At 42.0% G+C, this 57671-nt stretch carries 40 protein-coding genes and 1 other annotated feature (2 of these 41 only partly in view); of the genes, 5 read left to right on the plus strand and 35 right to left on the minus strand.

Annotation, left to right across the window (positions count from 1 at the left end):
* The 7 genes from H7992_RS19455 to glgB form a co-directional block, all read right to left on the minus strand.
* Positions 1-679, minus strand: partial view of an ABC transporter ATP-binding protein gene (locus H7992_RS19455; RefSeq protein ID WP_187045657.1) — the 5' portion only. 320 nt of this gene lie to the left of the window's left edge; the window shows 679 of its 999 coding nt (coding positions 1-679); its start codon is at positions 677-679; its stop codon lies off the left edge, out of view.
* Positions 676-1665 (minus strand): ABC transporter ATP-binding protein, encoded by a 990-nt coding sequence (locus H7992_RS19460; protein ID WP_187045658.1) that lies wholly within the window; start codon positions 1663-1665, stop codon positions 676-678. Before H7992_RS19460 ends, H7992_RS19455 begins: the two co-directional genes overlap by 4 nt.
* A gap of 807 nt (positions 1666-2472) precedes the next feature.
* Complete coding sequence (locus H7992_RS19465) at positions 2473-4905, minus strand: glycogen/starch/alpha-glucan phosphorylase (RefSeq protein ID WP_187045659.1); 2433 nt, start codon at positions 4903-4905, stop codon at positions 2473-2475.
* A gap of 11 nt (positions 4906-4916) precedes the next feature.
* Positions 4917-6341, minus strand: coding sequence for a glycogen synthase (locus H7992_RS19470; protein ID WP_187045660.1), 1425 nt, complete (start codon positions 6339-6341; stop codon positions 4917-4919).
* Between the two features lie 36 nt (positions 6342-6377).
* Entirely contained in the window at positions 6378-7484 is a 1107-nt protein-coding gene (glgD, locus tag H7992_RS19475; protein ID WP_187045661.1) for a glucose-1-phosphate adenylyltransferase subunit GlgD, read from the minus strand.
* Positions 7485-7770: 286 nt separating this feature from the next.
* A complete protein-coding gene (locus H7992_RS19480) occupies positions 7771-8922 on the minus strand; it encodes a glucose-1-phosphate adenylyltransferase (RefSeq protein WP_187045662.1) in 1152 nt (383 codons plus the stop codon).
* Positions 8922-10841, minus strand: a complete 1920-nt coding sequence (glgB, locus tag H7992_RS19485; RefSeq protein ID WP_187045663.1) for a 1,4-alpha-glucan branching protein GlgB — start codon at positions 10839-10841, stop codon at positions 8922-8924. The genes H7992_RS19480 and glgB overlap by 1 nt, the downstream gene beginning before the upstream one ends.
* 551 nt (positions 10842-11392) lie before the next feature.
* Between glgB and pulA the strand changes: the two genes are divergently transcribed.
* Positions 11393-13516: a type I pullulanase gene (gene pulA, locus H7992_RS19490; RefSeq protein ID WP_187045664.1), complete on the plus strand. Its 2124-nt coding sequence runs from the start codon at positions 11393-11395 to the stop codon at positions 13514-13516.
* Between the two features lie 595 nt (positions 13517-14111).
* Here pulA and H7992_RS19495 read toward each other — a convergent pair.
* The 7 genes from H7992_RS19495 to aceA all read right to left on the minus strand — a co-directional run bounded on the left by H7992_RS19495 (position 14112) and on the right by aceA (position 22906).
* The gene (locus tag H7992_RS19495; protein ID WP_187045665.1) at positions 14112-15782 is read right to left on the minus strand and encodes an acyl-CoA dehydrogenase family protein; all 1671 of its coding nucleotides are present in this window, start codon (positions 15780-15782) and stop codon (positions 14112-14114) included.
* Entirely contained in the window at positions 15754-17280 is a 1527-nt protein-coding gene (locus tag H7992_RS19500) for a class I adenylate-forming enzyme family protein (protein WP_187045666.1), read from the minus strand. The genes H7992_RS19495 and H7992_RS19500 overlap by 29 nt, the downstream gene beginning before the upstream one ends.
* A 4-nt stretch (positions 17281-17284) precedes the next feature.
* Positions 17285-17662 (minus strand): MerR family transcriptional regulator, encoded by a 378-nt coding sequence (locus H7992_RS19505; RefSeq protein ID WP_187045667.1) that lies wholly within the window; start codon positions 17660-17662, stop codon positions 17285-17287.
* Positions 17663-18452: 790 nt separating this feature from the next.
* Positions 18453-19619 (minus strand): pyridoxal-phosphate-dependent aminotransferase family protein, encoded by a 1167-nt coding sequence (locus H7992_RS19510; protein ID WP_187045668.1) that lies wholly within the window; start codon positions 19617-19619, stop codon positions 18453-18455.
* Between the two features lie 141 nt (positions 19620-19760).
* On the minus strand, positions 19761-19925 hold the full coding sequence (gene yhfH, locus H7992_RS19515) for a protein YhfH (protein WP_370569910.1): 165 nt from the start codon (positions 19923-19925) through the stop codon (positions 19761-19763).
* Between the two features lie 7 nt (positions 19926-19932).
* A complete protein-coding gene (gene aceB / locus H7992_RS19520; protein WP_255428715.1) occupies positions 19933-21522 on the minus strand; it encodes a malate synthase A in 1590 nt (529 codons plus the stop codon).
* A gap of 103 nt (positions 21523-21625) precedes the next feature.
* Entirely contained in the window at positions 21626-22906 is a 1281-nt protein-coding gene (gene aceA, locus H7992_RS19525) for an isocitrate lyase (RefSeq protein WP_187045671.1), read from the minus strand.
* Positions 22907-23132: 226 nt separating this feature from the next.
* On the opposite strand from aceA, the gene H7992_RS19530 reads away from it, so the two are divergent.
* Positions 23133-23789 (plus strand): LytR/AlgR family response regulator transcription factor, encoded by a 657-nt coding sequence (locus H7992_RS19530; RefSeq protein WP_067212257.1) that lies wholly within the window; start codon positions 23133-23135, stop codon positions 23787-23789.
* An 809-nt stretch (positions 23790-24598) separates the two neighbouring features.
* Here the strand turns inward: H7992_RS19530 and rbsB are convergent.
* The 9 genes from rbsB to H7992_RS19575 all read right to left on the minus strand — a co-directional run bounded on the left by rbsB (position 24599) and on the right by H7992_RS19575 (position 36389).
* Positions 24599-25516 (minus strand): ribose ABC transporter substrate-binding protein RbsB, encoded by a 918-nt coding sequence (rbsB, locus tag H7992_RS19535; RefSeq protein WP_187045672.1) that lies wholly within the window; start codon positions 25514-25516, stop codon positions 24599-24601.
* 14 nt (positions 25517-25530) lie between these two features.
* Positions 25531-26472, minus strand: a complete 942-nt coding sequence (gene rbsC, locus H7992_RS19540) for a ribose ABC transporter permease (RefSeq protein WP_255428488.1) — start codon at positions 26470-26472, stop codon at positions 25531-25533.
* Positions 26459-27955: a sugar ABC transporter ATP-binding protein gene (locus tag H7992_RS19545; RefSeq protein WP_187045674.1), complete on the minus strand. Its 1497-nt coding sequence runs from the start codon at positions 27953-27955 to the stop codon at positions 26459-26461. The genes rbsC and H7992_RS19545 overlap by 14 nt, the downstream gene beginning before the upstream one ends.
* 65 nt (positions 27956-28020) lie before the next feature.
* The gene (gene rbsD / locus H7992_RS19550; protein ID WP_067212267.1) at positions 28021-28410 is read right to left on the minus strand and encodes a D-ribose pyranase; all 390 of its coding nucleotides are present in this window, start codon (positions 28408-28410) and stop codon (positions 28021-28023) included.
* The gene (rbsK, locus tag H7992_RS19555) at positions 28407-29291 is read right to left on the minus strand and encodes a ribokinase (protein WP_187047974.1); all 885 of its coding nucleotides are present in this window, start codon (positions 29289-29291) and stop codon (positions 28407-28409) included. The genes rbsD and rbsK overlap by 4 nt, the downstream gene beginning before the upstream one ends.
* Complete coding sequence (locus H7992_RS19560) at positions 29291-30271, minus strand: LacI family DNA-binding transcriptional regulator (RefSeq protein WP_187045675.1); 981 nt, start codon at positions 30269-30271, stop codon at positions 29291-29293. Before H7992_RS19560 ends, rbsK begins: the two co-directional genes overlap by 1 nt.
* Before the next feature lie 152 nt (positions 30272-30423).
* Positions 30424-31569: a polysaccharide pyruvyl transferase family protein gene (locus H7992_RS19565; RefSeq protein ID WP_067212275.1), complete on the minus strand. Its 1146-nt coding sequence runs from the start codon at positions 31567-31569 to the stop codon at positions 30424-30426.
* A gap of 575 nt (positions 31570-32144) precedes the next feature.
* A complete protein-coding gene (locus H7992_RS19570) occupies positions 32145-34400 on the minus strand; it encodes an S-layer homology domain-containing protein (RefSeq protein ID WP_187045676.1) in 2256 nt (751 codons plus the stop codon).
* A gap of 525 nt (positions 34401-34925) precedes the next feature.
* A complete protein-coding gene (locus tag H7992_RS19575; protein WP_187045677.1) occupies positions 34926-36389 on the minus strand; it encodes an O-antigen ligase family protein in 1464 nt (487 codons plus the stop codon).
* A gap of 196 nt (positions 36390-36585) precedes the next feature.
* On the opposite strand from H7992_RS19575, the gene H7992_RS19580 reads away from it, so the two are divergent.
* Positions 36586-38613: an S-layer homology domain-containing protein gene (locus H7992_RS19580; protein ID WP_187045678.1), complete on the plus strand. Its 2028-nt coding sequence runs from the start codon at positions 36586-36588 to the stop codon at positions 38611-38613.
* Between the two features lie 356 nt (positions 38614-38969).
* Here H7992_RS19580 and H7992_RS19585 read toward each other — a convergent pair whose 3' ends face one another.
* The 3 genes from H7992_RS19585 to H7992_RS19595 form a co-directional block, all read right to left on the minus strand.
* Positions 38970-41237, minus strand: coding sequence for an S-layer homology domain-containing protein (locus tag H7992_RS19585; protein ID WP_187045679.1), 2268 nt, complete (start codon positions 41235-41237; stop codon positions 38970-38972).
* Between the two features lie 102 nt (positions 41238-41339).
* Complete coding sequence (locus H7992_RS19590) at positions 41340-41759, minus strand: hypothetical protein (protein WP_067212285.1); 420 nt, start codon at positions 41757-41759, stop codon at positions 41340-41342.
* 159 nt (positions 41760-41918) lie between these two features.
* On the minus strand, positions 41919-43250 hold the full coding sequence (locus H7992_RS19595) for a sodium/glutamate symporter (protein WP_187045680.1): 1332 nt from the start codon (positions 43248-43250) through the stop codon (positions 41919-41921).
* Positions 43251-43606: 356 nt separating this feature from the next.
* On the opposite strand from H7992_RS19595, the gene H7992_RS19600 reads away from it, so the two are divergent.
* Both H7992_RS19600 and H7992_RS19605 read left to right on the plus strand, forming a co-directional pair.
* Complete coding sequence (locus H7992_RS19600) at positions 43607-44692, plus strand: tetratricopeptide repeat-containing glycosyltransferase family 2 protein (protein ID WP_187045681.1); 1086 nt, start codon at positions 43607-43609, stop codon at positions 44690-44692.
* 326 nt (positions 44693-45018) lie between these two features.
* Positions 45019-47256 (plus strand): collagen-like repeat preface domain-containing protein, encoded by a 2238-nt coding sequence (locus tag H7992_RS19605; RefSeq protein ID WP_187045682.1) that lies wholly within the window; start codon positions 45019-45021, stop codon positions 47254-47256.
* Positions 47257-47416: 160 nt separating this feature from the next.
* Here the strand turns inward: H7992_RS19605 and ilvA are convergent, their stop codons facing one another.
* The 9 genes from ilvA to ilvD form a co-directional block, all read right to left on the minus strand.
* Entirely contained in the window at positions 47417-48394 is a 978-nt protein-coding gene (gene ilvA / locus H7992_RS19610) for a threonine ammonia-lyase (RefSeq protein ID WP_255428489.1), read from the minus strand.
* Positions 48395-48430: 36 nt separating this feature from the next.
* Positions 48431-49021, minus strand: coding sequence for a 3-isopropylmalate dehydratase small subunit (gene leuD, locus H7992_RS19615; protein WP_187045683.1), 591 nt, complete (start codon positions 49019-49021; stop codon positions 48431-48433).
* Between the two features lie 19 nt (positions 49022-49040).
* Complete coding sequence (gene leuC, locus H7992_RS19620; RefSeq protein WP_187045684.1) at positions 49041-50450, minus strand: 3-isopropylmalate dehydratase large subunit; 1410 nt, start codon at positions 50448-50450, stop codon at positions 49041-49043.
* A 35-nt stretch (positions 50451-50485) separates the two neighbouring features.
* A complete protein-coding gene (gene leuB / locus H7992_RS19625; RefSeq protein ID WP_067212328.1) occupies positions 50486-51586 on the minus strand; it encodes a 3-isopropylmalate dehydrogenase in 1101 nt (366 codons plus the stop codon).
* Between the two features lie 204 nt (positions 51587-51790).
* The gene (locus tag H7992_RS19630) at positions 51791-53332 is read right to left on the minus strand and encodes a 2-isopropylmalate synthase (protein WP_187045685.1); all 1542 of its coding nucleotides are present in this window, start codon (positions 53330-53332) and stop codon (positions 51791-51793) included.
* The gene (ilvC, locus tag H7992_RS19635; RefSeq protein WP_187045686.1) at positions 53319-54353 is read right to left on the minus strand and encodes a ketol-acid reductoisomerase; all 1035 of its coding nucleotides are present in this window, start codon (positions 54351-54353) and stop codon (positions 53319-53321) included. Before ilvC ends, H7992_RS19630 begins: the two co-directional genes overlap by 14 nt.
* 165 nt (positions 54354-54518) lie before the next feature.
* A complete protein-coding gene (ilvN, locus tag H7992_RS19640) occupies positions 54519-55034 on the minus strand; it encodes an acetolactate synthase small subunit (RefSeq protein WP_067212339.1) in 516 nt (171 codons plus the stop codon).
* Positions 55031-56758: an acetolactate synthase large subunit gene (gene ilvB / locus H7992_RS19645; RefSeq protein ID WP_255428716.1), complete on the minus strand. Its 1728-nt coding sequence runs from the start codon at positions 56756-56758 to the stop codon at positions 55031-55033. The genes ilvN and ilvB overlap by 4 nt, the downstream gene beginning before the upstream one ends.
* Before the next feature lie 131 nt (positions 56759-56889).
* Positions 56890-57132, minus strand: a binding site (T-box leader).
* A gap of 3 nt (positions 57133-57135) precedes the next feature.
* On the minus strand, positions 57136-57671 hold the 3' portion of the coding sequence (gene ilvD / locus H7992_RS19650; RefSeq protein ID WP_187047976.1) for a dihydroxy-acid dehydratase. 1132 nt of this gene lie beyond the right edge of the window; 536 of the gene's 1668 nt are visible here — the last part of the coding sequence; its start codon lies beyond the right edge, outside the window; it ends in the stop codon at positions 57136-57138.

Below are 57671 nucleotides of genomic sequence, written 5' to 3' on the forward strand. Positions count from 1 at the left end.
CACAAAAATGCTTAATGACGCTTAAATCATGGGATATGAAAATATAAGTCAAGCCAAATTCTTTTTGTAAGTCTTTCATAAGATTCAATACTTGTGACTGGATAGAAACGTCCAATGCGGAAACCGGTTCATCCGCTATAATGAGTTTTGGTTTTGAAATTAAAGCACGTGCAATTCCAATTCGTTGACGCTGACCACCCGAAAATTCATGCGGTAATCTTTTCAATTGTGCCTGTGATAACCCGACTTGGTCAGCAACTTCAAGCACGCGTCTATGTCTTTCTGCTTTATCCGTTATACCAAAATTGATTAACGGTTCTTCAATAATCTTATAGACACGCATTCTTGGATTTAATGATGCATACGGATCTTGAAAAACAATTTGGATATCTTTCCGCAACTTTCGCATTTCATCTTTATTAATATTCGTAATATCTTGTCCTTGGAAAAAAATTTTCCCTTCTGTCGGTTCCATCATTCGCATGATTGTTCGGCCAGCTGTACTTTTACCACAACCCGACTCACCAACAATTCCGAATGTCTCACCCTTCTTCACGTTGAATGTAATTCCATCTACCGCTTTTACATTTTGTGTCGTCGTGTTGCCAAATACTCCCCCTTTAATGGGGAAATATTTCTTCAAGTTTTCAACTCGGAGTAGTTCTTCCCGTTCAATCATTTGGTCATCACCTCCAGTTTTGCTTCATCATATAACCAGCATCTCACTTTGTTTTTATTTTCAGTTTCAATTAGCGGTGGGCTTTGTGTACATCTTTCATGGACCATTGAGCAACGTGGTGCAAAACGACACCCACTAGGCATACTACCTGGTGCAGGCACCATTCCTGGAATAGAAGATAGATATTCTTGTTGTTCATTAATATCAGGCAATGATGCAAGCAACCCTTTCGTATAGGGATGCTTCGGCTGATCAAATAAATCGACAATTTTTGCCTCTTCTATAATTTCTCCCGCATACATAACGATGACACGGTCACACATTTCAGCAACAACGCCCAAGTCATGTGTAATTAGCACAATTGACATTTTCAACTGTTGCTGCAGTTTTTTCATCAGTTCCAAAATCTGTGCTTGAATCGTAACGTCCAATGCGGTCGTAGGTTCATCCGCAATTAAAATTTCCGGATTACAAGACATGGCAATCGCAATCATTACACGCTGACGCATCCCACCTGACAACTGGTGTGGATATTCATCCAGCACTTGTTCAGGTCTCGGTATTCCCACTAATTGCAACATTTCAAGCGCACGGGCTCTCGCTTGCTTTTTATCGATATTTTCATGATTTAAAATCATTTCTATTATTTGCTTTCCGACTGTATAGACCGGATTCAAGGAACTCATCGGTTCTTGGAAAATCATCGATACTTTCTTCCCTCTAACTTTACGCCAGTCCTTTTTACTGAAGTCTTTAAAATGAAGATCATTCAAATGAATATCCCCACTTTGCCATTCAACTCCCGGTGGCAGCAATCCCATAAGTGAAAGCGCTGTCATACTTTTTCCACAACCTGATTCACCTACGATTCCAAGCGTCTCACCTTCATTCAATTGAAAACTAATTCCATTGACAATCGCAGTCTTTATTCCATCATCTTGAATACCAACTTGTAATTTATCTACTTCCATTAATGTTCGAACCATTAATACACCCCTCAATGGTTTCATTATTTGAAACGCAGTTTCATTTATCTGATTCTTAACATTGTAACTATAATTCCGCCACTTCGCAATAGTCTTTCAATATTTATTTATTCACATTTTCTGGATACGATTGTATACGGTCGGTTACCTCTTCACACAATAAAAAAAGCTGAACTCTTGTGAGTCAGCTTTTTTCACGTCTGTTGATTAACCACTTTTTTGCTTAAGTTACTTGTAAGGTAGGCGCAAAATTCTTCATTTGGACTAGTACGTTTTCTGCTCGTTTTCGGCTAAATTAATCACGACAGTTTTACTGAGGAGAAGAGGAGGGTTGCCTGTCGCGTATCTACAACGTTTAAGTGAAAACTGCGATTGTTTAAAAATTAAGAATCGATGACTTTTCACAGAAGTTATAAGTGCCCGAAGATACAATTTCGGGCACGTTTGCATTTTCTACACTGCGTTCCTTACTTATCTTTCAGCAAAATCACACTTGTTATTACGTGATATCCTGTAGAAATTAACATTTCCTTAAAATAAAAAAGAAAAACCATAGAGAAGGAGTAAGCAGCCAAAATTGTATTTTTGACTGCCTTTATCCAACTAAGAAGCCAACTATTCTTTCATCCCAAAAAGCTTTAGAACTTCGTGTACTTATACCTTTGGAGAACGACGGATGAACGACCACCATGCGATTATCGAAAAACAAGATCTCGGTAATCGGATAAGAGTCGTTCAATCCAAAGTGATCTAAAAGCAACTGTACACTGAACGCCTAGTGTTTGATAAGGTTATTTTCCATTTGATTCAAACCTGTTTTTTCAACTTCCAGATCTCTGTCGCATAATCTTGGATTGTTCGGTCGCTGGAAAACTTTCCTGAGTGAGCGACATTCGTGACACTCTTATGGAGCCAGGATAATTTATCACGGTACGTCTGCTCCACTCGTTCGTGAGTTTCAAGATAAGGCTCAAAATCTTTTAAGACAAAATAAGGATCATTTTGGGATAGAATATTGTAATAAATATCTTTGAACTCAATTTCATGCGATCCAAATTCACCCTGATTTAATTGGTCTAAAATCCGGCTAATCCTGTCATCCGTATTGTAAATGTCCGTAGCATTATAACCGCCATGTTGATGGTAATTCAATACTTCATCCGCTTTTAAACCGAAAATGAAAATATTTTCATTGCCAACAGCCTCTTTAATTTCAACATTTGCACCATCTAGCGTACCAATTGTTAAAGCGCCGTTCATCATCATTTTCATGTTGCCCGTACCTGATGCTTCCTTACTTGCCGTTGATATCTGTTCACTAACATCGGCTGCTGGTATAATTTTTTCAGCAAGGCTAACATTATAGTTTTCTAAAAAAACAACTTTTAGTTTACCCTGAATAGCCGCATCATGGTTCACAATCGAGGCGACCTTATTAATAAGCTTGATCACTTCTTTCGCTAAATGGTAACTCGGTGCGGCCTTTGCCCCGAATATAAATGTACGAGGAATCATATCTAGATTTGGATTTTCTTTTAATTCATTGTATAAATAAATAATGTGGAAAATATTAAGTAACTGACGTTTGTATTCATGAAGCCGTTTAATTTGTACATCAAAAATTGATTGATCATCCACTAAAATACCCGTGCGCTCATGAATGAGGTTAGCTAAGATTTGCTTATTTTCATGCTTCACTTGATGAAATTTCTCTAAAAATGAAGCATCCTTCGAATATTTTAATAAGCTGATAAGCTGTTTGGGGCGTTGTATCCACTGCGGACCAATTGACTCTGTTATAAGTCCCGATAATTTAGGATTTGCTTGCAACAGCCAACGGCGATGGGTGATTCCGTTCGTCTTATTATTAAAACGATCCGGGAAAAGTTCATAAAAATTCTTCATTTCCTTCTCCTTTAAAATATCCGTATGAATTTGCGCGACACCATTCACACTGAAGCTCCCAACAATTGCGAGCCGTGCCATATGGATTTGCTCATCAGCGATAATGGCTAGCTCCGGAATTTTCTCTCTAAGCTCCTGATGATCAAACCAGAGTCCTTTGCAAAATCGCTCGTTGACTTCATCAATAATCATATAAATACGCGGAAGTAGATGCTCCATCATTCCTTTAGGCCAGGTTTCAAGCGCTTCACTCAATGTTGTATGATTCGTGTAGGCAATTACTTTCGTCGTTACTTCCCAAGCACTGTCCCAACTGAAGTGCTCTTCATCCATAAGTATTCTCATTAGTTCAGGAATTGCTAGAGTTGGGTGCGTATCATTCACTTGAATAACCACTTTTTCAGGTAAATACTTTAATGATTTTTGATGATTCTTTTTAAAGTCCTTAATGATATTTTGTATACTGGAAGAAACAAGGAAATACTGTTGCTTTAAGCGCAACTCTTTTCCTTCATACTTCGAATCGTCAGGGTATAAATATCCTGAAATTTGTTCAATCGAATGCTTATGATCAAGATCATGGTAATAATGCATTCCATCTTCTGATGAGCCGTCCCGATCTAGACCAACTGATTCTGCACTCCAAAGACGAAGTGTATTGATCACTTCATTTTTATAGCCAACAATAGGAATATCATAAGGTATCGCCATGACTTTATCTGTATTTTCATGTTTAAATTCAATATTTCCATCATTCCGCTGAAACATATGTACGTTTCCGTGATAATGAATGCAAATAGCTTCGTCTTCTTTTCGTGTTTCCCAAGCGTACTGATCCTTTAACCAATAATCCGGAAGCTCAACCTGGTTACCATGGATAATTCGCTGTTCGAATAACCCGTAACGATAACGTATTCCAAAACCATGTCCAGGATATTTAAGTGAGGCTAATGAATCGAGAAAGCAAGCCGCTAATCGGCCTAACCCGCCATTCCCTAAACCAGCATCATGCTCTTGGGCATAGATGTTATCAGGGTCGAACCCTAACTGCTTCAGCGCCTCATTCGATTGTTCAAGCATTCCACAATTAAGCAGGTTACTTTCAATTAAACTGCCCACTAAAAACTCCATCGATAAATAATAAACTTGTTTACAGCTTTTCTCGTTATATCTTTTTTTAGTCGATTGCCAATGCGGTAGGATCTCCTCATTGACAATTGAAGCAATCACATAATAAATTTCTTTATTGGTCGCACCTGCTACTTCTTTACTTTTGTTTGTTTGTAATTTGCTTATAATCCGCTCTTTAAACTCATCCACAGTTAGTTCAAGCAAGATTCTGCCCCCTATACACTTATTGTCGTTAACTGGTCATAAATGGTTGCATAATCTCGAGCTGAACTCTTCCAACTGAACTGACTTTTATTCACATTTTTCACCACTACCGGCCACTGAATAGGATCATGATAAATTCTTAAAGAATAGCGTAAGGTAGCCAATAAATCATCAGCATTGTAATTTGTAAAACTAAATCCATTTCCTTCACCAGTTAGTTCGTTAAACGGTAGAACTGTATCCCTCAATCCCCCTGTCTCCCGCACAATTGGTACCGTTTTGTATTGTAAGGCAATGAGTTGGGCTAATCCACAAGGTTCAAACTTTGAAGGCATGACAAAGAAATCGGCACTTGCATATAATTGTCGCGCTACTCCTTCATCAAAAGCCAACAAGGTCACAAGTTTATTGGGATGACTCTCAGCGGCTTCCGCAAAATACGTTTCAAATTCTTCATCCCCGGTTCCTAAGACTATGAATTGAACATCTTCGTGGAGAAAATCATCTAAAATATGTTGAACAAGATGCAAGCCTTTTTGTTCAACAAGCCGAGTAATAATAATGTAGAGCGGCTTTTCAGCTATGATTGGCAATCCTAGTTTTTCTTGAAGTATAAGTTTATTCTCCTTCTTTTTAGCTCTTGAAGAACGGTAGTTAACTGCAATTGCCGGATCCGTTTGAGGATTATAATCTTTAGTATCAATACCATTAAGCACACCGATTAAATCAGCGGACCGTTCCAAAAGAAATGGGTGAAGTTCTTCCCCATAGTAAGGATCTTTTATTTCTTCTCCATAACTCGGACTAACGGTTGTGATTTTATCTGCATGAAACAAGCCGCTTTTCAAACAGTTCAGCATTCCATTCCATTCAAAACCACCGATATGCTCCCGTGACATATCAAAGAAATCCTCAAATATGTCGATTGGCATCAGCCCTTGGTACTTAATATTATGAATTGTCATGACCGTTTTCATATCGAATATTGGCTGAATAATTTTAGCAAGAGCAACAGCCATACCCGCTTGCCAATCATGTGCATGGAGTACGTCCGGTTTAAAATCTAGATGGACTAATGCTTCAATAACAGCACGACTAAAAAACAAAAATCGTTCACCGTCATCGTAATACCCGTATACCCCTTTACGGGTGAAATAATACTCATTTGAAACGAAGTAATAAATGATATTGTTATGTTCTAATGAATACATACTTGCTTCCGAATTACGCCAGCCAAGCGGTACATTAAAGCTCATGACATACTCCATTTTATCTCGCCATTCTAGCGGTATTTCATCATAAAGTGGAAGAATCACTCGCACCTCGACTCCTTCATTCTCTTTCAATGCTTGTGGAAGTGACCCGATCACATCTGCTAATCCACCGGTTTTAATAAAAGGTGTGCATTCCGAAGCTACAAATAATACATTTCTCATATGAAATCTTCCCTTTCCAACCAACGATTTCTTTTTTTACATGACTTGTCTTTTTGCAACGACATAGGGTTTATCCTTTGATCCGATTAATTGTTGATTTGCGGTCACATGAACGTCTTTATCTAATATCACATTCTCCAAATGGACACCTGCTTCAATTTTACAACGCTGCATGATAATCGAGTTTTTTACCGTTGCACCTTCTTCTACGGTTACACCTCGAAACAATACACTGCCCTCTACCTCGCCAGCAATAATGCAACCATTTGCCAGAATTGATTTTTTGACACTCGCTTCATTACGATATTTCGTAGGTGGCTGATTCCCAACCTTCGTCCGAATAAATGGTAGTTTATAAAATAATGCTTTATAATTCTCCTCTGATAATAGATTCATATTATGCCGATAATAACTCTCGATCGAATTGATAAACACACCGTAGCCATTGTTTTTATACGTTTGAACCTTTAACGTAGCAAGATTCTCTTTAATGCCATGGACAAAAAAATGATCTTGGTGGTGTGCAATACATTGATCAACTAACGTCATTAATAAGTCTTTATTGATTATATAAACACCCGTGAAAAGGTCGTTTTCTTGCTTATCATTCGTGATAGTAGTGACCCAGCCATCTTCGTCTGCTTCAATTCGAAAAGCAGAATCATGTTCAGTATTTAACGTCTCAACATGAGTAGTAATCAGCGTGACATCTGCTTTATTAGCAAGATGACTTTTAAATGCATCTTGATAATCCGTATTTGATATAAATTGACTTCCGCTAATCAGTACATAGGAAGATTTTCCACGAGCAAAATAATCACGGTTATTATGAAAAAAACTCAAATCGCCTTTTGAAATATCAGATGGATCGTTCCAATCCGGTGGAAGAATAAACAAGCCACCATTGCGCTCATCCATCTCCCAGCTATCACCTGTTTGAAGATGATCCATTAAGGATCTATATTTATTGCGGGTAAAAATAGCCACTGACTCTACATTAGAATTCCCCATATTCGAAAGCGGAAAATCAATTAAACGATAACGACCTGCAAAAGGAATTGTGGCACCACTACGAAAATAAGTTAATTCATGAAAATAATGATGCTCGTGTTCCAGATTAATAAGGCCCATCATTGTGTTCATCTATTTTCCCCCTTAAATTGTATAGATAGTCGGTACTTAACAAATAGATTGTCCTTCCAACATCGCTTTGTCGCTTGGTGATGGCCTCACGCAATAAGCCCGTCAAAAGATCACTGGCGGTCTTATTGCTCCGGCTTACACTTGTCGCTCCTTCGCTAGATTTACTCGTTATACTGGCGAGGTATACCACCTAGTTAACTTCAAATAAGTAGTGCCGAATATATGGTACTAATATACACAACATTACTTCAACAGAGAGTCCAACAAGCCATCGTACTTCTATTGCTTATCCGATATAACTTAACGCTAAAATCCCACTCAATGTATCTTGATTGATCACGAGCGGCTCTTCAGTAAGTCCAATGCTAATATGTGTGCCTTCAGGAATCTTTGTATTTTCCATTACAATCACTCGTTCTAGAATCGAGTTCTTCCCAACTTCTACGCCGGGATACAAGATGGATTGTTTAACCATGCTATCAGGGTGAATCACTACATTCTCAAACAATACAGAACTATCAACTGTTCCACACACCCAACACCCAGAATTGATCAATGACTGCTTCACAACTGCAGTTTCCCCGATATACTCTGGGGGAATGTTCGTTTCGTTGGTGTATATTCTCCAGTTTTCATTATTTAACAAGAGACTCCAATCTTTATCCAGCAGGTCCATATTGGCTTCCCAATAACTTTCGATTGTACCGACATCCTTCCAATAACCTTCGAAACGATACGCATACAAACGAAGATTATTATTAACCATCGATGGAATAATATCCTTTCCGAAATCATGACTGGATTGACCATTTTCAGCATCCTCCAACAAATAGGATCTTAATGTTGCCCATGAAAATATATAAACGCCCATAGACGCTAAATTACTTTTTGGATTTTGCGGTTTTTCATCAAATTCGTAGATGCGCATGTCATCAGTTGTATTCAAAATTCCAAACCGCGATGCTTCTTCCCAAGCCACTGGAATTGCGGAAATGGTGACATCAGCGCCCGTTTGTTTATGTTCTTCCAACATTGCTGCGTAATCCATTTGATAAATATGATCACCCGAAATGACAAGGACATATTCTGGGTCATGCCGGTCGATAAAATGAATGTTTTGATAGATTGCATCAGCCGTACCAGAATACCAGTCTCCTCCGTCTTTCGCGGTATAAGGGGAAAGTATCGTCACACCAGTGTTTTGCCGATTCAAATTCCACGGTTTTCCATTTCCAATATGTTTATTTAATTCAAGTGGTGAATATTGAGTCATCACGCCCAATGTCTGAAGTCCTGAGTTGGCACAATTACTTAACGTGAAGTCAATAATTCGATACTTTCCTCCGAAGTGCACTGCTGGTTTCGCTAAGTTGTTCGTTAATTTGCCTAAACGTTTCCCTTCTCCACCAGCCAACAACATGCCTACACAATTTTTCATTAATTAGCCTCCTCAATAAATTCAGGTACTTTTTTGCATTTAAAAATTGTGATAGCTAAAGGTGGTACCTTTATTTTTATATGCTGAAATAATCTGTGCCATTCGTGCGGAATACTAAAATGGTCAGCATCGTTTACCTGTCCAGATCCCCCGAATTGACTAGCATCTGAATTGAAAATTTCTTGATAAGTTCCAGGAGTTGGCACACCAATTTTATAGTCAAAAAGGACATCCGGTGTGAAATTGCAGACAACGATTAGTTCTTCCCCTGGGCTTGTACTACGTCTACGAAAAGCAATCACACTTTGATCGATATTATGAGGATCAATCCACTCAAACCCTTCAGTATTATGGTCTAATTCATAAAGTTCAGGATATTCCAAGTAGAAATGATTGAGCGCTTTAACATAGTTAAAAATCGCTTTATGAAGTGGATAATCTAAAAGTTGCCAATCCAATTGTTCTTGATCCTTCCATTCAGCATACTGTGCTAGCTCACCTCCCATAAATAATAACTTTTTACCAGGGTGCGCCATCATATAGCCATAAAGCAATCTCAGGTTTGCAAACTGCCGCCACTGGTCACCAGGCATTTTATCGAGCAATGATTTTTTACCATGAACGACTTCATCGTGTGACAGCGGTAGTAGAAAGTTTTCTGTATGTGTATACATAAATGGGAAAGTTAGTAGATTGTGATGCCATTTTCGGTAAACTGGATCTGCTTCCATATAGGTAAGCGTGTCGTTCATCCAGCCCATATTCCATTTGAAATTAAAACCAAGCCCTCCTACATGTGTAGGTGCCGTAACAAGTGGTAAATCTGAACTGTCTTCAGCCATCATCATTGCCCCAGGCTCATATGAAAAAATAACTTCATTTAATTTGCGGATAAAGGCATATGCTTCAAGATTTTCATCTCCACCGTATGAATTGTATATTTTATCCTTGTCTTCCGATTTATCAAAGTTAAGATAGAGCATACTAGCTACTGCATCTACACGAATCCCATCGATATGGTATTCTTCCAGCCAAAAAAGTGCATTAGAGATTAAAAAGCTTTGTACTTCAGGTCGTCCAAAGTCGAAGGTTAATGTTCCCCACAACTTTTTTTCAGCTTTACGAGGATCGGCATATTCATATAATGCCTCCCCATCAAATTGACGAAGTGCAAAATCATCCTTACAAAAGTGACCAGGAACCCAATCCATAATTACACCGATATTCTGTTGATGGCACTGATCAACAAAGTATTTAAATTCATCACGTGGACCATAACGAGACGTGACAGAAAAATAACCAGTTATTTGATAACCCCACGACAGATCAAATGGATGCTCCGCAAGAGGGAGTAATTCAATATGTGTATAACCTAGCGATTTTACATAAGGAACCAATTGATCAGCAAGTTCGCGATATGAATAAAATTCACCGTCTACGTTTGTTTTCCAAGAGCCTAGATGAACTTCATAAATCGATACGGGTGATGAATAAACATCAAACGTTTTCTTTTCTTCTTGCCAATCATCATCACTCCACTCATATCCGGATAGAATCGGGGTTAAAGATGCCGTTTTAGGTCGAAGCTCAGATTGAAGAGCATATGGATCTGCTTTCAGTAGCACTTGACCATTGTCCGATTCAATTTCATATTTATAAGGGATGTTTTCGGGAATATCCGTATAAAAACCAATCCATAACCCCTCGTTCGTGACTCTCTTTAATGGGTGTAAATCGCCTTTCCATTGATTAAAGTCACCGACTACATGAATTTCTTTAGCGTTAGGTGCCCACACTACAAATCGATAGCCTTGAGTACCTTCCCATTCAATCGTATGGCAACCTAATAATTGGTGACTATGATAATTAGTACCTTGGTGAAATAAAAATAGTTCTTGTTCTGAAATATTGTAATACATCGTGCTGACTCCTTTCTTGAGCCAATTAAGATTATATTCAGGATGGTATACGAATATGACTAGTTCTTTTCTTCTTTGTCATGGATCTTTTATTATTCACTTCTTTGTAATAGCTCGATATAAAAAGAATCAACTTTCACAATCTAAAGCAGCTACAAACGCTACGTAGAAACCTTATTGCTAAGGGTTATACCAAATTCTATGTTAGCAGATTATTATGTAAATGAATGTTAAATCGTTCTACAAATTTCTTTTATTGGTAAATTTAATGTAAATTAATGTCGAATGAATGACTTAACTCTGACTCCACATCCATATAGAAATCAATTGCATTACTTAGTTTCAGAATAATGTGACAACTATTTTTTAGGGAAATATATTAATTCCTGGTTAAAATTCAAGTAAGTTTCTTAAAATAGGGGTAGAACATATACTAGGAATAAGCAAGTATGAATGGCAAAAGCGGAGGTAGGTTTTAGGTATTGGCAATAGAGAACTCGGCGTCCATACGTCTTGTATGTTAGATTCAAACAAGAAAAGGGGTTGCTTTTGTGGAAACTCATGTAGCTTGGATCGATGATGTTCACGTGTTAACCGTTATCGTGAACGATATATCTATATTGCTGCACACGGAAGAACCTCCCGTCATTTATTGGGCAGCAAAAGAGAAGTATTTTTCGACAAAGGTTGAAAAAGTAAACGCCGATTCCACCGTAAGGATTATTCTTTTAGAAGAACTGCCAATCGGAGAAAGTCTTGTGCTCTTATGGGGCACAGCGAAGGTCCCTGTTTACCCTAGAGCAATCGTCCGAACGGATTGGTTTGATCAGCACTATGCTGATTTGACTACTAAATTAGGGACTGACTATGAACACTCCGCAACCACATTCTCTATTTGGGCCCCGACGGCTACTTCTGTAAAGTTAAATTTAGATAATCGTGATTTTTTATTAAATCGACATAAAAGTGGTCTATGGCAACTAAAAATGGATGGTGATTGGCATGGTTTTGCTTATGATTATAAGGTTATCGTCAATGGACAAACGACACGTTTGAATGACCCATACGCGAAAGCTATGCTTGCTAACAGTGAAAAAAGCGTGATTATAGACCCTGCTAGAACTGACCCACCTAACTTTAACAAACGAAACAGGCCAAAACTTCAGAATTTACAAGATGCAATTATCTATGAATTACATGTAAGAGACGCGACCAATCAAGAAGAAAGCGGTGTCGTGAATCGAGGTAAATATTTAGGTTTGACAGAAACAGCTACAATGACAAAAAATGGTTTTTCAACAGCGCTCACTTATATGAAAGAATTAGGTTGCACGCATGTTCAACTTTTACCAATTAATGATTTTGCACGCGTAGATGAGACTAGTCCGAACGATGACTATAATTGGGGGTACGATCCATTATACTTTCAAGTACCAGAAGGCAGTTATTCCCTAACACCTAATGACCCCGTAGCAAGAATCATTGAATGTAAAAAGATGATTCAAGCGTTTCATCAGGAAGAAATCGCGGTCATCCTTGATGTCGTTTATAATCATGTTTTTATCATGGAAGAATCACCATTTGAAAAACTTGTTCCAGGCTATTACTTCCGTTATCACAGTGATGGAAGCCTTAGCAACGGAACTGGGGTAGGTAATGATTTTGCAACAGAGCGAGCAATGGCCCGGAAATTCATTTTAGATACGATTGATTTTTGGCTGAATGACTATCATGTAGATGGATTCCGGTTCGATTTAATGGGGGCCATCGATATCGAGACAATGAACCAAATTCATGAGCGCTGTAAAGAAGAATCAGTGCCAATTATGCTTTTAGGAGAAGGTTGGGATCTTCCAACAGCATTAGCTTCCGAAAAGAAAGCTACTTCCATGCACTCCAATCAATTAACAGGTCTTAAATTTTTCAATGACTACTTCCGCGATTCACTCAAAGGTCAGTTATTTAACAAACACGATACTGGTTATGTAAATGGTCAAGGTCGTTTAATCGAAAGGCTGCCCCACCTCGTATCTGGAACCACTTTAGAAGAATTTGGTGCACCATTTGTGTCCGAGGTGAACCAAACAATTAACTACGTCGAATGTCACGATAACCACACACTATGGGATCGGCTTCTACTTAGCAATGATCAAGACAGCGATTTGACGCGTAAGAAAATGCATCAACTTGCTTCAGGAATCACGTTATTAAGCCAAGGGATTCCGTTTATCCATGCCGGTCAAGAGTGGTTTAGAACTAAACAGGGCGATGAGAATAGCTATATTTCCAGTGATTGGATCAATCAATTAGATTGGCGGAAAAGAGAAGTAGAAAATGACTATGTTGAATTTATTAAAACGCTGATTGCGCTTCGAAAAAAATATGATGTATTTCGCCTTACTTCTAACCAAGATATTAGGAGAAGATTATATATATTAGACACGCCCGCTCCTGTTTTTGGCTTCACATTACTTGGAGATAACGAAGATTTTGCAATCTATATTAATCCAACAAAAAAATCCTATGAGTTGCGCTTACCTTCATCGGCAATATGGAGAGTGATGGCGAATAATAATTTTGATAAGAATACAGCGCAACAGGAAGTAAAAGGTGAATTTACTTCTGTTGATGCATACGAGTTAGTCGTCTTAAAGAAATCACGGGAGATCGAATAAGCAAAAAGGGATAGGTAAACTCCGTTTTCACTTGATCATTTCCGTCACGCTTTCGGCGAACTATTCATGACAGATTTTCTGAGGGGACCCCGTATGGCTAGAAGATACTTTGTCACTTCTAGCCATACTCTTTTCAGTAATACTGTTACGAATAGTTGCCTGTCGCGTAGCTGCACTGTTTAAGTGAAAAATGCGGTTGCTTTGGAAGTAATGAATAGATGACATTCTATACAGATAGTAAGTGCCCGAAGATGCAATTTCGGGCACTCTTGCACGTTTTACAATGCGTTCCTTTCTTACTTTTAGCAAAGAGTATGCATCTAATCATGTGATGCCTTATAGAAAGTGACACTTCTTTAAATTAAAAAAGAAAACACCTTACAGAAATTCACAGCCGCCAAAATTGCATCTTTGGCGACTTTTATCCAGGTAAGAAGCTAGCTATTCTTTAGTTCCCAAAAGCCTTAGCACTTCGTGTACCTATGCCTTTGGAGAGCGGCGGATGAAGGACCACCTTACGATTACCGAAACAAATATGTAGCGACAAGTAGGTGATCATGTTATTTACGAGTTGTTTTTGGTTAATCAACAGGTGTTACAGTACATCACTAAAATATTTCACACTCCTCTTCACTTCCCCAATCGTTCGTTCTGGCCAATTCGTTTCGATGAAAATCTCCATCAGCTTTTCATGTCGACCTCCATGTTGTTCCGACCATTCAAGCGCAACGACCCCTTCATAAAGTAAAGCCATAGTGCGCATTAATCCCTTTGCTTCGATTGTTTGATTGTCAGGGTTCAAACTTGCAAATATCGTGAGGTCTTTTGCTAGTGTCTCCACTGCATTGGATATCCGTAGTTTCCATGAACTTTCGGGAACAGAATCTAGTCTCTCTGTCATTTCGTCGATAAATAGCAAGTGTGCACTGAATTTATTGACGAGCCTGAGGAGCTCCAATCCTAAAATATTCGCGGTTCCCTCCCAAACCGTTAATACTTGTGCATCGCGAAGTAACCGCGGTACGACGAAGTCTTCTATATAGCCATTTCCACCATGCATTTCAATTGCTTCATGAGCGAAATGGATTGCCTGTTCTGCGGTTTCTTTTTTAACGAGCGCAATCTTCAGGCGGTTTAATGCAGTTTCTTCGTCAGATGCATTCCCAGAAGTTACTTTATCAAAGAGCTTAATGAGATCGAATGTTGTTGCCAGTTCGACTTCAAGCTTCGATTTCATGGTCGCTAAACTTTCCTGGATCATCGGAAAGTCAGTCAACTTTTTGCCAAATGCATTGCGTCTTTCTGCATACATCAAGGCCTCGTTGAACGCACGGCGCATGATGCCAAGTGACGCGACGGCATTACAAATTCGGGATAAATTTAACGCTTCCATCATATAATAGAAGCCCTTTTTCGGATCACCCACGACATAAGCTAGAGCACCATCAAACTCCACTTCGCCAGATGGTACTGCCCGCACGCCAAGCTTATCTTTCAATCTCCGAATCTTAATACCATTTAGTGAACCGTCGTCTTTTCTCCAAGGCACCGCAAATAAACTTAGTCCGCGCGAGCCTTCTGCTGAACCTTCCATTCTAGCAAGAACCATAGCGACGCCTGCCATTCCAGCATTGGATGCAAAATACTTTTCTCCGATTAAACGATAGTTTTCACCGTCTTCCACTGCCTTCACGACATTAGCACCTACGTCTGAACCTCCTTGTCGCTCCGTTAAAAATGTCGCACCTTCAAATAACTCCGTATCACCCGTTGCACAAACATGCGACAGGAACTTCTCCTTCACTTCTTCATTAGCATAATGATCTAGCAAATAAGCTGTGGCTTGCGTCAACGTCACAGGACAATGGAATCCCGGTTCTGCTTGTGATAATAAGTAGCCTTGCGCAAAACTGTAGAGGTAGTTTCCTTTATGGCCGAGTTCCGGGATATCTTTATGAACATAGCCCACAATCCCTGTCCGATACGTTTCTTCCACTGTCTTTTTATAGCCTTCATTGACCCAGACATGTGAACGATCATCTCCGTACTTGTCATAGATTTCAAGACGGGGTTGCCCTTCACGGTCAGTATGTTTGGCACGTTCATCGATTTCATTGGCAACTAGTGAACCAAATTTCGTTAATTCTGAATGGGCATAATCGTAAAATTTAGGAGACAAGGATTCTTTTAATAGTGTTTGTAATGTCTCATCGTGCTCAAAGAAATTCAATGGTGTTTCAATTTCCGACCTTTGCTGTAAGACCATTTACTTCGCCTTCTCTCAATGGTTGTTTTAATATCTTGCCGGATGCATTACGCGGTAGAGCCTCAACTTGTTCATACAAACGCGGTACTTTATACTGCGCAAGCTGTTCTTGCGCAAATTGTTTAACCTCTTCTAGATTAAGCACTTCACTTGCCGCAAAATAAGCCTTAACCGTTTCGCCCCATTCCGGATGCGGCACGCCAACTACTGCCACTTCATTAATTGCCGAATGTGTAATTAGTACTTCTTCAACTTCTTTCGGGTAAATATTGACTCCACCGGAAATGATCAGATCTTTTTTCCGGTCGACAACCCAAATGTAACCGTCTTCATCTATTTTCGCCAAGTCACCTGTTTTCAACCAGTCCCCTATGAATGTTTCAGCCGTTGCTTCTATATTGTTATAGTAGCCAAGCATATTGCCTTCCCCGAGTAAAAGAATTTCCCCCACTTCGCCTTGTTGCACGTCTTCCCCGTTCGGATTAACAATCCTAAACTCTGCGTGAAGCGCCGCCCGTTTTCCAATACTGCCTGCTTTCGTTTTATGTTCACTAGCGCTCAATAACGTACCATTGGGACCCGCTTCTGTCAGTCCATAGACACAGATGAAGTTATCCGATTTGAACTTTTCCTGTACAAATTCAACTTCCGGTTGCGATAAAGGCGCGCTGCCGTAAATCCACCATTTCATTGAAGACAAATCAGCTGTTTCCATCTTCGGATTCTTCGCTGTCAATAAATAAACGACGGGTGCCCCGAAGAAGTGCGTCGTTTTTTCTTGCTCAACGGTATCAATTAAAAGATCAGGTGTGAATGTTGGTGTTAAGACGCTAGTCGCACCAACTATTAGCCCCGCCATGAAAAACAGATGGAGCGGTGCAGAATGACTAAGCGGCATCATGATGAGCAAGCGGCTCTCCGGTTTAATTTCCATCTCCACACAAATCATTTGCGCAACTGTTAGGATGTTTTTATAACTGAATAACACGCCTTTCGGTTTACCTGTTGTGCCGGAAGTATATAAAATGGTCGATTCACTGGAATCGGGTAAATTGCATTCAATTGAGGAATCATTATCATTGAGTACTGTTTCAAAACTGATCCACTTATCGTCTAGGGGGGCTCCTGTTTTGATTAACACTAAATTGCTTTCCAGGTTTTTCACTGATTCAAACAGCAAGTCATGTGCGATGAAGGCTTTTGCATCAGAATTCTCAAGTACATATTCGACTTCTGACAGCGTCATCTTGGCATTTATCGGGACAATGATTGCCCCAAGTCGCTGAACCGCGAAATAGACGATAACAAATTCCGGAACGTTTGGCATATATAGAACAGCTTTGTCTCCTCGCCCAATTCCAAGAAGCTTGAGGCCGTGCGCAAAACGATTCACAAGCTGATCAAGTTCTTTATTCGTATAGCGTTTCCCCATTCCAATAACCGCTTCAGTCTTAGGATATTTTCTTGCATTACGCTCCAACAATTGTGAACTGTTCATTTCCTTAATCCCCCTTTAAATTGGTTAGTTTTTCGGTGAATTGCACAAGAAGCTGTTCCATCTCCATCTTCATTTCCGTGAGCTCCTGAATTTTGGCTTCTACTTGTCCGATTTTTTCATTGCCAAAATCGATTGTCCGCTCCAATTGTTTTATCCCAGTCCGATCTTTGTCAAAAAGTAAAATCATCTCCTTTATTTCATCCAGCGTGAATCCGTACCTTTTTCCGCGCAAAATCAGTCTCAGCTTTACGACCTCTGCTTTCGGATAAATCCTTCTATTTCCCGCAGTCCTGTCGGGTTTCAACAAACCAAGTTCCTCATAGTACCGGATTGTACGGGTTGACACATCATATGCCTGGGCAACTTCAGTAATATCCTTCACTTTAGCTCCCCCTTTGAAGTGTTGGAATTTTCAACTATATGAGTAGTTTAACATTGACGTTAACGTTAATGGCAAGTGGTAGTAAGGAAATTTATTAATAGAGTTAGCTGGTGGATAAGATCGGGTGGTGAGGGGATATGATCGAATGCCTGGTTATATGATCGGGTCGCACTCGGATATGATTGGTTGTCGGGTTATATGATCGGGACGCACTCGGATATGATCGATTACCTGGTTATAGGATCGGGGCGCACTCGTATTTGATCGGGTGCCGGGTTATAGGATCGGGCCACATACGGATATGATCGATTACCGGGTTATATGATCAGGTCGCTCGCGGATATGATCGGTTGCCGAGTTATATGATCGGGTCGCACGCGGATTTGATCGGGTGCCGGGTTATATGATCGGGCCACATACGGATATGATCGATTACCGGGTTATATGATCGGGGCGCTCGCGGATATGTTCGGTTGCCGGGTTATATGATCGGGTCGCACTCGGATATGATCGGTTACCAGGTTATATGATCGGGGCGCACTCCGATATGATTGGTTGCCGGGTTATATGATCGGGTCGCACGCGGATATGCTCGGCTGCCGGGTTATATGATCGGGTCGCTCGCGGATATGATCGGATATCAGGTTATATGATCGGGACGCACTCGGATATGCTCGGTTGGCGGGTTATATAATCACGTCGCACTCCGATATGATCGATTACCGGGTTATATGATCGCTCACCCCTTTTCCCAATAAAAAAAGGCTACCCGTTAAAGGATAGCCCCATCTCAAACACCCACACGTACTTCTTGCTTAAACCGCTGAACTGCCTTCGCCGAATCAACTGGATGACCCATTTCATTCAACGTGTCACCAATTAATTCAACCGCTTGTTCCAACATTTCCTCAGTTGTGTTCCCCATATGCCCAATGCGGAACGCTTTTCCTGCTAAATGAGCAAGTGAACCTGCTACAATGACACCTTTTTTACCAAGCGTTGCGCGGAATTCCGCGTCGCTTACACCCTCAGGATAGAGGATACAGCTCAATGTTGATGCTGCTACATTTTCATCGGCAATTGCTTTCATGCCATATTCAGAAAGCGCGGCTCGCACCGCTTTGCCGAATGCCGTATGGCGAATAATTCTTGTCGACAAGCCTTCTGCGTGAACGAGTCTCATTCCTTCATTATAGGCATAAATCAAGTTCACTGGCGGTGTTGCAAAATATTTTGAAGGGTCGTTCATGACAGGAATCCAATTGTAGATATCGCAATAATAAGCCGGAACGCGTTCAATCTTCTCCCTAGCAGCCAAAGCGGTTTTGTTAAAGGCGACAATCGCTAATCCCGGTGGAACGCCAATTGCTTTTTGAGAGCCAGTCAAAATAACATCAATTTTATAGTCCGGATGGCCGTATGTTTTACTCATATCTTCTTCCATCGCTGCCGTTGCACAAACACCATCTAAAATGACAAGTGCACCATGTTTTTTCACAATTGGTACAAGTGCTTCGAGATCAGCTGCAACACCAGTCGATGTGTCTGCATGCGTAATTGTTACTGCTTTATAATGCCCTTCAACAAGTTTCGCCTCCACTTCTTCAGGTGTAACTTGCTTGCCCCATTCCGATTGAAGCACATCCACCTCAATGCCAAAAGCTTGCCCTAATTTAATGAACCGGTCACCGAAATAACCTTGGCTGACAACTAATATCTTTTCCCCAGCCGCGACTGTGTTAACAAGCGCCATTTCCATTGCAATCGTTCCTGACCCGGCAACGACAAAAACATCCCCGTCTGTTTGCAACATTTCACGTGTCTGTTCAATCGCATTTTTGTAAATTGCAACAAATCTCGGATCAGTATGCCCTCTTGTTTCACTCGCCATCGCATCATAAATGGAATCGACAACAGGCGTCGGTCCAGGTATCAGTAACATTTCTTCGTTTCTCATTCTATTTCCCCCCACTTATTTTCAAAATACAATTACTAGCTCTAGTACTACTTCCATACTTGTTGAGTAAACCCTCTTATATTGGATCAAGGCAAGTAAAAACGGCTTTATTCCACTTGTAGGAATAGAGCCGTTGCTATGTCACTCTTCATTCGAACCAATACACCGCTCGCACTCAAACAATGGGGATTCAATCTGCTCTACAATTTCACATCCACATTCACGACAAATCTTTCTCGGCAATTCTTTCCTATTGTTGTTTGTTTGCAAATAAATCTCCTCCACTCTCATATTTTTTACCTCCATTTGTAAATCAATTTAATTTTTCATACCCCGGCAGTGTCAAAAATTCAACGAAGTCATCTTGCACGATCAATGCTGAAAACAGTTCTGCAGCTGCTTCATATTTATCAGTAGTGAACGCAGTGTCACCAACAGTCTGTTTGATTAATTCCAGTTCCTCTTGCAATACTTTTGCAACCAATTTCTCTGTAATATCCGGCCCATCGCTAAGTTTCCCTTGCGGATGACGAATCCATTGCCATACTTGTGATCTTGAAATTTCAGCTGTCGCCGCATCTTCCATCAAATTATTAATAGGAGCTGCCCCGTTCCCCCTGAGCCAAGATGCGATATATTGAACGCCTACACTGCAATTCATTCGCAAGCCTTGTTCCGTAATCGTTCCTTTTGGGACTTCCAGCAGGTCATCAGCGGTAACTTTGACATCTTCTCGTTTACGACCAATCTGATTCGGTGTCGGCATATGCTCGTTGAACTGCTCCATCGCAACCGCGACAAGTCCTGGGTGCGCTACCCACGTTCCGTCATGTCCATCCGTCGCTTCACGGCGTTTATCGTCACTTACTTTGCCAAATGCTGCTGCGTTTGCTTCTGGGTCATTTTTAATTGGAATTTGTGCAGCCATCCCACCGACTGCCGGTGCATTGCGCTTATGACAGGTTTGAATACAAAGCAATGTATAAGCCCGCATGAATGGCGATGTCATCGTTACTTGCCCACGATCAGGCAAGATAACGTCCGGTTGATTGCGCAGCCGTTTAATATAGCTGAAAATATAATCCCAGCGTCCACAATTGAGACCTGCTGAATGGTCCCGAAGTTCATATAGAATTTCGTCCATTTCAAATGCCGCCGCAATCGTTTCGATTAACACCGTTGCCCGAATTGTACCGGTTGGAATTCCAAGTTGCTGCTGCGCAAAGACAAACACATCGTTCCACAATCTTGCTTCCAAATGACTTTCAAGCTTAGGTAGGTAGAAATATGGCCCAGATCCGCGAGCGATTAATTCCTTGGCATTATGGAAAAAGTACAATCCGAAGTCAAAGAAACTTCCTGCAATCGACTCTCCATCAATTACGACATTCTTTTCCAGCAGATGCAATCCGCGCGGCCGTATCATGAGCACCGCGGGTTCATCGTTCAACTTGTATGTCTTTCCAGTGGAATGCTGTTCAAACTCAATCGTCCGCCGAACGGCATCTTTCATATTGAGCTGTCCTTCCAACATGTTTGCCCATGTGGGAGATGTTGCATCTTCAAAACAAGCCATGAATGTTTTTGCACCTGAATTCAATGCATTGATGACCATCTTCCGACCGACAGGACCTGTAATTTCCACTCGTCTGTCCTGTAGATCATGCGGGAGGGGAGCAATTGTCCAATCCCCATCCCGTGTATGTTGTGTTTCAGCTAAGAAATTCAGTTTTATTCCACTGTCGATGCTACTTTGACGCTGTTGCCGGTTAGCCAAAAGCTCTCTCCGTCTTTCGTCAAAGTTATCATGAAGAGATTGTAGGAATGCAAGTGCTTCCGGCGTTAAAATCTCTTCACTTTCCGCAGTCAGTTCGCCTAAAACTTTTATAGTATGAGATGTCACTTGATTCGTAGACAGATTGATCACCCTCCCCGATTGTTGTTGGTGTCCAGTTACCGATACCATTCATGCCCTTCGAATTGTGGCAGCAACTGGCACCGAAAGATCAAACAAATTGCGCGGTTTCCGTCGAGCCTTTCATCGCGGTTGTAGAAGATGTACCGCCAGAAATGATCTGTGACACTTCGTCGAAGTAACCTGTTCCAACTTCACGTTGATGTCTAGTCGCTGTGTACCCTTTGTCTTCATTAGCAAATTCAGCCTGTTGCAGTTTCGAATAGGCCGCCATTCCATTGTCTTTATAGTCATGTGCAAGGTTAAACATGCTGTGGTTCAATGAATGGAAGCCCGCAAGTGTAACGAACTGGAATTTGTAGCCCATTTTACCGAGTTCCACTTGGTATTTCGCGATTGTCGCTTCATCCAAATTTGCTTCCCAGTTGAATGAAGGCGAGCAGTTGTAAGCAAGCATTTTCCCTGGGAATTTTGCATGGATTGCATCTGCAAACTGTTGTGCCTCTTCCAGAGATGGATGCGATGTTTCACACCAGACAAGATCTGCATAAGGTGCATAAGCCAATCCGCGTGCAATCGCTTGATCGATACCAGGTTTCGTCCGGTAGAATCCTTCAGGCGTACGTTCTCCAGTAAGAAATTCAGCGTCTACTGGATCAATATCACTTGTGACCATATCTGCTGCATCTGCATCTGTCCGTGAAATAAGAACAGTTGGTACGCCGAGAACGTCAGCCGCAAGTCTTGCAGCAACTAAGTTACGGATTGCATTTTGTGTAGGTAGCAATACTTTACCACCCAAGTGTCCACATTTTTTTTCGGATGCAAGTTGGTCTTCAAGGTGAACGCCTGCTGCTCCAGCTTCTATCATGCCTTTCATTAATTCGAATACGTTAAGTGGTCCTCCGAAACCTGCTTCAGCGTCTGCAATAATTGGAGCGAACCAGTCAAAACCGTCTACGCGCCCTTCTGAGTGGTCGATTTGGTCAGCCCGTTGAAGTGCCTGGTTGATACGTTTGACGACAGAAGGAACACTATTTGCCGGATATAAACTTTGGTCCGGATACATTTGACCCGAAAGGTTTGCATCTGCCGCCACTTGCCACCCACTTAGATAGATTGCTTGAAGTCCAGCTTTTACTTGTTGAACAGCTTGATTTCCTGTTAGAGCACCAAGAGCATTGATGAAATCTTCTTCATGCAATGAACTCCATAAGCGAGTTGCACCTTTTGTTGCCAGTGTTTGTTCAATTAAAACAGATCCACGTAGCTTCACAACATCTTCGGCAGTGTAAGGACGTTCAATTCCTTTCCATCTGCTATCCTCCGCCCAGCTTTTCTCCAATTGTTTAATCTGCTCTTGTCTAGTCATATCTACAGTCACACCTTCCAGTTTTTTTATGTTCAACCAGTTATGAAATTAATTCTTTAGTACTGTTTCATAACAGTTGAAGTTGTTATACAGTAATATATAACAGAAGATACAAAGTTGTCTGTACTTTCCGACGAAAGGGCATTATTTTAGGATGAACTCGATTTTACGATGATGAAGTAGTTTGTTATTTTAGAGTTTCATAGAAAACAAGGGGGAAACAAATATGGTAATTACAAGAGAAACGTTAGAACAATATGTTTCTATACTAGGTGATTGGATACCGAAAGACGCCGCAATCGCGATTGCCATGGGCGACCGCTACATTTATTATGTGGAAGGCATTCAGGATATCCAACTAATAGAAGGGCAACCTGTTGTACCCGGCAGCATTGCAGATAAAGTAATTAATAAACGACTCAAAGTTGATAAAGTTATGGATAACACATTGTTCGGGTCCCCGTATTATGGAATCGGTTATCCGATTGACCTCCAAGGCGAGCCCGCTGCACTACTCGTCATTTTGCCTTCAAACTATCATATACTGAAACAAGAACCCTTTCGTTTCCTCACGGGCAAACAGGAAGAAGAATGGTGTCCAATTCCAATTGAAGAGATCGCATATATAGAAAGCTTGCAAAAGAAAACTTGGTTTTATGTTGCAAGTGAACAATTCTGTATCAGCTACACGCTGAAAGATTTACAATTACGACTGCCAAAGACGTTTCTACGTATCCATCGGTCTTACATTGTTAACATCCCATCTATCCAGCGCATTTCCAGGGACATTACTTCTAATCTAGTACTTACATTGAGAGATGGGACAGAGTTGCCTGTTGGTCAGACGTATATGGCCGATGTTAGGAAAGCGCTTGGATTTTAGGGTGATTAGGGGCGAGGTTGAGTGTTGGTCGTTTGGATATGCTTGGTTGGCAGGGTTATATGATCGCATTGACTGTGGATATGCTCGGTTTCAGTGGGATATGATCGCTTTGACTGCGGATATGCTCGGTGTCAAGGATATATGATCGCTTTGACTGTGGATATGCTCGGTGTCAGTGGGATATGTTCGCTTGGACTGTGGATATGCTCGGTGTCATTGGGATATGATCGCTTTGACAGCGGATATGCTTAGTGTCTTTGGGATATGATCGCTTTGACTGTGGGGATGCTCGGTTTCTTTGGGATATGATCGCTTTGGCTGTGGGGATGCTCGGTGTCATTGATATATGATCACTTTGACTGTGGATACGCTCGGTGTCACGCCTATATGTTCGCTTTGACAGTGGATATGCTCGATGTCAGTGGGATATGATCGCTTTGATTGTGGATACGCTCGGTGTCACGCCTATATGATCGCATTGACAGTGGATATGCTCGGTTTCAGTGGGATATGATCGCTTTGACTGCGGATATGCTCGGTGTCAAGGATATATGATCACTTTGACTGTGGATATGCTCGGTGTCATTGGGATATGATCGCTTTGACAGTGGATATGCTCGATGTCATTGGGATATGATCGCTTTGACTGTGGATATGCTCGGTGTCACGCCTATATGATCGCTTGGACTGCGGATATGCTCGGTTGGCGTAGTTATATGATCGGTCTACACACTAATTTAGACACTTAAAGGAATAAAAAAAGCCGCCCGGAATTTAATCTAGGGCGGCTTTCGCAATTCATTAGCATATTATTTCTTGATTAATTCCAATTCAACTGGAATTGACGCTTCCACTGTTTCACCTTTAAGTGATAGAACAGCTGCTTCTACTGCTTTTTTACCGATAAGATCCGGTTTTTGAGCGACAGTTCCAGCCAATTTGCCTGCTTCGACTGATTTTACTGCATCATCTGTTGCATCGAATCCAACAACTTTAACTTCTTTCCCTGCGGCCTCAATTGCTTCAAGAGCACCAAGTGCCATCTCGTCATTATGCGCGAACACGCCTTTAATGTCAGGGTTTGCTTGCATGATATTCTCCATAACTGTCAATCCTTCTGCACGGTTGAAATTCGCTGTTTGTTTAGCAACGATATCCAATTTACCTTTTACTATTTCATTGAAGCCCATTCCACGGTCACGTGCAGCCGAAGAACCAGCGATTCCTTCCAATTCTACAACTTTTGCTCCATCGCCAACTAACTCAGCTAAGAACTGACCAGCTAATTCTCCGCCTGCTTTATTATCTGAAGCGATATGAGAAACAACGTCTCCGCCTTCAGAGCTTCGGTCGACTGTGATAACAGGAATTCCGGCATTATTTGCAGATTCAACCGCGGCTACAACTGCGCTAGAATCCGTCGGGTTAATCAAAATCAAGTCCACGCCTTGTTGGATTAAATCCTCTACATCACTCGCTTGTTTTGCTGCATCATCCTGTGCATCGATAACTGTTAACGTTGCATCCATTTCTTTCGCTTGCTCTTTTGCTCCTTCGCTCAATGTTACGAAGAACGGGTTATTCAACGTTGAAATGGAGAAACCTATTTTATAACTTCCTTCTCCACCTTTAGTTTCTTCATCTTTCTTGGCTCCTGGTGCCTCTGTTGAACATGCTGCAAGTACGAGCATAATTGCCATAATCAATGCCATTTTCATTTTTTTCATTTCCCAACATCCCCTTAAGCTGTTTTTTTACGATCCAATAGAACCGCGACCAATATAACTGCACCCTTCACCACTTGTTGGAAGAAGGAGGATACACCGATAAGATTAAGACCATTATTCAAAACACCAATAATGAGTGCACCAATCAACGTCCCCACAATCCAACCCCGTCCACCCGTCAAACTTGTCCCCCCAAGGACAACTGCCGCAATAGCGTCGAGTTCAAACATGTTACCCGCAGTTGGTTGAGCGGAATTTAGCCTTGATGTTAAAATCAATGCTGCAAGTGCCGCTAGCATTCCCGTCAGTGCATAAACGTAAATTTTAATACGATCTACGCTGATTCCAGAAAGTCGTGAAGCTTCTTCATTGCCGCCTACTGCGTATACGCGGCGACCAAATGTAGTCTTTTTCAAAATGAAATACAAAATCCCAAAAGTAATGCCCATCGTTATAACAGGGACAGGAATTCCGAAGAAGTACCCTTTCCCTAGCAACTGGAACGCTTGTGAATCACCAAGTCCTGAAATTGGTTTTCCTTCTGTGTATACAAGAGTCAATCCACGGTAAATCGTCATCGTTGCAAGTGTTGCGATGAACGGAGCAACTTTTCCTTTGGCAATAATAACGCCGTTAATTGCACCAAGAACCGCACCAAGTAATAATCCGAGGAACATCGCGAGAAGCGGGTCCATTCCACCAGCCATTAATCCGGCAGTCACCGCTCCCGTTAAAGCTAATATCGACCCAACAGATAAATCGATGCCGCCTGTCAAAATGACGAAGGTCATCCCAAATGCTATAAGCGCATTTATCGACACTTGTCTTAAAACATTGAGTAAGTTGTTAAGCGTAAGAAAATTCGGACTCATGATTGAAATGATAATGACAATTAATAAGAGCCCAATAAGGGGTCCGATTTTTTGCAGTACCGACTGTGTATTAGATTTGAGCAACTTTGTCACCTCCCGTAGCATAATGCATAATTCGTTCTTGCGTCATTTCAGCTTTTTGCAGTTCGGCTGTAAGAGTACCTTCATGCATGACAAGTACCCGATCTGCCATGCCAATAATTTCGGGAAGTTCAGACGAAATCATCAAAATCGCGACACCTTTTTCGGCAAGTTCATTAATGATCGAGTAAATTTCTTTTTTTGCTCCGACGTCCACACCTCGGGTCGGCTCATCTAAAATCAGCACATTCGGTTCGATACCTAGCCATTTCGCAATAACGACTTTCTGCTGGTTTCCCCCGCTAAGCGATTTGGCAGCTTGGTTGGGACCCGACGTTCGGACACCCAACCGTTTTACCATTGTTTCGTACAACACTTTCTCTTCATTCGCTTTGATGATGCCATTGCTTGAAACTTTATTGAAATTCGTTAAGCTTAAATTGTCTTTTACGGAGAAATCTACGATAAGGCCTTCCGACTTTCGGTCTTCCGTAACATAGCCGAAACCTAGTTTTTTCGCTTGTAGTGGACTGCTGATTTTCACAGGTTTTCCATTAAGAGAAATCGTTCCCTTTTGCAGTTTTTTATAACCGAATAAGGATTGAGCAACTTCGGTTCTTCCCGCTCCCATCAAACCTGCAATACCGAGAACTTCACCTTTACGCAACTCAAACGATATATCTTCGAAATGCCCGTTGCGTGTTAAACCACTTGCGGTCAATTTCACATCCCCAATTATAGCGTTACGCTCTGGGAATCGTTCACCCAGTTCGCGTCCGACCATCATCTGAACAATTTCATCAAATGACGTTTCTTTAATCTCTTTGACGCCAACATAATTGCCATCACGTAAAATGGTAATTCGGTCACATAATGCAAAAATCTCTTCCATCCGGTGGGATATATAAACAAACGATACACCGTTCGATTGAAGAGCTCTGATTGTTTCAAACAACGATACGATTTCTCGCTCAGTTAGTGCAGCTGTCGGCTCGTCCATAACAATCACTTCTGCATTCGATGACATTGCTTTGGCAATCTCAATGATTTGCTGTTTACCTACCGAAAGTTCCCTGGCAACTGTTTTTACGTCAACATCCAGTCCGAGTTCTCCCAAAATCACCTTTGCTTTCTTATTCATTTCTTTGGTTTTTAAAATACCACTTTTACCAAACGTCTTTTCATTCCCCAAAAACAAATTTTCAGCGACCGTCAAATCTGGCAATATATTTAGTTCCTGATGTATAACTGCAATTCCAGCATGTTCTGCTTCTTTCGGGTTTTTGAAATCGACTAGCTTGCCCCTCACTTTGACTTCACCTGTATCACGTGCATAAATACCGGTTAGTATTTTCATTAGCGTTGATTTCCCCGCACCATTCTCACCCATTAAGGCATGAATCTCTCCCTTTTTCACGGAGAATTCCACATTAGTAAGAACGGAGTTCCCATCAAAAGACTTTGAAATCCCAGTCATTTCAATCATACTTCTTCACCCACTTTCATTTAGCAGTCTTTGACGGTGACAGTCACCCAGATCTCCGAGCTCTCTTAAAATATGACGCCCGACTGCAGAACAATATTTGCAAAAGGCGTTGCTTCACCGGTGCGAATGATTACTTTTGATTTGTGCGTCAATTGCTTCAAATCTTCATGTGCCAGCTTTGTTATACTTGGTAATTTAGTGCAAAGGATTTCATACACTTCAGTATTACGACTCTCTATTTCACTCGCAATAAATGCATGTTCTACTTCCAAATCTTCCAAAACCACGCCTACTATTTCAATAAAAGAAGGTTTTCCAATCGTATATGAAAGATCGATACAATGGACACCATCTGGTATAGGCAATCCGCAATCCGCTATTGTCACTTGATCGGTATGACCAAGCTTTGCAAAAACGGCTGCCAGTTCACGATTCAATATGCCATGTTTTTTCATCGCCAATCACTCCCGAGTCGCAGTTCTACGTCAGCGCGCGCCGGCATACCACCTTGTGCACCAAATTTCTCGACGGATAAAGATGCGGCAGCGTTTGCAAACGTAACCGCTTCAGTCAATTCAAATCCTTCGACAATCGCATACGCAAATGCACCGTTGAACGTGTCCCCTGCTCCTGTCGTATCGACAACGTCTGTCTTAAAACCTTCTATGATGACATGCTTTTCACCATCATAATAACGAGCTCCTGCACTGCCGAGTGTAACAATTAATTGATTTGGATAACTTTCCAACGCAGCCTCCATATCCGGCCCAAAAATTTGTTCACATTCTGTCTCATTCGGTGTTAGGTACGTAAGATATGACATAAATTCATTTTGGAAACCTCCAGCAGGTGCCGGATTCAATAACACAGGAACATTCAGATCAGCGCAGATTTTCAACGTATGTATAATTGTCGGTATCGGTATTTCAAGTTGCAGTAAAACAAGTTTACTTGCTCGAATCGTTTCTTTCATTTCATCAATGCATGCAGGCGTCAGTTCATAATTCGCACCTGGTACGACGATGATTCGGTTATCTCCATCCGACAACAATATATTGGCAATGCCAGTAGCTACCCCCGTACTCTCCGTTACTCCGGAAACGTCTACTGAGTTGCCCTTCAAGTTTTCCAGTAATTCCTCACCAAAACCATCATTCCCAACATTTGCCACCATATGGACATTCCCGCCAAGACGGGCTGCAGCCACTGCTTGATTGGCTCCTTTGCCTCCTGGTACCGTGGTGAATAATTGGCCTAAAACTGTTTCACCTTGTTTTGGGAATACATCTGTTTGCACAACTAAATCCATATTGACGCTACCGACAACCGTAATCATCATTGTTCACTCCTCGTTGTCCCTCGAATAATCAGTTTAACTGGAACTTGAATTTCTTTTTCTTCGAGCTCAATTTCTTCAATTAACTTAATAAGCATTCGTGTAACGAGTGCCCCTAGCTTATATATATCTTGCGCTACTGTTGTTAGCCCAGGTGATAACATACCGCCAAGTGCTATACCGTCAAACCCGACAATTTGCAACTCATCAGGTACGATAATTCCTAGTGAATGTGCTGCTTTCAACACACCTGCCGCCGAGACATCGCTACTTGCAAAAACCCCATCAATTCCTTTGTACTCTGACAGAAATTTTCTAGCTATCTCTTCTGATTGCTCAAAATGAAATGGACACTCGATAATATGCGTCACTATTTCCTTACCTTCTACAGCCTCTAAAAAACCGTCTAATCGGTCATCCGCCGGTCCAAGTCCTGTCGGTCCACGCATGCAGACGATATGTTGACAACCTTGTTCGATTAAATGGGCAGTTCCTAACCGTGCACCTTCTTTGTTGTTCGATGAAACTGTCGGTATCGAAGCATCTATCGTACGATCCAGTGCAACCACTGGTATATCCAAATTTTGATAATGACTCGCTTGCAACTGATTCGTTGTGACGATGAAACCCGCTACATATTTTTGCCTTAATGTCTCAATATAGTGGATTTCTTTTTCTGCTTTTTCATCCGAATTGCACAACACGACCGTATAGTCATAAGTTAGTGCAACATCTTCCACTGCACGAGCAAGCTCTGGGAAAAACGGATTCATAATATCCGGTACAATTAAGCCAATAAGTTTCGTTTGCTTCGTACTTAATGATCGCGCAACAAGGTTCGGTTTATAATCCAATTCTTTGATTGCCCGTCCAATAACCTCTTTTGCTTCTTTACTAACATATCCTTTTTGGTTTATAAAGCGTGAAACAGTCGCTACTGAAACACCGGACTCTTTCGCTACATCCCGAATATTGGCCAACTATTTCACCCTTTTCTATTATGTGTGTAACCGGTTACACACATAATACCAATCTATTGATTTGTTTGTCAACAACAGTTTCATTCCATTCATTCACAATACGAAAACAGCCACAAAAGTAAGTTTCACTTTTGTGGCTGTTTTTATGTCATTTACTTTTTCTTTATTGCCTTTATAAACTGCTCTGTTCCTTTCATCGATTCATCATACAAATCTTGAGAGAGTTTCTTCGTACTTTCAACCGTTGCAGGCCAGTTTTCTTTCATGTCGTTGAATGCATCCAGGAATAATGTTTGTTGTTTGTTGATGTCTCCGATTGGAAATGCATACTTTTCCAGGTCAGCAAGTTTCATGAAATCATTCACTTTATGATGATAAGAAATTGCCATGACAGGTGTTTCAGTACATGTTGCCAAAATCAAGGAATGGAGTCTCGTCCCAATAATAATGTCTTGCTGTGCTGTCACATCAAGGATCATAGTTGGTAGTAGATTATCATCGATGATTGTCGTCTTATCTTTATGTGTCATTTTCTTCTGAATATCTTTTGTAACATCTGCATCTTGTGGGAATTTTGTCGCGAAAAATGTCAGCTCAACATTGTCTAGTTCAGCTAGATTGTCCAGATTCTTTGCCATGCCTTCTATATAATCGTTATAGATGGCAGGATTCCCTTCAGGCCAATAGCCTGCATTGTAATAAGGAACAGCTGTGATACCGATTTTCGTCGGAACTGTCGATTTCTCAACACCCGTTTGACGCAAGGAAAACGCTGGATCGCCGATAGTCAGAACGTGTTCTTTCACGCCGATTGACTTCAACAGTTCAACAGATTCGGGATCGCGTACCGAGATACTTTCTGCATGTTTAGCCATATAGCGAATGAACCATTTTCCTATACCGCTGCTTAGCGGACCCGCGCCGCATCCGTAAACAACATAAGGCGTCTTCGAATTTTTAGCCATCATTGCATATGACCCAAATAATGGCGCTTCCCTTTTATATAAATCCATTAAGATTCCGCCGCCACCAATAATCAGCAAATCAAACGTCTTTACGATTCTCTTATTATTTTGGTACGTTTTAAAAAATGTCTTTACTGCGTTGCCATTTTTATAATACAGTGGAAAACTGGTCACTCCATACCGTTCTGCTGTTTGTTTAGGATTATTACTAAATACCGTTAAATCATTACTGTCTATCTTGAACGTTGACGTCACTTGTTTAATAATGCTGAATAAGATCGCTTCGTCCCCGTTATTATCGTTGCCATAATTGCCTACAATACCTATTTTCATTAGCCGACTTCCTCTACTACATGATGAATTTAGTATAACATAGCTGTGCTACTCGATGAAAATGGAACCCTTTAGCCTGAAGTTGCACTTGTACATTTCCGGCTCGCTTTGGACGATGAAAGAATAGCAACCTTTCTATAGAGGTTACACGTGCCCGAATATGAAATTTCGGGCACGTCACCGCTTTTAATAAAGCAAAGATCATACAAGTAACAGTGTGACGCTAGATAGAAAGTGACACTGCCTTTCATTCGAAAAGGAAACGCTATTAAAAAGGAGTAAGCAGCCAAAATTGCATCTTTGGCTGCTCCTTTATAAATAGGTGAGTGGTTATTCACTCGTTCCCAAAGTTTTTAGCACTTCGTGTACCTGTAACTTTGGAGAGCAACGGACGAACGGTCACCATACGATTAACGAAAAAGCTGCGTAGGATGCGACTTTGTCGCACCCTACGCAGCAAGAAATTCCGATAATTCTATAGTAGTCGTTCAGTCCAAAGTGATCCAAAAGCACCTGTTCATAGGGTGTCTAGTGTCTTGCGCTTTTCGGGGCTAAAACGGCGCCTTCCGCTTTTTTTATTTATTAATACTGCGGTATAGGAATGCGCTGAATTGCGCACGGTTCACAGGTTTATTCGGCTCGAAATTGCCTTTTTCATTCCCTGTTGTAATCCCACTGTTTGCTAGAATATGAACTTGTTTATACGCCCAGTGACTTGTAGGGACGTCTTTGAATTTCTTAGACGATTCGCCTGACAGTTTGTACGCTTTCACTAGGATTGCTGCCATTTGAGCACGTGTCAACTGGCCAGCCGGGTCGAATGTTCCGTCCCCTTTACCGCCTACTAGATTCGCACTTGCAATAGCATTGATTTCATTGTAATAACGGTGTTTTTTAGGTACGTCTTTAAACTGTTGTGTACTTGCAACAGATGCATCTAAGTTGAACACACGACTTAAAATGACGGCCGCATGTTCTCGCGACAATGTATTTCCTGGGTTAAACTTACCATCCAAATCTCCTTGTATATAACCAAGGTCTTTTAGGAAACTTATTTCTGTATAGTATGCGTAAGTGGAAGGTATATCAGAAAACGCTGGTGTATCATCAGACAAAACGATAGGAATGCTTGTCGTTTTCGATCCGAGTGTCACATTTACTGACCCCTTGCCTGCTTTATTAACAGCTTTAAAGGCCCCAGCCGGTGTAATCGTTCCGATATCACCTGTAACGCTCCACTTCACTTGTTCTGGAGAATAAATGATTGGCTTCCCTAGTGCATCCGTTGCATTTGCTTTATAGGTCACGCTTGCACCTGGTTTCACTTTCGTTGTAGAAGGTACAATTGTTAACTTAGCCGGTGCATCGACAACTGATACAGGGAATGACTGCTTCGCATTTCCATATTGCACGGAAACTCGATCTTCCCCAGCTTTTACGGCACTGTACGTTAGTCCCGAACCAGCAACGCTACCTTTTTCTGCTGTCACTTGAATCTGACTGTTGTCCACTTTTAATGGATTGTAATAAGCATCCAGTAAGTAATTCACTGTCAAGGATGTTTTTGAACCTACAAGCATCGTACCAACTTGATTGCGCGAAACGCTAAGTTGTGCAGGTTCGCTTACAGGTGCTGTACTGATTGCTTCCATGATTGCGGACACCTGGCGTTCCGAAGAATCTGACGTCCGGTTTGCCAGCACGACCGTATTACTGCCATGATTCCGTACACCCATCGCTGTAGAACCGCCACCATCGAAATTGAGTGCCCGATCATAGCCTTGTGCTGCTAAATAATTTGCGAATTGTGTAAGCGACATCCCGTTGCTATAGCCTCTTACGTTGTCTACTGTTACAAGATGCACTTGTTTCTTATCTTTACTAATTGCAATTGCTGTACGCGCGGTAAGTGCAGTAGCTCGTGAATTAGATGTATTCATCGTAATATTCACCTTGCCATCTTTCAATAACATCGGACCGCTCGCCAACATGAACTCAGAATCCATCCATTTATCATCGATAGTCAATGCAAGGGATACATCTTCACCCACTTGCATATTTTTGAATTTCTCAAGACCTTTTGCGCCATGGACAGAAAGAACGAATCCTGTTTTAGGTATTTCTACTTTCTCTTTCGATCCATAACCGCGTACTTTCACAACTTTGCCCGTCAGTTTCTGGCCGTATTGTGTATTTGTAATTGGCTGTCCTGTGTCGATAACTATTTCAATTCCGTACTGATTGGAATTCGTATGTGTCTCAATATTCTGTGGTGTGAAAATGATTGTTTCATCATCTTGACGCTGACGATTTATCCCCGTCAATAGATGGTTTGTTCCTTTGTAATCCATACGAACATTAAAATTAAATTGATCGATTTCAGAAAGTCCATCTTTCGTCACACCAAATGCAATCGGTTGACTTACATAATTACTTGTTGAATCGGAGATCACGCCGCCATTAACAATCTCGTTCCCCTGTGAAATCAAATACATCGGCAAGCCGTTTTTCATGTCGAAAAATGAAGCATTAATCGCTCCAACGACACGGTTCCCATCTTTTGAATCGCGATTTGCGAGCACTGTTGTTGCTTGTCTCTTCGCAATCGGTGAAGGAAGTCCAACTTGTAATTTTGTATATGGATCTCCTAAATTGACAGATAGATGATTTATGTATTTTGAAGCTGATTGCGTATATTGAGAATAAGTTACACCCGATGATACCGGATAACTCTTCACCGCATTCTGATTGGCCGAGGCACTTGCTGGTACAGTCCAAAGAAGCGTGGCTGCTACCGCTGTCATTGCGACTTGTTTACTGAAACGTTTCATTGAAGCTACTTTACTAGTGATAAAACGACACTCTCCCTTCCTATGAATATACAGCTTACCAAAGGATTCGATATATTACCATAATCCATAAGAAGGAAATTAAGAGAAAAGCAGTCTAAGTTCGCGACATCGTGTCGCAATGACTGCATGACCTACATCCTGTAGACCCAAGCGGAAGGCGCCATCTATATTTTCGGCACTACTTATATAGAATTAACTAGGTGGTATCCCTCACCCGTATAACGAACAACTCTAGCGAAGGAGCGACACTAATGAAAGGCAGCCAAATATCGCCGCGTCCTGCGGCAATGGCTGCACACCCGCATCCTGCAGGCGCCGGAGCAATAAGACCACAAGGAGGGATGCAGTTCAATCCCTCCCTAGTGATCTTCTGACGGGCTTATTGCGTGAGGCCATCACCTAGCGACAAAGCGGTGTTGGAAGAACAGTCTATTTGTTAAGTGCCGACTACGTAGACACAAAAAAAGCCGTCCGAGGCAGATTACTCTTCCCCGAACCGCTCTATTATAAGTCTTTAATTTTAAACTTCACATATTGACTTGTATAAGATGCGAACACTCCAAAGATGATGAAATAGAACATCGTATAGAATTTCAATTCCCAAATATTATAGTAGAATCCTGAGAAACCGGTCGCAAACCAGAAGGCAATCATGAACTTGCCGAATACTGTTTTACGTTCTTTCCAGAACAGCGCTAACATTCCTAGAAGAAACGCTGAGAATAGGGCAACACCTGCAACACCAGTTTCAGCAATTACTTGAATGTACTGATTATCCGAGTAGAAGTACTTTCCGCCGTAGATATCTGAACGGATTCCATAATACTTATAGATTGGCGATCCGTATGACAGTGTCGCAGACCCGCCGAATGAACCGAATCCAGCTCCTGCCACTGGATAGTCTTTGAATACTTCAAACCCTTTATTAATATAGAAGAAACGACCACTTTCCGTCATGAGCGCCAAGTTTTTTTGATCGAACGTCTCTCCAAATCGTTCTGCGATGCTTCCTGGACCGGTGTCTGGTGCAGCAAGACCAAGCTCTTTGAAGTACTGTACACCGAGATTGACTGGTATATAAACAAGGATGATAGAGGCCACTCCCGCAATCACAAGTCGTTTCATAAGATGCCAGTTTTTCGACATGATAATGAATATCACACCGAGGATAAATGCTGAAATCCAAGTTCCTCTTGAATAGGTGAGGATGAATACACCAAGGAACAAGACAAGATTAATCGTTAAGAACCATTTATATTTCTCGGTTTTGTAGATTGATTGAAGGAACAGCACAGCAATAATTCCGAACAGCAACAATAACGCCAATGAATTCGGATTTCCTGGTAATCCATAGATTCTTACAAAGTTCGTCGCCGATAACGTTTTATATTTCCATACATCTGGCAATAGGAACTGCCTCATCGACAGCTTTTCGATAATGCCATGAACTGAAACGATAAGGCTTGTCCATACGGTTACCCATGCAAGCCGTTGGAACCATCCTTCCGGTAACAGCATCCGTGAAACAGTATAGTAAAGCAAATACATAATAATAAATGTCCGTAGTTGAAAAATGACCGCAGAAGGTAAAACGCCTTGAACCAGTCCACTGATAGCACCGAACAATAGAAAAGCAAAAAATGCCCATTCAAACCATTTGAACGAAAACAGTGACTTCCAATTCTTTCTACCCGCAATGATTACTTTTGCAAATGCGATGAACGTAATGAGATCCCCGATTAGTTTAAGTCCCGGATTCACTTCGACAAGAAATGGACGGATACTCACATAGACTACGAGGAAAAGCAGGCTTTGTTGCGGTCTGAAAAATGCGAATAACGCAAAGAACAGGGAAGATAGAACAAGTGCAATCGATGATGGGAGCATCAATGCTACGCCGATGACTGCCAATGCTGCAATGAAATACATTGTTTCTTTATCTTTTAAATTTTCTTTTATAGTTGTCATGAAATATTTTCCCTTTCTACGACTAAATCGTCTCATAATAATGAACAAAGTCCTCCGTAATTATAGCATCTTATAGGACGTTGTGGCTTATTCTTTAGTTTCATATTTATTACAAATTCTACTTGTGCAAATTGAACCTTATTATTCTAGCAAACTTCTGATACTATTAAGTAAGATTATAGAAGGAGGTTTACGAGTGAAAAAATTAATTACTTTCACTTTACTCACACTACTCATGTTCTCCCCTGTTTTCCAGATACAAGCACAGGCGAGTGACATTAAAGGTCATCAGATGGAAAGCGACTTGAATTATTGGATTGGAAAAAACGTCATTCGTGCAGACGCAAAAGGAAATTACAATCCCAATAGAGCCGTTACGAGAGGCGAATTTGCTTCGTACATTGCACGTGCTCTTAAATTACCTGTTTCCACAAAGTACACATTCAAAGACTTAAAGGCAAACATGGGTCTAACAATTGAGATTCAAAATGCAGCCGGCGCAGGAATCCTTTCGGGTTATCCCGATGGTACATTCAAAGCCAGCGAAAAAATCACCCGTCAACAAATGGCAGGTATGATGTATAAAGCGATGCGTTATATGGACCTTCCTGCACAAAAGACAGCTTTGAAATTTAAAGATTCAAAAAAGATTTCAGCTAACTTTATTGACGCCGTCTCAACTGCCGTAAACTTGAACATTATTCGAGGGGATCACCGGAAAGATGGTGTTTATTTCAACCCTAAAGATAACGCAACGATTGCACACGCTTCAGCATTCCTATTCAGATTATTCGCTGCCGCGGAAGTGTTAAAACCGACAGAACCTAGTGAGCCGAGTCCAAGCGAACCAGGTAAACCCGAAGTTCCTTCTGTACCCGACGTTGATCCTGAAGTATACAAAGTAAGTACAATTTCAGGCGGAAAACTCCTTCCCACAACGGCACTCTATAAAACTTATGAAGATGCATTGGCTGCTTACAATGCATCTTCATCTGTTAAGGCCATTGGAAAAAACAATAGGATTATTAAAATAAAATCTGGACGAGCTTTTGGTTCAGAAAACCCTAAACAATATACCTCTCTCTACAGCGATTCCACTTTACGGACTGAAGTAACATATATTCAAAAAGGTTATGAAATGAACTATATCGGAAGTAGTGAGAATCATGTTATTTTGGAAGTTGGTGGGTTAACTTTCTACGCGAAACCTAACGAAGTCGATCTTGTTCCAACAGAACTTGTCACGGGCAACAGCTTTTATGAAGTAGGCACAGATGGTGTCTTATATCATGATACGTATAACAACTTGACTAAAACACGTGGGGTTTATTCTATCGGTCCTGCAGCTTCATCCATGAAAAACGGGAAAAGGTATACAAGTCTTGATGGCGTTCATTTTGATGAAGTAGGTACGAAAAACACAATTACACATTACCCATACTTCCAATTCCAATCAGTCCGTCAAACCTCTTCATACAGCGGTGCAGAACTTGATTACTTCATCACTGAGATTTTGAAAGACCGTCAGAAAACCGGTCTCGCTCGTTACAAAGATGCTCCGATAAAATCAAAGTTAATTGGTCTTGGTAATTATTTAAAAACAATTGAAGAAACACATCGTGTCAACGCATTGTTCATTCTTGCAACAGCCATCCACGAAAGTGATTACGGAATAAGCGGAAATTCACTAACGAAAAATAATATTTTCGGTATTAAAGTGTTTGATTCTAGTCCGGAATCAGGTGGAACATACAAACATCCCAACAATAGTGTCGATGCATTTATTAACGAATACATGAACAAAAATTACGCTAACCCGCTAGGCGGATATTCGTATGGAGCTGTTCCAGGCAATAAAGTAGTCGGCTTTAATGTCAGGTACGCTTCTGATCCAAACTGGGGAAGTAAAATCGCCGGACATATGTGGAGAATCGATACATTCCTCGGCAAGAAAGATTACAAACAAGCGGATCTCGGCCGCATCATTTATACCGGTCCCGTAGGTGTCAATGTACGGACAAGCCCTGATCCGCTAAGTGCTAAACTATTCTCTTACAAACAGAAAGACCCCGGCGCCAATGCCGCATTCGGCTATCCAGTAGTTATTGTCGATGAAACAGTCGGTAGCGACGGCTTCAAATGGTATAAGGTAATTGCAGATAGCAATCCTCCTGCAGACTACGGCTGGATTCGTTCAGACCTTATAGAACGAATTACGGAGTAAAATAGGTAAATCCTGTCCACTGGTGTTTAAGTGGACAGGATTTTTTTTACGCAATTAGCCTCCCCTAGTTAATGTGACATTGGTCATAACTTGATTAAAAAATTTTCTGAGCACCACTTGTAACTGTAATGGTTAATGACAAAACTCTAATGGCAATTCGTCAATCTGTGATGGCTTACGACTAAACTCTCATGGCTTCATCCAACTCTAATGGCATTACGTCAAACTCTCTTTGCTTCGCCCGTAACTGTGATAGCTAAATATATAATCAAAATGGCAATCCCCTTCCCCCATCAAAAAATCCCCCGCACTGAATGATTCCAGTGCGGAGGATTTCACATTTCAATCACTTTACCTCAAAGTGCGTCCGTATGTTCACTACCTGCCGGAAGAATATCCGACATGTTGATACGCTCAAGGCCTTTTTTAATCTTCGTCGTATAACCTAACTTGTTTTCGTTCAAATAACCCGCTTTGGAACGTATCATTTCTTCAAAGATAGGCAACTTCGATTCATCAATCGCCGACCACAATTCATAAGAATTGATTAAATCTTCCAAAGTTAAATGAACATAATCGCGTCCAGAGAATTCACGTTCCGGCGAGATTTTATACCAAATGTCACCGTCAGGACGGATCCACTTATTCTTTTCCTTTACGATCGCTGTCTGGATACTCGTTGCAGTAGCTAAATATGCAGGATCGTTTAACTCTTGATAAGCCAATAAAAGAATGTTCATTCCACCAAGCGCATGGTTCATGGACGTATGTGTCTTCACTTTTTGCGCCCCAGGGAAGTAATCAGAAATATAGTAGGACTCGTTGTCCACTTTGATGATATTCCCTTTTTCCTTTTGCGATACAAGCAAATTGGCATAGTTTTTCAGACCGACATTATAGTCCTTATGTTCAAACGCTTTGCCGCCATTATACATGAATAATGCAATTTGTTCGTTGAATCGAGTATCGACGAACGGAGCCGTTATACCGTACAAGCTTTTCAGATACGTGCTTGTTACTTCTGTCTCCCAATACGTCGATTTCCCTCTGAATACATCCAAATTAGCAAATGAATTATAGAGAAGGTTTTCATAATACCGTGCACCAGTTTCGGAGTAAAGGGCCATAACTCGGTCCTCTTTCACAAGAAGTAGATTACGACCATACCCTCTACCCGACTTCGGCATTGGTTCAACCGTTACCGCCATCTTATTGTATGGACCTTCGGCTGTGTACCATTTATTTCGTTTTTTATAATTAACTGCTGACTCAAGCATCCAAGCGTCCATTTGCTTCCGATCCTCAAACAATCGTTCTTCAGAAGCTAGGAGCCATTGGTCAACAACATCAAAACCTCTTGACTGTAATCTGTAAACGGAAAGTTGCGTTTCTCCAAGCATAACGCCACTAAATGCTTCGCTCTCCTGATGTAATTCCCTCGTATGACTTTCTGCGCCTGTAGGGTATTTCTGGTTCAGTTCAGTTGACTGGTATGACTTCCCAATCATCCGCTGAGATACTTTACCGTCTGTTTGTATTTTTTCGAAAATACCTGTGGGGTACGTCATCAAGTCATAGCCAAATGTCTCATCCACACTTTTCTTGATTGGGAATCGACTATACTCGTGAAGCACGGCTTTTGATAATCCTTCTTCTGTCTGGATAACATCAACAGTTACTGGTATGTTTTGAGGATTTCTCAGTTCGTTGAATAAAAAATAATCGCCGTTAGGCAGTTCCCTTTTCGTCATTTTCACCGTGACGGACGGAAAGCCACTTATGCGGTATGTGTAAATAATATCTGTAGCATGTGCATGTTTGACGGTTTTCTCTCCCGCAAACTGCATGATATAGTTCGAACGCAAATAGGTTTTGGCAGTAGTCGAAAGTGGTACTTCGACAAATTGTTGCTCATGTCGGACGGTATCAAACGTACCGTACGTATTTGGCTCCGTGAATTCTGTTGCAGGCAATTTCTCTATTAGCTTATTTTGCAGCATCGCCCTGTGTAGAAATACGACATATGTCGCGCGGTTGACAGCTGTTTTCGGATCGAATGTACCGTCTTCCTTACCAGTTGTGATACCGTGTTGCGCAAGTACTTTTACGCCTAATTTATGAGATTCACTAATTTTGTTATCGTCCTTGAACGTGATTTCTTCTCCCGTATCTTGCAATTTGAAAGCCCGAACGATGACAGTCGCCATCTGTTCACGTGTCAAAGAGTCACCAACGCCGAACGTCCCGTCTTCTTTCCCTAAGAAAATACCGGCTTCATATGTAGCCATGGCACCTTTCAAATGGGACGACTTTGCACTGACATCTTTAAAAATCGGCTTGTAGGATGAAAATGGCAACTCGAGTGCGTTCGTTATCAAGTTTGCCGCTTGTGCCCGTGATACCTCTAAACTTGGTCTGAACTGCTTGTCCGGATAACCGTTAATAATTTTTAAGTCGACAAGTTGTGTTACTTCATCTTTTGCCCAGAAATCATTATGTACGTCCGTAAAGCTTGGACTAATTGGATTCGCGCTAGCATTCAATATACCAAAGCCAAACAGTGAAAGAACTACGACAATAAGTCCGACTTTCATTGGACCTTTCATTTTTTTCTTGTGTAACATTTACAAATATCCTCCCTCTCCTTACTTAATCTGTACAGTCATCCATCTATAATACCATATATGGGCATAGAAAAACCTCCCATTTACCAGGAGGCTGATTCGTTACTCTATTGTTTTTTGTGCAAACGTTTCGCCATTTTTACGTGCTTGAACATCGATTTTATAATCCGAATATTCTACTTTCAGTTTTTCAGCAAACTTTTCGACAAGTTCTTTTGCTTTCTCTTCTTTCATATCAGCAGCAACATCAAAATCGAGTAGAACGAAGCCACCGCTATCTTCTGTCACGATAATACCGACCGAAGAAACGCCTTCTTCTTTACCAAACTCTTCTTTTAAGTCATCGTCCGATTTTGCCGTTTCTGATTTATCGACAGCTCCTTGTTCCTTAAGGTCTTTTTCAACTGCCTCACTTTTCTTCTCTTCATCAGTTTTCGGCTCATCTTTCTTATCCGACTCCCCGCATGCACCAAGCAAAAGAGCTGATCCTAACAATGCTGCAAACAATAATGATTTTTTCATATTAGGTTCTCCTCCTTCATCTAAAGTATATATTATCCTAACATATAAAAAGTTTAAGCGACAAGGCACACACTACTTGTTGTCGCTTATTGGTTGACTGCTATTCAGTAAAAAAATAGGGCCCCATTGCTGTCATTCGACGGCAGGGACCCTGTTTCATTACGCTTTTCTATTCAACCATTTATATTTAATTGCCATCAGATAAATAACGAATGCAAATGCAAATGTGATAGCAACAAAGACAAATCCTTGTGAGTTCAATACAAGCATCGGAGCAAATGTCACGAGCATAATTTCAACCGGCGCAATTGGTATATAGGCCAAGCTGTAATCATCCAGCGTCTTGCTTTCCGATTTCGGATCTACGATTCTAAGTAGCGCCATACCCATAGCGACCGTTCCTGTTGTCCAGCCCCATGTGAATATCCCTTTTTCAAACCAGTATTCCGGGAAAAACTTCTTCGAAAATACTGCGAAGAATAAAAATGCATACACAAGACCAAACACAAATAACAAAATTAACGGAACAGCATAATCAAGTACGACTGAAATACTAATTGAACCAATTCCGAATGCAACGAGAATATCCGTTGCACTTCCACTAATTCTTGACACAACATCCTTACTGACATATTTATCCGTATCCGTCGAATTCAATATCTTCTTCACGAACAATCCAACAAGAAATGCCAGTGAAAATGCCGGTATAACAACGCTTGGTAATAGCATTGCACCTAATTCACTTAAATAATAACCGCCCATGGCGATAATCGTAATGATAGACAGGTGAAAAACATATGGATCAATCGAAATCGACGATACCGTATCTGTTTCAGATTTCGTTCTAGATTCTGGCGGGATTAATCCCGTTCTCATCTCGTCAGGCAAATCTTTGAACGAAGCAAGGAATGATGTATGCCCCTTCGAAGACCCCCATTTAATAAAGAGGATCCCAATTAGAATCGCACTCATAATCCCTACAGTGGCAGATGTCATAGCCAAAGAAGTCGCTTCTTCCCAGCCATTTTGCTCAAATGTCGCACCAATTGCCGCTGCAGTTCCGTGTCCCCCTACAAAGCCGGCTGCAAGTAACAAACCGAAGCCGTCATGTACATCCCAAAATGGATTAATCAGTAGAAGTGCGAATAACAATCCTCCACCCCACATTAATACCATTGCAAGTTGAGAGTACGACCACATGCTCCCGACTCTTGTCTTAATCGCATTCCAGTCAATCCGTGGTGATAGTAACGGCAGTGTTCCAAAGATTACTGCTATTAAGATTGCCGGATAGACTTTCATTTGATCTGAAAACGGCAAAATTCCGAAACCATTCGGCCCTAACAGCAAAGCCAGAAGCCCCGCAATAATACTGGCCGGCAAAAACATTTGCTGGATGAACTTAACCTTTGCTCGAATAATCGTCCCTACAAGCAGAAGCAATGATATCAAACCGATATCCGTAAATAAAACCCATGGTGAAAAATCCATATAACTATTCTCCTAATCTATACATTATTTTTTTGCTGAATTAAATGCCCCTTTCTTAACATCTATGTAACCGATTACACGAATATAAAAAGCATATTTTTTATCAACTCATATTACAATAACATTTATTAAAGTTCTAGTAAATTTAACGGACTACTTAGAATTCCTTAATGAATTCACAATTGGAAACTAACTAAAAACTCTTTTAAATAAAGAAATATATTCATCATCATTAAATGACTTTCAAGAATATTTCCTACATAAAATATATATATATTCGTAACATTCGACAGCAATTTGTTCGTCAAAATTTTAGAGACTGCATATAAATAGAAGGAAGCTTGGAGGGATAAAAAGTGATAACAATAAGTTTGTGTATGATTGTGAAAAATGAAGAGGAAGTAATAGGCAGATGTTTAGATTCTGTTTGCGAGTTAGTGGATGAAATCAATATTGTGGATACAGGATCTGACGACCGAACAAAAGAAATCGTAAATAAGTACACCAATCGAATTTTTGATTTTCAGTGGATTGACGATTTTTCAGCTGCACGGAATTTCTCATTCCAACAAGCAACAATGGATTATGTTCTTTGGCTCGATGCGGATGATGTATTTACAGCTGAAGATCAGGAAAAGTTCAAGTTATTGAAACAATCCTTACAACCAACGATTGATGCTGTTTCAATGAATTACCATTTAAGTTTTGATCATGAAGGCAATGTGACCTCCCTTTTGAGGAGATATCGTCTAGTAAAAAAAGTAAATGAGTTTAAATGGATAGGAGCGGTACACGAGTTTCTTTCCGTGTCAGGTAATCTATTCGATAGTGATGTAGCAGTTACCCACTCCCCTTTAAGTCATGATAGTGGACGTAATATCACGATCTATAAAAAGTTGTTAGCTTCAGGGAAAACATTGTCCCCCCGTGATACATTCTATTACGCCAATGAATTGATGGATCATAGTGATTTTGAAACAGCAGTCCTTTACTATGAGGAGTTTTTAGATTCGAAACTGGGCTGGATTGAAGACAATATTAGGGCGTGTTTCAGACTGGCTGACTGCTACCATAAATTAAATGACAAGAATAAAGAACTTAGTTCTACCTTACGAACCCTTGCCTATGACGTTCCTCGTCCCGAAGCGTGTTGCCGACTCGGGTATTACTTTATGGAACAATTTAAAAACCACGAGGCTATCCACTGGTATAGTCAAGCGTTCCTTTATGAAAATCATCAACAGATAGGCTTTCAAAACACCTCATTTTCTACTTGGCTACCCAATCTTCAATTATGTGTTCTTTACGATCGCTTAAAACAGTACGACAAAGCCTATCATCATAATGAATTAGCCCGAAAATACAAACCAAATAATGACAGTATAATGAAAAATAAAACATATTTAGATGAAGTAATTAAAAATAATCAGGAGAAAATTTAAGAGTCAATACACATAGCCAGCAGAATGAGTATTTGTGTAGCCTACAGTTGAAATTCATTCAAGAACTACTTTCAGTAGCTTCATATATCTAACTAACTAGCCGCTTCGACAACTTGTCGGAGCGGCTAGTTGGTTGGGGGCATCAGTGTCCAAGATGGCGAGCATATTCAAAACCAAAGCCCTTTCCTTAATAAACCTGGATAAATATTTAAGAAATCTCCCGCCCTCTCTGTGGCATTTCCTAATCTATTATTTTATGCACGTAGTTGATTGCCCGTCCCCCCAACTATTGCTCGAATAGGATGTTACAGAAAGGGGGTGAAATAATGAATTATTATGATTACAATAAACGAAAATGTAATAAATGCAATAAATGCTGTAAATGTAATGAATGTTATGAATGTGTTAAACATGACAAATGCAATATCGATCCATGTTGTTGTAAAAGAGGACACAGGGGGGCTACTGGCGCGACTGGAGCTACCGGAGCTACCGGAGCTACTGGTGCAACTGGTGCGGCTGGAGCTACCGGCGCTACTGGTGCTACTGGTGCTACTGGCTCAACCGGAGCTACTGGTGTAACTGGAGCTACTGGTGCTACTGGTGCTACTGGTGCTACTGGCGCTACTGGTGCTACCGGAGCTACTGGTGCAACTGGCGCTACTGGCGCGACTGGAGGAACTGGTGCGACTGGCTCAACCGGGGCTACTGGTGCGGCTGGAGCTACCGGCGCTACTGGTGCGACTGGTGCGACTGGCTCAACCGGAGCTACTGGGGCTACTGGCGCTACTGGCGCTACTGGGGCTACTGGAGCTACCGGAGCTACTGGTGCTACTGGCGCTACTGGCGCTACTGGGGCAACCGGAGCTACTGGCACAACGGGTGCAACTGGGGCTACCGGAGCTACTGGCGCTACTGGCGCTACTGGGACTACCGGGGCAACCGGAGCTACTGGAGCTACTGGAGCTACCGGAGCGACTGGTGCAGCTGGAGCAGCTGGAGCAACTGGTGCGACTGGTGCAACTGGTGCAACTGGTGCGACTGGTGCTACTGGAGCTACCGGCGCAACTGGTGCAACTGGAGCTACTGGAGGAACTGGTGCGACTGGCTCAACCGGAGCGACTGGCGTGACTGGAGCTACTGGCGCTACTGGCGCTACTGGTGCTACTGGGGCAGCCGGAGCTACTGGAGCTACCGGAGCGACTGGTGCAGCTGGAGCAGCTGGAGCAGCTGGAGCAACTGGTGCGACTGGTGCAACTGGTGCGACTGGTGCAACTGGAGCTACCGGCGCAACTGGTGCAACTGGAGCTACTGGAGGAACTGGAGGAACTGGTGCGACTGGTGCAGCTGGAGCTACTGGTGCGACTGGTGCGACTGGTGCGACTGGTGCGACTGGCGCTACTGGAGCTACCGGAGCTACCGGAGCAACTGGTGCAACTGGTGCAACTGGTGCAACTGGAGCGACTGGCGCTACTGGTGCTACTGGTGCTACTGGGGCAACTGGAGCAGCTGGAGCTACTGGGGGAACTGGGGCAACTGGAGCAGCTGGAGCAGCTGGAGCAGCTGGAGCTACTGGGGGAACTGGGGCAGCCGGAGCTACTGGTGCAACCGGAGCTACTGGAGCTACTGGCGCTACTGGAGCTACTGGAGCTACTGGAGCAACCGGAGCAACTGGCGCTACTGGAGCTACTGGAGCTACTGGGGGAACTGGGGCAGCCGGAGCTACTGGGGCTACTGGCGCTACTGGGGCTACCGGAGCGACTGGGGCTACTGGGGGAACTGGTGCAACCGGAGCTACTGGCGCTACTGGAGCAACGGGTACAACGGGTGCTACCGGAACTACTGGAGCGACTGGTGGAACTGGGGCAGCCGGAGCTACTGGCGCTACCGGGGCTACCGGGGCTACCGGGGCTACTGGAGACATTGGTGTAGCCGGAGCTACTGGCGCAACCGGAGCTACGGGACTAGCGGGAATTGCCGGACCTACGGGTGATATTGGCCCTACTGGAGCCATGGGAATTAACGGCATTAACGGTGCTACTGGAGCTACCGGTGCGACGGGAACTGACGGCATTAATGGTAACAGTACGATAATTCCATTTGCAACTGGAACCTCAACAATGGCATTGACTACGTTACTCTTGGGAGCAGTTGGTATTCCTTCTGTTATAGGATTCGGGAGTTCCATAGCAGGTCTTACTGCTCTTGGTGCTACAATAACACTCCCAATTCTAAGTAACTTTGCCTTTATAGTTCCTCGTGCAGGAACCCTTACAGCTATATCAGCATACTTTAATAGTAACGTGGCATTAAGCCTAGGAACGACATTAGTTCATGCTGAAGTATATCGTGCAACTGGAAATAGCAATACCTACAGCGCAACTGGCGTTACAGTAACTCTAACATTCAGCGGATTAACAGTTGGTGCCATACAAACTGGCACTGCCGATACTTTCTCAGTTCCGGTAAACGCTGGAGATCGTTTGCTAATGGTGTTTTCTGCAAGTGCTCCTTTAGTTGGCCTCATACAAGGAGCCGCTAGTGCAGGTCTGACAATCAATTAATAATTTAAAATGTACAGAAACACAGTTCTAAATGAAGCCTACAGACACCAAAAAAGCCCCTTTCATTCAACAACAATGAAAGGGGCTTTTTTAAATTAAATTGTTCAAAGATAGTAATTTTTACGATGATCCTTGCTGTGCTTTAAACACAGCAAGGATATTAAAAATTAAGCACAGAATCATTACATGCTGTTATACAATTTCCTAGCTTCCCAACATCAAAATTTCCGCCCGAAACGATAACACCAATTCGGTTAGATGAAACAGGTAATTTCTTATTCAAGACAGCAGCAACCGCTGCGGCTGCCGCTCCTTCAACAAGCATTTTCTCACGTTCTAACATGAAAAGAATGGCTGATGAAATTTCTTGTTCCGACACTGTAATCATATCGTCTACATAATTGTGAATGATATCCATCGTTACTTTACCAGGTTCTCTGACGCAAATCCCTTCTGCTATCGTCGGTAAAAAGTGAGTCAGATTACTTTTTCTACCGTGATAAGTCGAAGCAATTGCAGGTGCATTTGCGGCCTGAACGCCAATCACTTTTACCGAAGGCCGTATTGTTTTCACAGCAAGTGCAGTCCCAGCTAGTAGTCCTCCACCACCTGCCGGTACAACAATTGTATCCAAGTCCGGTTGCTGTTGCAGCATTTCCATTGCAACAGTTGCCTGCCCCTCGATAATTGTTATGTCATCGAAAGGATGGATAAACGTTGCACCTGTTGCCAGTTGTTCGGTACGAGCGGCTTTATAAGCCTCATCGAAATTTTTCCCAACTAGCTTAACAGTCGCCCCGTATTTCCGGGTAGCAGCCACTTTTGCCGCTGGAGTCGTTTCAGGCATGAATATTGTAACTCTGGCACCTACTTTCCGTCCTGCCAATGCAACACCTTGTGCATGATTTCCCGCAGAAGCCGCAAGTAAACCTTTCGCACATTCTTCTGCTGTCAGTTGAGAAATTTTGTTGAACGCGCCGCGTACTTTAAACGACCCTGTCTTCTGTAAGTTTTCAAGTTTCAAATACACTTTGGATTGTGTCCATTCATTCAATGTCTTCGATTGTTTAATAGGTGTGCGGTGAACAATTTCAGTTAAGCGTTCAAATGCTTCGAATAAGCGCGCTGTTTCATACAAATTCCCAATTACACCATCTCCCTTTTAAGTTAATGTTTACGCGTTTTGATGTTGTTTTTCATAGTTAGAAATTTGTTCTTCATATTGGAAAGTCAAGGATATTTCATCCCAACCATTTAATAACATTTCTTTATAGTACGGGTCGATATCAAACGAATAGGACTTGCCATCCTGCCCTGTCACCGACTGTTTAACAAGATTAACTTCTACTGAGTAAGGATCTTTTTGCCCATTTGCCAACAACTCTTCTACTTCCGACATTGTTAATTTAATTGGAAGCAAACCGTTTTTCATACAGTTATTATAGAAGATATCCGCATAGCTTGGCGCGATGACGACATTGAATCCATAGTCTAAAATCGACCACGGTGCATGTTCACGAGAGGAGCCGCACCCAAAGTTTTCTTGAGCAACGAGGATTTTAGATCCTTTGAACCGCTCATCATTCAGTACGAAATCTTGAACTTCGCTTCCATCAGCATTATGTCGCCAGTGATAAAACAAATATTTTCCAAACCCTGTTCGCTCAATTCGTTTCAAGAACTCTTTCGAAATAATCTGGTCGGTATCGACGTTTTTACGATCGAGCGGCGTTATGACGCTAACAACTTCATTAATCGGTTCCATCTAATCATCCTTTCCTCAATTATGAATGAACAGCTTCCAATTCCCGTACATCTATAAAATGGCCTGCAATTGCTGAAGCTGCTGCCATGGCCGGACTTACAAGATGTGTCCGTGCCCCTGCCCCTTGTCGTCCTTCGAAATTTCGATTAGATGTTGAAGCGCACCGTTCACCTACAGGAACTACATCATCATTCATTGCTAGGCACATACTGCAACCCGATTCCCGCCACTCGAATCCAGCTTCAAGAAATACCGAATCTAATCCTTCATCTTCTGCCTGTTTTTTAACAGTGCGTGAACCAGGAACGACAATTGCTGTGACAGATGGATGGACTTTCTTCCCTGCAATCACTTTTGCCGCTGCACGTAAATCACTCAATCTTGCATTTGTGCATGAACCAATGAAGACATGCTGGATATCAATCGACTTCAGCGGAGCACCTTCTTCAAGCCCCATATACGTTAGTGCTTGTTTCAATGCGTCTTTATCCGATTCTGATTCAAAATCTTTCGCATAGGGAACGTTCGCTGAAATACCAGAACCCATTGAAGGGTTTGTTCCCCAAGTCACAAATGGTTCGATTTCATCTGCATTCATTTCAAGAATCGTATCATAGGCTGCACCTTCATCTGTTGCAAGCGATAGCCAGTGTGCAGCTGCCGCTTCAAATTCTTGACCTTCGAGAACATATTTGCGTCCTTTTAAGTAAGCAACAGTTGTTTCATCTGGGCTGATTAAACCAGCTTTCGCCCCTGCTTCAATGGACATATTACAAACGGTCATCCGTTCTTCCATCGTCAAATCACGGATTGCTTCACCCGTAAATTCAACAATATGACCTGTGCCCATATCAATTCCGAATTTGGCGATAATTGCTAAAATGACATCTTTTGCAGTAACACCGAATCCAAGTTTACCGTTAATGCGGATTTCCATTGTTTTCGGTTTTGATTGCCACAATGTTTGTGTCGAAAGGACATGCTCGACTTCACTAGTTCCGATGCCAAATGCAATTGCTCCGAACGCCCCGTGTGTGGATGTATGGCTATCGCCGCAGACAATTGTTTTACCAGGCTGTGTTAGTCCAAGTTCTGGCCCGATTATATGGACAATTCCTTGGTCTGGATGGTCCATATTTGCAAGTGGGATTCCAAATTCATCACAATTTGTTTGTAATGTGTTTATTTGTTTCCGAGCAATTGGATCTTTAATCTCATCACGGTTTCGTGTCGGAACGTTATGATCCATGGTTGCAAAACAGAGATCGGGTCTGCGCACGGTACGATTCGCAAGTCGCAGCCCTTCAAACGCCTGCGGAGAAGTCACTTCATGTAGTAAATGAAGATCGATATAGAGCAAATCAGGCTTCCCTTGTTCTTCGTAGACGATATGCTGATTCCAGATTTTCTCAATGATATTTTTCGCCATATGGCAGCCCTTCCTCTCTGATCAATTGAATATGGTTAAACGTATGAAAACATAATGCTATTCGAGACGAATTGTGTATCAAGTTCGTCAATGACTTTGTCCGTCCACTCTTTTGTCGATAAAACCCGTTTACCCGGTTCTACAAGATCGGCTGTGAAGAAACCGTCTTCGAACACTGTGTTAACTGCTTCTTCAATCGCTGATGCTTCCGTGTCTAGGTTGAATGAATACTTCAACATCATTGCAACGGATAGAATCGCTGCAGCTGGATTTGCTAAACCAAGTCCTGCAATTTCGGGCGCGGAACCGTGGACTGGTTCGTATAATCCAAAACCATCCGAACGGATACTTGCTGACGGAAGTACGCCAAGTGACCCTGTGATTACAGATGCCTCATCACTTAGAATGTCTCCAAACATATTTTCCGTTACGACAACGTCAAATGCTGCCGGATTTGTAATCAATTTCATAGCAGTGGAATCGACTAACATATGCTCCACTTCAATATCTGGATACGCTTTCTTCTTTTCTTCAACAACTTCACGCCATAGCTTACTCGTTTCAAGTACATTTGCTTTATCAACAGAAGCTACTTTCCCTCTACGTAAGCGAGCAATTTCAAACGCTTTAACAACAATACGTTCAATCTCTTCGCGTGTATAAACGAGTGAATCCACTGCGGCATCTGCCGTCCGACGACTTGGTTCTCCGAAATAGAGACCACCTGTCAATTCCCTGACGATCATCATATCTACATCTTTTGCCACTTCTTCTTTTAGAGGAGATGCATGGAGTAAGGATGGTACAGCTTTCACAGGCCGAAGATTAGCAAACAAGTCGAAATGTTTCCGAATCGCAAGTAGTCCTTTTTCCGGTCTCAACGCTGATGGATTTTGGTCCCATTTCGGACCCCCTACAGCACCGAGAAGTACCGCGTCACTCGCTTCACATAGTGCTACCGTTTCATCTGGAAGTGGATTTTGATGTTTGTCAATTGCAACGCCGCCAATTACTCCGTACTCTACATGGAAGGTGTGGCTAAAACGTCTTGCAATCACTTCAAGTACCTTCACTGCTGCTTCAGTCACTTCTGGGCCGATTCCATCACCTGGTAATACTGCTACTTTCTTCTCCATAGAACTTCTCCTCCTTATTGTTTTTGAATCTATTTATGCTCACTATATTAAGTTGAAATAAAAATTCCATTGACTTCGCTTCGACGCTGGGGATGCCTCCCGCCATAAGCCAAGCAGCTTCGCCACTAGTCTTATTGCTTCGGCTACCCCTTTAAGGCGCCTTCGCTTAGTTTGTAAAGGTATTTATTTGTTCAATGTAACTGGTTAAATCACAGTTACTTTTGTTTTTGATTGCTTTTTGACCAATTGTCTGTTGATGGCATTAAAGTATGCTTTAGCAGATGCACCCAATACGTCCTGCGCGACATCGCGTCCAATAGATACTTCACCGTTAATACTTAGATTAACTACCGCTTCACCGAGTGCATCGCGTCCTTTGCCAATCGATGTTACACGGTAATCTAGAATGTGAACTTCGCCTTCAACAAGTAGTTCCAACGTATTAAAAATCGCTTCAACTGATCCCGAACCTGTTGCTGTCGCAGTGACCGTTTCCCCGTCCGGATTAACAGCCGTGACGGTTGCAGATGGAACATTCGCAGTTGCATACTGAACTTGAACATCTTTAAATTTATAAACAGGTACATCATTATTTTGAATTTGTTGATCTGTAAAAAATACAAATAGATCATCTTCTGTAATTTCTTTTTTACGGTCTGCAAGTTTCTTAAATTCGACAAACGCTTCATTTAACTTCTCAGCACTAAGATCGAAGCCCATTGAAATAGCACGGTCACTAAATGCATGTCTGCCAGAGTGTTTTCCTAGCGCAAGCGGTTCAGTTTTATCTCCAATTAATTCAGGAGTAATGATTTCATATGTTTGGCGATTTTTTAGGTAGCCATCCTGGTGAATTCCTGACTCATGCGCGAATGCGTTCTTACCAACAATTGCTTTGTTTGGCTGAATGACAACGCCTGTCAATTGGCTGACGAGCTGGCTTGTGCGTTTAATTTCGTGTAGATTAATACCTGTTTCCAATCCGTAATAGTCTTTGCGGATATGGAGTGCAACAGCAATTTCTTCAAGCGCAGCATTTCCTGCCCGCTCACCAATACCATTGATTGTACCTTCGACTTGGTCCGCACCATTTTCAATCGCTGCAATTGAGTTGGCTACAGCAAAGCCTAAGTCATCATGACAATGTGCAGAAAGCTTCACTTTATCGATACCGGTCACGTTTTCTTTCAAAAACTTGAATAATGCACCGTATTCTTGAGGTGTTGCATAGCCGACCGTATCAGGAATGTTAATAACTGATGCGCCAGCTGCAATTACTTGATTGATGATGCGTACTAAGTACTCCCGATCTGAACGGAATGCATCTTCCGCAGACCATTGAACTTGCGGGAAGAACTTGCGGGCATATTTTACAGCTTCTACTGCAATTTCGACGACCTGGTCAGGTGTTTTCTGAAGCTTATATTCCATATGGATAGGTGAAGTTGCTAAAAACACATGTAGATGAGGTTGTTCCGCACCGCGAAGTGCTTCCCAAGATGTTTCGATATCGCTTTTCATTGCGCGGGCAAGACCAGTTACCGTCGACTTTTTCACTATATTTGCAATACGTTGCACTGCTTCAAAATCACCGGGGGATGAAGCAGGAAACCCTGCTTCGATGATTGTTGCCCCGAATTTTTCAAGCTGTCGTGCAATTTCTAATTTCTCCGCTGTATTTAGGTTAATACCTGCAGATTGTTCACCGTCCCGAAGTGTTGTGTCAAATATGTCAATTTTTCGCACTACCCACCACTTCTTCCTCTTTTGATTTCGCACCTTCGTTGACGAAAGGCATCATTGCGCGAAGCTTTTTGCCAACTACTTCAATTTCATGTTGTGCTTCTGTTTCTTCAAATCGATTGAAGTTCGGACGCCCATTTTCATTTTCTGCAATCCATTCTCTCGCAAATTTACCTGATTGAATGTCTGTTAGTACATCTTTCATACGCGCTTTTGTATCCGCGTCAACAATACGAGGTCCTGAAACGAAATCTCCCCACTCAGCTGTGTCTGAGATTGAGTAGCGCATGCCTGCCATTCCGCCTTCATACATAAGATCGACAATCAGTTTTGTTTCGTGCAATGTTTCGAAGTAAGCAAGTTCTGGTTGGTAACCTGCTTCTACTAGTGTTTCAAAACCTGCTTTAACAAGTGAAGTCAACCCGCCACATAGTACCGCTTGTTCACCGAATAGATCTGTTTCAGTTTCTTCTTTGAACGTCGTTTCAAGTACGCCGCCACGTGCTGATCCAATCGCTTTTGCATACGCAAGAGCTACGTCTTTCGCTTGGCCTGAAACGTCTTGATACACTGCGAACAATGCTGGAACACCTGCGCCTGCTTCGAATGTTCTACGAACGAGATGTCCAGGTCCTTTTGGTGCAACTAGGAATACGTCAACATCAGCAGGTGGAACGATTTGACCGAAGTGAACGTTGAATCCGTGTGCGAAAACAACTGATTTACCTGCTTTAAGTTCCGGTTCGATTTCTTCGTCATAGACTTGTTTTTGTCTTTCATCCGGAAGTAGAATCATGATAACGTCCGCTTTTTCAGCAGCTTCACGCACAGTCAATACGTTTAGTCCGTCTTGTTTTGCCTGATCAAATGATTTACCTGGGCGAACACCCACAACAACATTAAATCCAGAATCGTTTAGGTTTTGCGCATGTGCATGACCTTGTGATCCGTACCCGATGATTGCTACTAGTTTATCTTTCAAAAGTCCTTCGTTGATATCTTGGTTATAATACATTTTAGCCATAATTGTTTTCCTCCTAATAGTTGGTTTTTTTTAGTTTGTATAATGCTGTCTAGACTCCAGCGCCTAGAGGCTCGGGTCATAAGTCGGTCCGGCTGTGCGGCAAAGAACGCCGCTTCGCCAGCCCATCTTATGCCTGTCGCCTCTGAACAGGCGCTTACGCTTTTCTTATTTCAAAATAGATAACTGAGGTAATTGGACTTTCTGTGTTTCACGAACAAATGCCGTAGCGCCTGTTCTTGTCAATTCTTTAATGCCATATGGTCTAAGCAAATCGATAAACGCCTCGATCTTTTCCGGATTTCCAATCACTTGGTACGTGACGACATTTTTTCCAGTGTCAATAACCGTTGCCCTGAATGGTTCGATGATGCTGTTCATTTCACTTCTAACATGCGGAGGTGAAATGACTTTTACTAGAGCTAGCTCACGCATAACGATTGCTTTATCCGTTATGTCATTAACTTTAAGAACATCAATTTGTTTTTGCAGCTGTTTGACGAGCTGTTCAATTTTCCGTTCGTCTTCCACATTGACGATGAACGTCATTTTCGATCTGCCTGCTATTTCGGTGTGACCAACTGTGATACTTTCGATATTGAACTGCCTTTTCATCAGCAAGCCGGTCACCCTATTGAGCACGCCACTTTGGTTGATAACAGTTACCGTAATAACTCGTTTCATAGTTTACTCACCCCGATCATTTCATGTAGTCCTCTACCTGGTGCAACCATCGGATAGACGTTTTCCAGTTGTTTCACACGGCAGTCGATGAGAACGGGTTCATCAGACAACAGTGCTTCTTGGAATACCGCTTCCGCTTCTTCCAATGTGTCAATCCGATAGCCTTTAATGTCATACGCCTCTGCTAATTTCACAAAGTTTGGCTGAACCGGCATCAATGATTGTGAGTAACGCTTTTCGTAAAACGTCTCTTGCCATTGACGAACCATTCCCAGACAGCCATTGTTGAGAATGATAATTTTCACAGGAATGCGCATTTCTTGTAACAGCGACAGCTCTTGCGCCGTCATTTGGAATCCAGCGTCTCCTACAATTGCAATGACACGCGCATCCGGCTTGGCGATTTGTGCACCAATTGCCGCTGGGAACCCAAAGCCCATTGTGCCAAGTCCGCCTGAGGTTACCCAATGATCTGGATTATTCAATGAATAGTACTGAGCCGTCCACATCTGATGCTGTCCTACATCCGTTGTGACGATTGCATCGCCTTTCGTAATACGATGAATGATTTCAAGCGCTTGTTGCGGAAGAATTGTTCCTTCATCATCGTTGTCATACCACAGTGGAAACTTCTTGGCGGATTCTTTTAAGTATGTCAGCCAAGTCTCTGTTTCTGGTGACTTGAATTGTTGTTTCAGCAACGCTTGTAATGCTTCTTTGGCGTCTGCCACGATTGGGATTTCTGTCGGTACATTTTTGCCAATCTCAGCAGGGTCGATATCGATGTGGATAATTTTTGCGTTCGGTGCGAATGATGCCAGATTGCCTGTCAGTCTGTCGTCGAAACGCGCGCCGATATTGACAAGTACATCACACTCACTAATGGCCATATTGGATGTCACTGTTCCATGCATACCAGCCATTCCTAGGAATAGTTCATGATCTCCACGGATACTGCCAAGGCCAAGAAGTGTATTTGTTACGGGAATCTGATGTTTCTCTACGAGTTCTTTCAATTCATCCATCGCCTGTGCATGCAAGATACCTGCACCTGCTAGGATCAGTGGTTTTTTCGCTTGTGAAATGGCTTCTGCTGCTTTTTGTATTTGTAAATAGTTCGGAGTCGTTGTCGGCTGATAACCTGGTAAATCTACTTCCGCGTCCAAGTCTCCGGTTGGAATGAAGAGCCCCGTTGCAATATTTTTAGGAATATCAACGAGTACCGGTCCTGGGCGTCCTGTTGAAGCAATGTGGAATGCCTCTTTGATAATTCTTGGGAAGTCAGATACATCATTCACTTGGTAGTTATGCTTTGTGATTGGTTGCGTGATCCCAATAATATCCGCTTCTTGGAACGCATCAGTACCAATGACTGTATTGGCAACTTGCCCAGTGAAAATAACAAGTGGCAGTGAATCCATCATTGCATCCGTAATTCCAGTTACCAAGTTTGTCGCGCCAGGTCCAGATGTCGCAATGACGACGCCAGGTTTTCCTGAAACACGAGCATATCCTTCAGCCGCATGAATTGCGCCTTGTTCGTGACGTGCAAGTATGTGGGAAATAGGGTTTTGATACAATGCATCATAAATCGGTAGTACAGCTCCTCCAGGATAACCGAAAATAACTTCGACACCCTGATCCTTCAAAGCTTGAATGAGTACAGCAGACCCATCTTTCGGTTGTTTGGTCTGTTGTGGCTCTTGCACAGTCTCTGGCGCCATTTCCTCTACTGCTTGCTTCGTTTGAACTTCAGCATTCATCTATAAACTCCTCCTTACTTCTACTTTTGAATAATCAATCTTCTTGTCGAAAAAAAAAGCCTTTTCATCCCACGCAAAGAACTTCTCCTTTACATAGGGATGAAAAAACTTTTCATGGTACCACCCTTGTTCGCAACAATCTAGCCGCCTCATGAATAGACTAGGTCTATTCTTTATATAACGAGCGCCGATTTCTCTACGCCCGGGATTGCCTACTATAATTTCAGCAATCCACTCCGGGGTGATGTCGCAACTAGTTGTATTACCGGCTTCCAGCATTACCGGCTCTCTGTGAATACAGGTTCTAATTACTTTTGCCCCATCATTGATTTTCACTATTAAATTTTCATAACTCCGCCTGTACTTGCAGATGTGACAAGCGCTGAATATCTAGCTAGATAGCCTTTTTTAATTTTAGGTTCGAATGGTTTTAAGTGTGCTCTTCGTTTTTCTAGTTCTTCATCGGAAACTTCAAGTTCAATTGTCCGATTTGTTAAATCGATTGAGATGATATCACCATCCTCGACTAGTGCGATAGGTCCGCCTTCAGCCGCTTCAGGTGAAATGTGGCCAATAGAGATACCACGAGATGCCCCTGAGAAACGTCCGTCTGTAATGAGTGCTACCTTCGTTGCCAGCCCACGTCCTGCAATTGCTGCAGTAGGTGCGAGCATTTCTGGCATTCCCGGTCCACCTTTCGGACCTTCGTAACGAATAACAACAACATCGCCCGCTTTTACTGTTCCGTTGTCGATACCTTCTTGTGTATCTTCCTGAGATTCAAATACAATTGCTTTTCCTCGGAACTCTGTAATCGATGGGTCAACGGCTCCTACTTTGATGACGCCGCCGTCCGGAGCAATATTACCGAATA

The organism is Sporosarcina sp. resist (genome assembly GCF_014302295.1).
Taxonomy (GTDB): Bacteria; Bacillota; Bacilli; order Bacillales_A; family Planococcaceae; genus Sporosarcina; species Sporosarcina psychrophila.

Coding starts and splice junctions, on each gene's coding strand:
- H7992_RS19590 (WP_067212285.1), bottom strand. CDS start 41,759: ATGAAAAAATCATTATTGTTTGCAGCATTGTTAGGATCAGCTCTTTTG.
- ilvB (WP_255428716.1), bottom strand. CDS start 56,758: ATGGCGCCAGAGACTGTGCAAGAGCCACAACAGACCAAACAACCGAAA.
- aceA (WP_187045671.1), bottom strand. CDS start 22,906: ATGACTAGACAAGAGCAGATTAAACAATTGGAGAAAAGCTGGGCGGAG.
- leuC (WP_187045684.1), bottom strand. CDS start 50,450: ATGGCGAAAAATATCATTGAGAAAATCTGGAATCAGCATATCGTCTAC.
- leuB (WP_067212328.1), bottom strand. CDS start 51,586: ATGGAGAAGAAAGTAGCAGTATTACCAGGTGATGGAATCGGCCCAGAA.
- H7992_RS19570 (WP_187045676.1), bottom strand. CDS start 34,400: ATGAAACGTTTCAGTAAACAAGTCGCAATGACAGCGGTAGCAGCCACG.
- ilvC (WP_187045686.1), bottom strand. CDS start 54,353: ATGGCTAAAATGTATTATAACCAAGATATCAACGAAGGACTTTTGAAA.
- H7992_RS19565 (WP_067212275.1), bottom strand. CDS start 31,569: ATGAAAATAGGTATTGTAGGCAATTATGGCAACGATAATAACGGGGAC.
- rbsB (WP_187045672.1), bottom strand. CDS start 25,516: ATGAAAAAAATGAAAATGGCATTGATTATGGCAATTATGCTCGTACTT.
- H7992_RS19595 (WP_187045680.1), bottom strand. CDS start 43,250: ATGGATTTTTCACCATGGGTTTTATTTACGGATATCGGTTTGATATCA.
- H7992_RS19460 (WP_187045658.1), bottom strand. CDS start 1,665: ATGGTTCGAACATTAATGGAAGTAGATAAATTACAAGTTGGTATTCAA.
- glgB (WP_187045663.1), bottom strand. CDS start 10,841: ATGTATTACAATATTTCAGAACAAGAACTATTTTTATTTCACCAAGGT.
- H7992_RS19545 (WP_187045674.1), bottom strand. CDS start 27,955: ATGATTGAAATGACTGGGATTTCAAAGTCTTTTGATGGGAACTCCGTT.
- H7992_RS19575 (WP_187045677.1), bottom strand. CDS start 36,389: ATGACAACTATAAAAGAAAATTTAAAAGATAAAGAAACAATGTATTTC.
- rbsK (WP_187047974.1), bottom strand. CDS start 29,291: ATGATTACGGTTGTCGGTAGCGTCAATATGGATTTAGTTGTGCAAACA.
- H7992_RS19605 (WP_187045682.1), top strand. CDS start 45,019: ATGAATTATTATGATTACAATAAACGAAAATGTAATAAATGCAATAAA.
- H7992_RS19470 (WP_187045660.1), bottom strand. CDS start 6,341: ATGAGAAATGTATTATTTGTAGCTTCGGAATGCACACCTTTTATTAAA.
- H7992_RS19510 (WP_187045668.1), bottom strand. CDS start 19,619: ATGAGAAACGAAGAAATGTTACTGATACCTGGACCGACGCCTGTTGTC.
- H7992_RS19495 (WP_187045665.1), bottom strand. CDS start 15,782: ATGGTCTTACAGCAAAGGTCGGAAATTGAAACACCATTGAATTTCTTT.
- leuD (WP_187045683.1), bottom strand. CDS start 49,021: ATGGAACCGATTAATGAAGTTGTTAGCGTCATAACGCCGCTCGATCGT.
- H7992_RS19585 (WP_187045679.1), bottom strand. CDS start 41,237: ATGTTACACAAGAAAAAAATGAAAGGTCCAATGAAAGTCGGACTTATT.
- glgD (WP_187045661.1), bottom strand. CDS start 7,484: ATGAACACAATGATGGGCCTTATTAATCTGGAACACGAGCATCATTAT.
- rbsD (WP_067212267.1), bottom strand. CDS start 28,410: ATGAAAAAACATGGCATATTGAATCGTGAACTGGCAGCCGTTTTTGCA.
- H7992_RS19500 (WP_187045666.1), bottom strand. CDS start 17,280: ATGAACAGTTCACAATTGTTGGAGCGTAATGCAAGAAAATATCCTAAG.
- ilvN (WP_067212339.1), bottom strand. CDS start 55,034: ATGAAACGAGTTATTACGGTAACTGTTATCAACCAAAGTGGCGTGCTC.
- yhfH (WP_370569910.1), bottom strand. CDS start 19,925: ATGGAGGTAAAAAATATGAGAGTGGAGGAGATTTATTTGCAAACAAAC.
- H7992_RS19480 (WP_187045662.1), bottom strand. CDS start 8,922: ATGAAAAATTGTGTAGGCATGTTGTTGGCTGGTGGAGAAGGGAAACGT.
- H7992_RS19530 (WP_067212257.1), top strand. CDS start 23,133: ATGGTAATTACAAGAGAAACGTTAGAACAATATGTTTCTATACTAGGT.